Annotated in this window: 54 protein-coding genes and 1 pseudogene (1 of these 55 running past the window's edge); 24 read left to right on the top strand and 31 right to left on the bottom strand. The window is 68.8% G+C overall.

The features are described from left to right. Positions 1–399, top strand: the 3' end of a protein-coding gene (locus L978_RS13015; RefSeq protein WP_081997050.1) for a DUF559 domain-containing protein. 435 nt of this gene lie to the left of the window's left edge; the window shows 399 of its 834 coding nt (coding positions 436–834); its start codon lies off the left edge, out of view; it ends in the stop codon at positions 397–399. A gap of 144 nt (positions 400–543) precedes the next feature. On the opposite strand, the gene L978_RS13010 is transcribed toward L978_RS13015, so the two are convergent. Further along, complete coding sequence (locus L978_RS13010) at positions 544–2,034, bottom strand: sensor histidine kinase (RefSeq protein WP_047523622.1); 1,491 nt, start codon at positions 2,032–2,034, stop codon at positions 544–546. Between the two features lie 26 nt (positions 2,035–2,060). Beyond that, positions 2,061–2,789, bottom strand: a complete 729-nt coding sequence (locus L978_RS13005; protein ID WP_047523621.1) for a response regulator transcription factor — start codon at positions 2,787–2,789, stop codon at positions 2,061–2,063. A gap of 102 nt (positions 2,790–2,891) precedes the next feature. Between L978_RS13005 and L978_RS13000 the strand changes: the two genes are divergently transcribed. After that, a complete protein-coding gene (locus tag L978_RS13000) occupies positions 2,892–4,142 on the top strand; it encodes an FAD-binding oxidoreductase (RefSeq protein ID WP_081997049.1) in 1,251 nt (416 codons plus the stop codon). A gap of 50 nt (positions 4,143–4,192) precedes the next feature. On the opposite strand, the gene gndA is transcribed toward L978_RS13000, so the two are convergent. Then, positions 4,193–5,647 carry an NADP-dependent phosphogluconate dehydrogenase gene (gene gndA / locus L978_RS12995; RefSeq protein ID WP_047523620.1) on the bottom strand — a complete coding sequence of 485 codons (1,455 nt, stop codon included), beginning with the start codon at positions 5,645–5,647 and terminating at the stop codon, positions 4,193–4,195. 166 nt (positions 5,648–5,813) lie between these two features. On the opposite strand from gndA, the gene L978_RS12990 reads away from it, so the two are divergent. Together L978_RS12990 and L978_RS12985 are read left to right on the top strand one after the other, a co-directional pair. Then, positions 5,814–6,872 carry a D-2-hydroxyacid dehydrogenase gene (locus L978_RS12990; RefSeq protein WP_047523619.1) on the top strand — a complete coding sequence of 353 codons (1,059 nt, stop codon included), beginning with the start codon at positions 5,814–5,816 and terminating at the stop codon, positions 6,870–6,872. After that, positions 6,869–7,399 (top strand): gluconokinase, encoded by a 531-nt coding sequence (locus L978_RS12985; RefSeq protein ID WP_081997048.1) that lies wholly within the window; start codon positions 6,869–6,871, stop codon positions 7,397–7,399. Before L978_RS12990 ends, L978_RS12985 begins: the two co-directional genes overlap by 4 nt. On the opposite strand, the gene L978_RS19230 is transcribed toward L978_RS12985, so the two are convergent. Further along, the gene (locus L978_RS19230; protein ID WP_269406029.1) at positions 7,384–7,509 is read right to left on the bottom strand and encodes a hypothetical protein; all 126 of its coding nucleotides are present in this window, start codon (positions 7,507–7,509) and stop codon (positions 7,384–7,386) included. The two genes, L978_RS12985 and L978_RS19230, sit on opposite strands and share 16 nt — an antisense overlap. 221 nt (positions 7,510–7,730) lie before the next feature. Here L978_RS19230 and L978_RS12980 point away from each other — a divergent pair, with 221 nt between their 5' ends. Together L978_RS12980 and pth are read left to right on the top strand one after the other, a co-directional pair. Next, a complete protein-coding gene (locus L978_RS12980; RefSeq protein WP_047523615.1) occupies positions 7,731–8,339 on the top strand; it encodes a 50S ribosomal protein L25/general stress protein Ctc in 609 nt (202 codons plus the stop codon). A 99-nt stretch (positions 8,340–8,438) separates the two neighbouring features. Beyond that, positions 8,439–9,020, top strand: coding sequence for an aminoacyl-tRNA hydrolase (pth, locus tag L978_RS12975; RefSeq protein WP_047523614.1), 582 nt, complete (start codon positions 8,439–8,441; stop codon positions 9,018–9,020). A 27-nt stretch (positions 9,021–9,047) separates the two neighbouring features. On the opposite strand, the gene L978_RS12970 is transcribed toward pth, so the two are convergent. After that, on the bottom strand, positions 9,048–9,632 hold the full coding sequence (locus L978_RS12970) for a hypothetical protein (RefSeq protein ID WP_047523613.1): 585 nt from the start codon (positions 9,630–9,632) through the stop codon (positions 9,048–9,050). Between the two features lie 20 nt (positions 9,633–9,652). Continuing rightward, entirely contained in the window at positions 9,653–10,657 is a 1,005-nt protein-coding gene (gene trpS / locus L978_RS12965) for a tryptophan--tRNA ligase (protein WP_081997047.1), read from the bottom strand. 45 nt (positions 10,658–10,702) lie between these two features. Between trpS and L978_RS12960 the strand changes: the two genes are divergently transcribed. Then, complete coding sequence (locus tag L978_RS12960) at positions 10,703–11,404, top strand: DUF4166 domain-containing protein (RefSeq protein WP_081997046.1); 702 nt, start codon at positions 10,703–10,705, stop codon at positions 11,402–11,404. Here the strand turns inward: L978_RS12960 and L978_RS12955 are convergent. The 6 genes from L978_RS12955 to sdhC form a co-directional block, all read right to left on the bottom strand. Continuing rightward, positions 11,398–12,237 carry an exodeoxyribonuclease III gene (locus L978_RS12955; protein ID WP_047523610.1) on the bottom strand — a complete coding sequence of 280 codons (840 nt, stop codon included), beginning with the start codon at positions 12,235–12,237 and terminating at the stop codon, positions 11,398–11,400. The two genes, L978_RS12960 and L978_RS12955, sit on opposite strands and share 7 nt — an antisense overlap. Positions 12,238–12,246: 9 nt before the next feature. Beyond that, positions 12,247–13,461, bottom strand: a complete 1,215-nt coding sequence (locus L978_RS12950; protein ID WP_047523609.1) for a YihY/virulence factor BrkB family protein — start codon at positions 13,459–13,461, stop codon at positions 12,247–12,249. A 106-nt stretch (positions 13,462–13,567) separates the two neighbouring features. Next, complete coding sequence (locus tag L978_RS12945; protein WP_047523608.1) at positions 13,568–14,335, bottom strand: succinate dehydrogenase iron-sulfur subunit; 768 nt, start codon at positions 14,333–14,335, stop codon at positions 13,568–13,570. Positions 14,336–14,337: 2 nt separating this feature from the next. Further along, positions 14,338–16,164 (bottom strand): succinate dehydrogenase flavoprotein subunit, encoded by a 1,827-nt coding sequence (gene sdhA, locus L978_RS12940; protein ID WP_047523607.1) that lies wholly within the window; start codon positions 16,162–16,164, stop codon positions 14,338–14,340. Between the two features lie 18 nt (positions 16,165–16,182). Further along, positions 16,183–16,629 (bottom strand): succinate dehydrogenase hydrophobic membrane anchor subunit, encoded by a 447-nt coding sequence (locus L978_RS12935; protein WP_047523606.1) that lies wholly within the window; start codon positions 16,627–16,629, stop codon positions 16,183–16,185. Then, a complete protein-coding gene (sdhC, locus tag L978_RS12930) occupies positions 16,629–17,063 on the bottom strand; it encodes a succinate dehydrogenase, cytochrome b556 subunit (RefSeq protein WP_072591539.1) in 435 nt (144 codons plus the stop codon). Before sdhC ends, L978_RS12935 begins: the two co-directional genes overlap by 1 nt. A gap of 180 nt (positions 17,064–17,243) precedes the next feature. Here sdhC and L978_RS12925 point away from each other — a divergent pair, with 180 nt between their 5' ends. The 9 genes from L978_RS12925 (at position 17,244) to L978_RS12885 (ending at position 27,872) form a co-directional block, all read left to right on the top strand. Further along, entirely contained in the window at positions 17,244–18,359 is a 1,116-nt protein-coding gene (locus L978_RS12925; RefSeq protein ID WP_047523605.1) for a mannose-1-phosphate guanylyltransferase, read from the top strand. A 160-nt stretch (positions 18,360–18,519) separates the two neighbouring features. Then, a complete protein-coding gene (locus tag L978_RS12920) occupies positions 18,520–19,632 on the top strand; it encodes a BMP family lipoprotein (protein WP_047523604.1) in 1,113 nt (370 codons plus the stop codon). Positions 19,633–19,739: 107 nt separating this feature from the next. Continuing rightward, a complete protein-coding gene (locus L978_RS12915) occupies positions 19,740–21,254 on the top strand; it encodes an ABC transporter ATP-binding protein (protein WP_047523603.1) in 1,515 nt (504 codons plus the stop codon). Next, positions 21,251–22,570 carry an ABC transporter permease gene (locus L978_RS12910; RefSeq protein ID WP_047523602.1) on the top strand — a complete coding sequence of 440 codons (1,320 nt, stop codon included), beginning with the start codon at positions 21,251–21,253 and terminating at the stop codon, positions 22,568–22,570. Before L978_RS12915 ends, L978_RS12910 begins: the two co-directional genes overlap by 4 nt. After that, positions 22,567–23,853, top strand: coding sequence for an ABC transporter permease (locus tag L978_RS12905; protein ID WP_047523600.1), 1,287 nt, complete (start codon positions 22,567–22,569; stop codon positions 23,851–23,853). The genes L978_RS12910 and L978_RS12905 overlap by 4 nt, the downstream gene beginning before the upstream one ends. A gap of 28 nt (positions 23,854–23,881) precedes the next feature. Further along, a complete protein-coding gene (locus L978_RS12900; RefSeq protein ID WP_047523598.1) occupies positions 23,882–24,280 on the top strand; it encodes a cytidine deaminase in 399 nt (132 codons plus the stop codon). Next, positions 24,277–25,572 (top strand): thymidine phosphorylase, encoded by a 1,296-nt coding sequence (locus L978_RS12895; protein WP_047523596.1) that lies wholly within the window; start codon positions 24,277–24,279, stop codon positions 25,570–25,572. Before L978_RS12900 ends, L978_RS12895 begins: the two co-directional genes overlap by 4 nt. Before the next feature lie 51 nt (positions 25,573–25,623). Further along, the gene (locus tag L978_RS12890) at positions 25,624–26,739 is read left to right on the top strand and encodes an adenosine deaminase (RefSeq protein ID WP_047523594.1); all 1,116 of its coding nucleotides are present in this window, start codon (positions 25,624–25,626) and stop codon (positions 26,737–26,739) included. A gap of 2 nt (positions 26,740–26,741) precedes the next feature. Continuing rightward, positions 26,742–27,872 carry a polysaccharide deacetylase family protein gene (locus L978_RS12885; RefSeq protein WP_231555064.1) on the top strand — a complete coding sequence of 377 codons (1,131 nt, stop codon included), beginning with the start codon at positions 26,742–26,744 and terminating at the stop codon, positions 27,870–27,872. A 3-nt stretch (positions 27,873–27,875) separates the two neighbouring features. On the opposite strand, the gene L978_RS12880 is transcribed toward L978_RS12885, so the two are convergent. The 10 genes from L978_RS12880 to L978_RS12835 form a co-directional block, all read right to left on the bottom strand. Continuing rightward, complete coding sequence (locus tag L978_RS12880) at positions 27,876–28,622, bottom strand: alpha/beta hydrolase (RefSeq protein WP_047523593.1); 747 nt, start codon at positions 28,620–28,622, stop codon at positions 27,876–27,878. Between the two features lie 9 nt (positions 28,623–28,631). Further along, positions 28,632–29,597 carry an SDR family oxidoreductase gene (locus L978_RS12875; protein WP_047523592.1) on the bottom strand — a complete coding sequence of 322 codons (966 nt, stop codon included), beginning with the start codon at positions 29,595–29,597 and terminating at the stop codon, positions 28,632–28,634. Beyond that, positions 29,597–30,547 (bottom strand): bile acid:sodium symporter family protein, encoded by a 951-nt coding sequence (locus L978_RS12870; protein WP_047523590.1) that lies wholly within the window; start codon positions 30,545–30,547, stop codon positions 29,597–29,599. The genes L978_RS12875 and L978_RS12870 overlap by 1 nt, the downstream gene beginning before the upstream one ends. Further along, complete coding sequence (locus L978_RS12865) at positions 30,544–31,836, bottom strand: flavin-containing monooxygenase (RefSeq protein ID WP_047523589.1); 1,293 nt, start codon at positions 31,834–31,836, stop codon at positions 30,544–30,546. Before L978_RS12865 ends, L978_RS12870 begins: the two co-directional genes overlap by 4 nt. A gap of 85 nt (positions 31,837–31,921) precedes the next feature. Continuing rightward, the gene (locus tag L978_RS12860) at positions 31,922–33,079 is read right to left on the bottom strand and encodes a mannitol-1-phosphate 5-dehydrogenase (RefSeq protein ID WP_047523586.1); all 1,158 of its coding nucleotides are present in this window, start codon (positions 33,077–33,079) and stop codon (positions 31,922–31,924) included. Then, positions 33,076–33,510 (bottom strand): PTS sugar transporter subunit IIA, encoded by a 435-nt coding sequence (locus tag L978_RS12855; protein WP_047523583.1) that lies wholly within the window; start codon positions 33,508–33,510, stop codon positions 33,076–33,078. The genes L978_RS12860 and L978_RS12855 overlap by 4 nt, the downstream gene beginning before the upstream one ends. Then, positions 33,507–35,126 carry a PTS mannitol transporter subunit IICB gene (locus L978_RS12850; RefSeq protein WP_047523582.1) on the bottom strand — a complete coding sequence of 540 codons (1,620 nt, stop codon included), beginning with the start codon at positions 35,124–35,126 and terminating at the stop codon, positions 33,507–33,509. Before L978_RS12850 ends, L978_RS12855 begins: the two co-directional genes overlap by 4 nt. Beyond that, the gene (gene ptsP, locus L978_RS12845; RefSeq protein WP_081997045.1) at positions 35,123–36,808 is read right to left on the bottom strand and encodes a phosphoenolpyruvate--protein phosphotransferase; all 1,686 of its coding nucleotides are present in this window, start codon (positions 36,806–36,808) and stop codon (positions 35,123–35,125) included. Before ptsP ends, L978_RS12850 begins: the two co-directional genes overlap by 4 nt. Beyond that, a complete protein-coding gene (locus L978_RS12840) occupies positions 36,805–37,086 on the bottom strand; it encodes an HPr family phosphocarrier protein (protein ID WP_047523581.1) in 282 nt (93 codons plus the stop codon). Before L978_RS12840 ends, ptsP begins: the two co-directional genes overlap by 4 nt. Continuing rightward, the gene (locus L978_RS12835; protein WP_047523580.1) at positions 37,083–37,400 is read right to left on the bottom strand and encodes a PTS sugar transporter subunit IIB; all 318 of its coding nucleotides are present in this window, start codon (positions 37,398–37,400) and stop codon (positions 37,083–37,085) included. Before L978_RS12835 ends, L978_RS12840 begins: the two co-directional genes overlap by 4 nt. Before the next feature lie 165 nt (positions 37,401–37,565). Between L978_RS12835 and L978_RS12830 the strand changes: the two genes are divergently transcribed. Further along, positions 37,566–39,488, top strand: coding sequence for a BglG family transcription antiterminator (locus tag L978_RS12830; protein WP_047523579.1), 1,923 nt, complete (start codon positions 37,566–37,568; stop codon positions 39,486–39,488). Between the two features lie 7 nt (positions 39,489–39,495). On the opposite strand, the gene L978_RS12825 is transcribed toward L978_RS12830, so the two are convergent. The 3 genes from L978_RS12825 to L978_RS12815 are packed head-to-tail and all read right to left on the bottom strand — an operon-like array spanning position 39,496 to position 42,261. After that, positions 39,496–39,759: an HPr family phosphocarrier protein gene (locus L978_RS12825; RefSeq protein WP_047523578.1), complete on the bottom strand. Its 264-nt coding sequence runs from the start codon at positions 39,757–39,759 to the stop codon at positions 39,496–39,498. A gap of 1 nt (position 39,760) precedes the next feature. Continuing rightward, entirely contained in the window at positions 39,761–41,431 is a 1,671-nt protein-coding gene (locus L978_RS12820; protein WP_047523577.1) for a phospho-sugar mutase, read from the bottom strand. Next, positions 41,428–42,261, bottom strand: a complete 834-nt coding sequence (locus tag L978_RS12815) for a purine-nucleoside phosphorylase (protein WP_047523576.1) — start codon at positions 42,259–42,261, stop codon at positions 41,428–41,430. Before L978_RS12815 ends, L978_RS12820 begins: the two co-directional genes overlap by 4 nt. 48 nt (positions 42,262–42,309) lie before the next feature. Here L978_RS12815 and L978_RS12810 point away from each other — a divergent pair, with 48 nt between their 5' ends. Next, positions 42,310–43,758 (top strand): NAD(P)H-quinone dehydrogenase, encoded by a 1,449-nt coding sequence (locus L978_RS12810; RefSeq protein WP_047523575.1) that lies wholly within the window; start codon positions 42,310–42,312, stop codon positions 43,756–43,758. A gap of 132 nt (positions 43,759–43,890) precedes the next feature. Here the strand turns inward: L978_RS12810 and L978_RS12805 are convergent, their stop codons facing one another. Continuing rightward, positions 43,891–45,657 (bottom strand): acetyl/propionyl/methylcrotonyl-CoA carboxylase subunit alpha, encoded by a 1,767-nt coding sequence (locus tag L978_RS12805; RefSeq protein ID WP_047523574.1) that lies wholly within the window; start codon positions 45,655–45,657, stop codon positions 43,891–43,893. Between the two features lie 78 nt (positions 45,658–45,735). Next, positions 45,736–46,374 carry a Maf family protein gene (locus tag L978_RS12800; protein ID WP_047523631.1) on the bottom strand — a complete coding sequence of 213 codons (639 nt, stop codon included), beginning with the start codon at positions 46,372–46,374 and terminating at the stop codon, positions 45,736–45,738. 23 nt (positions 46,375–46,397) lie between these two features. Here L978_RS12800 and L978_RS12795 point away from each other — a divergent pair, with 23 nt between their 5' ends. From L978_RS12795 to L978_RS12775, 5 genes are all read left to right on the top strand, one after another. Then, on the top strand, positions 46,398–47,645 hold the full coding sequence (locus L978_RS12795; RefSeq protein WP_047523573.1) for a class I SAM-dependent RNA methyltransferase: 1,248 nt from the start codon (positions 46,398–46,400) through the stop codon (positions 47,643–47,645). Between the two features lie 41 nt (positions 47,646–47,686). Beyond that, the gene (locus L978_RS12790; RefSeq protein WP_047523572.1) at positions 47,687–48,346 is read left to right on the top strand and encodes a response regulator transcription factor; all 660 of its coding nucleotides are present in this window, start codon (positions 47,687–47,689) and stop codon (positions 48,344–48,346) included. Next, entirely contained in the window at positions 48,336–49,571 is a 1,236-nt protein-coding gene (locus tag L978_RS12785; protein WP_081997044.1) for a hypothetical protein, read from the top strand. Before L978_RS12790 ends, L978_RS12785 begins: the two co-directional genes overlap by 11 nt. Next, positions 49,568–50,575 (top strand): hypothetical protein, encoded by a 1,008-nt coding sequence (locus L978_RS12780; RefSeq protein ID WP_047523628.1) that lies wholly within the window; start codon positions 49,568–49,570, stop codon positions 50,573–50,575. The genes L978_RS12785 and L978_RS12780 overlap by 4 nt, the downstream gene beginning before the upstream one ends. A gap of 273 nt (positions 50,576–50,848) precedes the next feature. Beyond that, positions 50,849–52,048: an ROK family transcriptional regulator gene (locus L978_RS12775; protein ID WP_047523571.1), complete on the top strand. Its 1,200-nt coding sequence runs from the start codon at positions 50,849–50,851 to the stop codon at positions 52,046–52,048. Between the two features lie 39 nt (positions 52,049–52,087). Here L978_RS12775 and L978_RS12770 read toward each other — a convergent pair whose 3' ends face one another. The 4 genes from L978_RS12770 to L978_RS12755 form a co-directional block, all read right to left on the bottom strand. Next, the gene (locus L978_RS12770; RefSeq protein ID WP_231555063.1) at positions 52,088–52,330 is read right to left on the bottom strand and encodes an acyl-CoA carboxylase subunit epsilon; all 243 of its coding nucleotides are present in this window, start codon (positions 52,328–52,330) and stop codon (positions 52,088–52,090) included. Next, positions 52,327–53,916: an acyl-CoA carboxylase subunit beta gene (locus L978_RS12765; RefSeq protein ID WP_372491404.1), complete on the bottom strand. Its 1,590-nt coding sequence runs from the start codon at positions 53,914–53,916 to the stop codon at positions 52,327–52,329. The genes L978_RS12770 and L978_RS12765 overlap by 4 nt, the downstream gene beginning before the upstream one ends. A gap of 88 nt (positions 53,917–54,004) precedes the next feature. Then, complete coding sequence (locus L978_RS12760) at positions 54,005–55,003, bottom strand: hypothetical protein (RefSeq protein WP_231555062.1); 999 nt, start codon at positions 55,001–55,003, stop codon at positions 54,005–54,007. An 83-nt stretch (positions 55,004–55,086) separates the two neighbouring features. Next, positions 55,087–55,779, bottom strand: coding sequence for a phosphocholine cytidylyltransferase family protein (locus tag L978_RS12755; protein ID WP_047523569.1), 693 nt, complete (start codon positions 55,777–55,779; stop codon positions 55,087–55,089). Between the two features lie 248 nt (positions 55,780–56,027). On the opposite strand from L978_RS12755, the pseudogene L978_RS12750 reads away from it, so the two are divergent. After that, positions 56,028–56,672, top strand: a pseudogene (locus L978_RS12750) (hypothetical protein); the annotation flags it as partial.

Below are 56,672 nucleotides of genomic sequence, written 5' to 3'. Positions count from 1 at the left end.
CGCAAGATCTCTTCCGCCGCGCGTCAACGCATCCGCTGCCGCCTGCCCGCTCGCGCCCACTGGCTCGTCGATCTGGCGCGGTCCGACGCCGACAGCGGCCTCGAGTCGCTCCTGAGGCTCCGACTGCATCTGAGCGGCATCACGCTGGAGTGCCAGGTGCGCATCCCCACCGTCGGCAAGGTCGACTTCGTCCTCGACGGCCTTCTGATCCTCGAGGCGGATGGGAAGGGCAATCATGAGGCCCCCGGGCACCGGCATCGGGATCTGGTGAGGGATGCTGCCGCCTCGGTCCTCGGCTACGAGACACTGCGGTTCGACTACGCGCAGATCGTGCACGCGTGGCCGACCGTCGAAGCAGCGGTGATCGCGGCCATCCTCCGTATCCGGGGGCGTGACTGACCTGCGGACCATCCTTCTGCGCGTTCGTCGGGAGATCGGACGGATGTCGGGAGGAAGGGTCCGCCCCGACCTGCAACCGTCCGATCTCCCGACAGACGCACGGGCAGGACGGGACGGGACTGGAACCGCGCGGCCCGACGCGTCTCAGGCCTCGGCGGCCGAGCTCGCCGGGGTGGCCGGGATGCGGACCGTGAAGGTCGTGTCGCCCGGTTCGCTGGTGACGTCGATGGTGCCGTGGTGGCCTTCGACGATGGCCTTGACGATCGCGAGGCCGAGCCCGGTCCCGCCCGTCTGACGGGCTCGTGAGCTGTCACCGCGGGCGAAGCGCGCGAACAGCTCGTCGCGGATGGCGGGGTCGATGCCGGGGCCGTCGTCGTGGACCCGCAGCACCGCGTCCTCGCCGTCCTGCATGACGCTGAGCGTGACGGTCGTCCCTGCGGGGGTATGCGTGCGCGCATTCGCCAGGAGGTTGGCGACCACCTGGTGCATCCGCCCCGCGTCGCCCACGATGGTGACGGGCTCTTCGGGGACCTCGATCTGCCAGTGGTGGTCCACGGCCGTGGGACGCGCATCGGAGAGGCCTTCGAGGGCCAGCTGCGTGAGGTCCACCGTGCTGTAGACGAGCTCGCGTCCCTCATCGAGGCGCGCCAGCAGGAGCAGGTCCTCGACGAGTCGTGTCATCCGCAGCGACTGCGCCTGGATGCGCTCGAGGGAGGTCGTGGTGCTCTCGATCACCTCGGGGCGCTCAGCGCTCCGATCGGACTGATGCAGCGCGCGCAGCGACAGTTCCGAGTAGCCGCGGATGGAGGCGAGCGGGGTGCGCAGCTCATGACTGGCGTCGGCGACGAAGCGTCGCATCCGCTCTTCGTTCTTCTGCCTCGAGGCGAGCGAGCTGTTCACGTGATCGAGGAGCTTGTTCAGCGATGCCCCGACGAGTCCGGTCTCGGTGCGCGGATCGGCTTCGTACGAAGGAACACGTTCCGTGATTGTCACCTCACCGCGATCGAGCTGCTGGTTCGCGACCCGGGTCGCCGTCATCGCGACGGCACGGAGTGGTCGCAGTCCCACGCGGATGGTGACCGCCGTGGTCAACGCGAGCAGGATGAGACCGCCGATCGTCGCGAGGGCGATGACGGTGAGCAGCTGGGCGAGCTGATTCTGGATCTCGTCGCGGGGGAGACCCGTGACGACGCCGACGCCGCTCGCGGTGTTCAGCGCCATGATCCGGTAGGAGCCGAGATCGGAGATCGAGACCGTGGCCACGGAGGTGCCGTTCAGCGCCGCGGCGATCTCGGCTATCTGCGTCGCATCGAGCGGCTGCAGTGTGCCCGTGAGCTCGTCGCCGGGAGTGTTCGTCACGACGACTCCGGAGGCGCCGGTGAGGGGGCTGACCACGGCCAGCAGGAGCCCCGAATACTGCACGTTCTGCCCCGACAGGATGTTGGACGCGGTCGCGTCGCTCGGGGAGAAATTCTGCGCCCATCGCGCGACCTGGTGCGCGGAGGTGCTCAGCTTCTGATCGAGCTGATCCTCCATGGTCTTCCCCAGGGTCGCGCTCGTGATGATGGCGACGATGATGAGGATCAGTGACACGAACCCGATCACGGCCGTCATCAGCCGCGTCTGCAGGCTCATCGGCCTCCTCCGCACCGCCGCAGAGCTCACTGCGGAGCCTTGATCATGTACCCCACGCCGCGGACGGTGTGCAGCAGGGGCGTGCGTCCGGCGTCGATCTTCTTGCGCAGGTACGAGATGTACAGCTCCACCACGGAGGACTTGCCCCCGAAGTCGTAGCTCCAGACCCGGTCGAGGATCTGGGCCTTCGACAGCACGCGGCGCTCGTTGCGCATCAGGTACCGCAGCAGCTCGAACTCGGTCGCGGTGAGCTCGATCTCGGTGCCGTCGCGGACGACCTCATGGCTGTCCTCGTTGAGGGTGAGGTCTGCGACGCGCAGGATCGACTGCCCGTCATCGGCGGTGGCGTGACCGGTGCGGCGGATGATCGCCCGGAGACGCGCGATGACCTCTTCGAGACTGAACGGTTTGGTGACGTAGTCGTCGCCGCCCGCCGTGAGCCCCGCGACCCGGTCGCCCACGGCATCCTTCGCGGTGAGGAACAGGACGGGGACGAGGTTCCCGGACTCGCGGAGTCGTCTCAGCACGGACATGCCGTCGAGATCCGGCATCATGATGTCGAGCACGAGCGCGTCGGGCTCGAACTCCCGGGCTACCTGAAGAGCCTCCATGCCGGACGACGCCGTGCGCACCTCCCAACCTTCCATCCGGAGGGCCATCGCGAGCAGGTCGGTGAGCATCTGCTCGTCGTCGACGGCGAGGATCCGCAGGGGGGAGCCGTCGGGGCGGCGCAGTTCGGGCAGGTCGCTGGTCATATCTCTATTCTGCGGAATCTGCTATGTGATTTCTATGGAGAGCGCTATGTGTTGCCTGAGAGCGGGAGATGCGATGTCGGCGGCGCTGACTACAGTGTCGGCATGGCCGACGACTCTGTTGCTCCTGTCCCTTCCGTCCACCGCCCCCGTACCGTCACCGAGGTCGCCGAGGTCGTGCGCCTGGCGTCCCGCGAGGCCGTACCTTTGACCGTCGTCTCGGGCGGGCACGGCCCGTGGTCGCACGGCCCTGCCGCGGGTGTCCGTCTCGAGCTCGGCGAGCTGTCGGACATCGAGGTCGACGGCACCACCGTTCGCATCGGCGGCGGCGCGGTCTGGGGCGATGTCGCGACGGCGCTCGCCGCACACGGCCTCGCCCTCAGCTCCGGTGACACCGCCTCGGTCGGAGTCGGCGGTCTCACGCTCGGCGGCGGCATCGGATGGATGGCGCGCGCGTGGGGCCTCGCAGTCGATCAGCTCATCGGAGCCCAGGTCGTCACGGCGACGGGGGATGTCGTCGAGACCTCCGCCGACGCGCACCCGGAGCTGTTCTGGGCTCTGCGAGGCGGCGGAGGGAACTTCGGCGTCGTCACCCGGTTCGACTTCGCCGCCCATCCGCTGCCCGGAATCGCCTTCTCGGAGAGTCGCATCGATGGCGAGGCGGCCGCCGTGCTGAAGGCCACCCGAGACCTGCTCCGTGACGCGCCTCGGGAGCTCACGGTCACCTACATGGACGTCCCGCCGATGGACCCGAGCGCGCCGGCGGGTGCTCGTCTGAGCGCGGTGTGGGCGGCGCCGGAGCCCGACCGGCTGCGCGCCGTGATGGAGCCGATCTCCGCCCTCGACGGAGTGCAGACCGAAGTCACGACGCCGGCATATCGGGAGGTGCTGCTGGAGATGCCGGCCCCCGAGGGGGAAGAGCCTGCCTCGCCTCCCGGATTCATCGGGGGCAACGGCCTCTACGCCGAACTCGACGACGCGCTCATCGCGCAACTGGTGGCCTTCCGTCGTTCATATCCGGCATCGGTCCTGTTCCTGCGGTCCCTGGGCGGGGCCATCCGCGACGTCGCGCAGGAAGACACGGCGTTCCCCGCCCGCGCGGCGAACTGGTTCGTCCTCGCCGGCGCGTTCGACATCCCCGGCCTGATCGATGACGAGACCCGTGCCGCGATCGACGCGGACTGGAGCGTGATCGAGCGGGGGCGTCTGGCCGAGTACGGCAACTTCGCCGACACCGAGAGGCCGCAGGCCGTCTCCGGCATGTTCTCGGAACACGCCCTCTCGCGGTTGCGGGCCACGAAGGCCGCGTGGGACCCGCAGAACCTGTTCCACCGCAACCACAACATCACGGTGTGACGCACGAAGGGCCGGATACCTTGCGGTACCCGGCCCTTCGACGGCGAGCCTCAGTGCGTGTCTTCGGCTTCGATCTCGGTGCGGTCGCCCGACCACAGGGTGTGGAAGGTGCCCGGCTTGTCGATGCGCTTGTAGGTGTGCGCGCCGAAGAAGTCGCGCTGGCCCTGCACGAGGGCCGCGGGGAGGCGGTCGGCGCGGATGCCGTCGTAGTACGACAGCGACGACGAGAACGCCGGTGCGGGGATGCCCGCCTGGGCCGCGGTCACGACGACACGGCGCCACGACGCCTGGCCGCGCGCGAGCGCCTCGGCGAAGTACGGTGCGGACATCAGCACCGGCAGATCGGGAGTCGCGGCGTAGGCATCGGCGATGCGGTTGAGGAACTGGGCGCGGATGATGCAGCCGCCACGCCAGATCTTCGAGATCGCGCCGAGGTCGATGTTCCAGCCGTACTCGGCCGCACCTGCGCGGATCTCGTCGAAGCCCTGCGAGTAGGCGACGATCTTCGACGCGTAGAGCGCCAGGCGCACGTCTTCGATGAACTGCTCGGTGTCCTCATCCGAGACCGTGAACTCCTCGTCGGGGCCGGGGAGTCCACCGGCGACGGCGCGCTGCTCGGGGTGTGAGGAGAGGGAGCGGGCGAACGTCGCTTCGGCGATGCCCGACACGGGAACGCCCAGGGACAGTGCGGTCTGCACGGTCCAGGCTCCGGTGCCCTTGGCCCCGGCCTGGTCGAGGATCACGTCGACGAGCGGCTTGCCGGTGGAAGCGTCGACCTGACGGAGCACCTCGGCGGTGATCTCGATCAGGTACGACTCCAGCTCGCCCTTGTTCCATTCGGCGAAGATCTCGGCGATCTCGGCGGGCGACTTGCCGGTGCCGCGACGGATGAGGTCGTAGGCCTCGGCGATGAGCTGCATATCGGCGTACTCGATGCCGTTGTGCACCATCTTGACGAAGTGGCCGGCACCGTCGTGTCCGATGTGCGTGACGCAGGGCTCACCCTCGGCGATCGCGGCGATCGACTTCAGGATCGGTCCGAGCGTGACCCAGGACTCGTCCGAGCCGCCGGGCATGATCGAGGGGCCGGTGAGTGCCCCTTCCTCGCCACCGGAGATGCCGGCGCCGACGAAGTTGATGCCGGTCTCGCGGACCGCCTTCTCCCGGCGGATCGTGTCGGGGAAGTAGGCGTTGCCGCCGTCGACGATGATGTCGCCGGGCTCGAAGACCTCGACCAGCGCGTCGATCACGGCATCGGTGGGGCCACCGGCCTTGACCATGATGATCGCGGTGCGCGGCTTCTGCAGTGAATCGGCGAACTCCTGGTAGGTGCGGGCCGGGACGAAGCCGGCCTCAGGGTGCTCGTCGAGGAGGGTCTGGGTCTTCTCGTAGCTGCGGTTGAAGATCGCCACGGTGTTGCCCTCGCGACTGGCGAGGTTGCGGGCGAGGTTCGATCCCATGACGGCGAGTCCGACGACTCCGATGTTCGCTGATGCTTCGGGCACAGAAGGCTCCTCGATCGTGAAGAAGGGGTGGATTCAGCGTATCGCTGTACGGGCGCTCTGCGCTCACCTGTGTCACGGTGCAAGGCGTCTACGCTGGAGGCGAGATCGTGGTGCGTGCGCGGGAGGCTGTCAACTGGCCGCCGACGCCGCCGAGGAAAGGACCAGCGTGACGGGGATCGAGAAAGAGCTGCGCGCGGTCGTGGCGGTGCCGCTGCCGGAGGACCTGTGCCGACTGATCGAGGAGATCGAGCCCCGCGTCGAAGTGATCAGCGATCACGCACTCCTGCCGCCGATGCGCGGTTCCGCCGACTGGTCCGGAGATCCGGAGTACACGCGCACGCCGAGCCAGCAGCAGGCGTTCGACGAGCTGGTCGATTCCGCCGATGCGCTCTTCGGAATCCCCGACGTCGACGCCGAGGCACTGGCGAGGACCGTGACGGCGAACACCCGCCTGCGCTGGGTCATGACGACTGCCGCGGGCGGCGGTGCCACCGTGAAGGCCGCCGGTCTCGACCGGGATGCGCTCGATCGCGTCGTCTTCACCACGAGCGCCGGCGTGCACGGTGGCCCGCTCGCGGAGTTCGCGGTGTTCGGCGTGATGGCCGGAGCGAAGAACCTCCCCCGCCTTCTCGCCGATCAGGGGACGCGCACCTGGCCGGACCGCTGGGAGATGCGTCAGCTCGACGAGATGATCGTGCTGGTGGTCGGGCTCGGCGGCATCGGTGCGGAGTGCGCGCGGCGCTTCCACGGGCTCGGTGCGCGGGTCTGGGGGACGACACGGTCCGGTGAGCCGGTGGCGGGCGTGGATCGCCTGGTGCGGATGGAGGAACTGACCGAAGCGGTGGCCCAGGTGGACGCGATCGTCGTCACGCTCCCGGGAACCGCTCAGACCCACCATCTGATCGGTGCCGAGGTGCTCGCCGCCGTGAAGCCGGGGGCCATCATCGCCAACGTCGGGCGCGGCTCCGTCATCGACGAGGACGCACTGCTCGGAGCCCTCGACGACGGTCGCATCGCCTTCGCCGCCCTCGATGTCTTCGAGCAGGAGCCGCTGGACCAGACATCTGCGCTGTGGACGCACCCGAACGTGCTCGTGAGCCCGCACACCGCGGCCCTCAGCGCGAAAGAAGAAGAGCGGATCGCGCGACGCTTCGCGGAGAACGCCGGGCGCCTGCTCGACGGCCGACCGCTGATGTCGGTGGTCGACACGGAGGAGTTCTATTGAGCGGGAGCATGCGCATCGTCGTGATGGGCCCCAGTGGCTCGGGGAAGTCGACGGTGGGCGCGTTCCTCGCTCAGACGCTCGGCGCACGGTTCGTCGATGGCGACGATCTGCATCCGGAGGCGAACGTCCGCAAGATGGCGGCGGGAATCGCGCTGGATGACAATGACCGTCTGCCGTGGCTTCGCCTCGTCGGCGAGGCACTGCGTGGCGAGGAGCGGATCGTCGTCGCGTGCTCGGCCCTCCGGCGCACCTATCGAGACCTCATCAGAGACGAGGAGCCCGACGCTTTCTTCGCGGAGCTCACGATCGCACGCGCGGTGCTCGAGGAGCGCATGCGGCTGCGTACCGACCACTTCATGCCCGCGGCGCTCCTGGACTCCCAGCTCGCGGCGCTCGAATCCCTCGAAGCCGATGAGGGGGGAATCCGCGTCGATGAGTCGGCGGATGTGCGAACGGCCTCGGCCGCCATCGCGGCAGCCGTGCAGAGGGGAGAAGGGCCTGCGCCCCGCGCTCAGTCCTTGCGGTAGCTCGAGCGTCCCATGGAGAAGAGGGCACCCAGGCTGCCCACGACGGCGCACACGGTCATGGCGCCGATCAGCCAGAGGAGTGCGTGCGAAAGGAAGGCGCCGTCGAGCATGGGGTTCTCCGTGTTCTGCAGAAAAGGACCGGTGTCCTCAGCCTATCGGGTCATCCGGTACCATTGAGGCTGTACCTCGGCGAGGGATGCTTCTGCGCGTGCGCGATCATCCGTTATCGACGCGGCGAAGCAAGCCCGGTGGCTTTCCTCCTGCGTCAGCGAGTTCGAATATCCAAGACCACCGCGCGGCGCCTTCGCTGCGTGTCCCGAAGGAGAACCCCATGTCTGAAGACACCAAGGTCCAGGCCGAGCTCCGCGAGAGCTTCGGCAAGGGCTTCGCCCGCCGCCTCCGCGCCGCCGGCAAGATCCCCGCCGTCATCTACGGTCACGGCACCGAGCCCGTGCACGTCGCCCTTCCCGGCCACCAGGTCTCGCTCATCATCCGTCGCGCCAACGCGCTGCTGGAGCTCGACATCGAGGGCAAGAGCCAGCTCACCCTGGTCAAGGACGTCCAGCGCGACCCGGTGCACCAGATCATCGAGCACATCGACCTGCTCGTCGTGAAGAAGGGCGAGAAGGTCGCGATCGACGTTCCGATCATCGTCACGGGTGAGTCGGCTGCCGGCACCATCGTCAACCTCGACGCGACCACGCTGTCGATCGAGGCCGAGGCCACGCACATCCCGCAGAACATCGAGGTCTCGGTCGAGGGCCTGGAAGAGGGCGCACACATCACCGCCGCCGACGTGAAGCTCCCCAAGGGCTCCACGCTGCTCTCCGACCCCGAGGTCCTCGTGGTCGCCGTCTCCGTTCCCGCGGCTCCGTCCGAGGACGAGACGGCGGAGGAGACCGACGCTGCCGAGGAGACCGAAGAGGCCGCCGCGGAGTGATCTCCGACTGATTCATCACAGAGGGGACGCGATCCGATCGCGTCCCCTCTGTCGTATCCTGACCCGGGGCCCGCACCCGGGTATCGAGAGGACGAGGACATGGCATCCACCTGGCTCGTGGTCGGACTCGGCAATCCCGGGCCGCGATACGAGACGACCCGGCACAACATCGGCCAGATGGTCGTGGACGAGCTCGCGGCGCGGCGCGGCGAGACCTTCCGCGAGCACAAGGGCGGAGCGCGGGTCGTCGAGACCTGGCTGCGCCCCGGTGCGGACAAGCTGGTGCTCGTCAAGCCGAACACCTTCATGAACGTCTCGGGCACGCCGGTGGCCGCGTTGGTGCGGTTCTACTCCGTTCCCCCCGAGCAGGTCGTCGTGGTGCACGATGAACTCGACATCCCCTTCGACACGGTGAAGCTCAAGACCGGGGGCGGGCATGGCGGACACAACGGCGTTCGCGATGTGGCGCGCGCTCTGGGCACCGCCGACTTCCCGCGCGTGCGAGTGGGCATCGGGCGCCCGGTCGGGCGTCAGGATCCCGCGGACTGGGTGCTGGCACCGTTCGGGAAGGACGAGCGGCCGAACCTGCCGATCCTCATCGCGGACGCCGCTGACGCGGTCGAACTGCTCGTGGGCGAAGGTCTGCTCGCGGCGCAGCAGAAGCACCACGCGCCGCGCTGACACGTTCAGACCGCGCGGAGGTCCGGGTCAGGACGTATACGTGGTGAAGCCTGCAGCGCTCCCGGCCGCGAGGGCCGTGACCAGCACGATGAAGAACAGGACCACGCCCACCACGGCGACCACGAGGGCCGCGATTCCGGCGCCCCTGCCCTTCTTCTTGGCGATCGCGATGATGCCGAGCACGATCGCGGCGATGCCCAGGATCGTTCCGAGCCAGAAGGACAGCTCGGCCCACAGCACCTGATCCCGTGCGGGGGACAGCAGGCTGAGATCGTCGGAAGTCGTGGTCGTGACGCCTTGCGGAAGGACGCGTCCGATCTCGAAGGCGCTGATCCCCACCAGGATCGCGGGCACGACCGCGGCGACGAGCGAGAGGACCAGGGCGACGACGCCGAGGACGGCGGACGGGCGCGGCGCCGTCTCGGGGACGGCATACGTCCCCGCGGGTGCGGCATAGCCTCCGACGGGCACCTGGTAGGCCCCGGGAGGCGCTGCCGGATACCCCGAAGGCGCCGGATACCCGGAAGGCGCCGGATATGCGGACGGTGCCGGGGACGCGGCGGGTGCCGGGTACGCGGGCGGTACCGGAGGTGGCAGCTGTGGATCAGTCACGACCCCATCCTAGGCGCGGCTCAGACCCGACGGAGCAGCCCCACGCGGTCGTAGACGTCCGACAGGGTGGCGTCGGCTACGGCATCGGCGCGGCTGGCGTTCTCCGCCAGGATGCGGTCGAGTTCCGCCGGATCGTCGAGCAGCTCGAGGGCCCGCGCGCGCACCGGCTCGAACTCCTCGACGACGACGTCGGCGAGGCCCTTCTTGAAGTCTCCGTAGCCGCGACCGGCGTACTCGTCTTCGATCGATGCGACCTGACGCCCGCTGAGTGCGGCATAGATCGTGAGCAGGTTCGAGACGCCCGGCTTGTTCTCCCGGTCGAAGCGCACGGAGCCCTCGTTGTCGGTGACCGCACGCATGATCTTCTTCGCCGATTTCGCGGGGTCGTCGAGCATCCACAGCACACCGGCATCGCTCTCCGCCGACTTCGACATCTTCGCCGTCGGATTCTGCAGATCGTAGATGCGGGCGGTCTCCTTCTGGATGACCGGCATCGGCACCGTGAACGTCGCGCCGAAGCGGGAGTTGAAGCGCTCGGCCAGATCGCGAGTGAGCTCCACGTGCTGCTTCTGGTCGTCGCCGACCGGAACGACGTCGGTCTGGTAGAGCAGGATGTCGGCTGCCATCAGCACCGGGTAGGTGAAGAGCCCGACGCTCGTCGCATCGGCGCCGTAGCGGGTCGACTTGTCCTTGAACTGAGTCATCCGGCCGGCCTCGCCGAAACCGGTGATCGTGCTGAGGATCCAGGCGAGCTCGGCGTGGGCGCGCACGTGCGACTGCACGTAGAGGGTGGACAGCGAGGGTTCGATGCCCGCTGCGATGTACTGCGCAGCGGTGCGGCGCGTCTTCTCACGGAGCTCGGCCGGGTCCTGGGCGACTGTGAGGGCGTGCAGATCGACCACCGAGAAGTAGGCGTCGTAGGAGTTCTGCAGATCTCGCCACTGGAGCAGCGCGCCGATGTAGTTGCCGATCTGGAGGGAGTCGGCGGAGGGCTGCATTCCGGAGTAAAGGCGAGGTTTCGTCACAGTATCAATCCTATGGGGTGCGTGCCCTGCGCCTACGATGGCCGCATGGCCTCTCCTTCTCCTCCCGCGCGGTCGACAGGAAGAGGTGCCGTGCCCTTCGCAGGGGCGAACGCGCGAGGCGCGGCGTTTCTCGAGGCGTTGGGGGAGGACGCGCAGCGGCTCCATCCCGAGCTCCTCGCGCAGATGAGGGTCGAAGCGACTCACGACAGCGCGGAGGGCCTGTTCGAGGTCGCGGGCAGCAAGTTCGGACGCCTTGCCGGTCTCGCCTCGCCTGTGGTCGGGCCGGGGCTGCTCGTGACACGGTTCGCCCGCGACGTGCCGTTCCGCATCGAGACGGTGTCAGGTCGGTCGCACGGCGGACGCGCAACGCTCGACACCGTCCGCGAGTTCCGTTTCCCCGGCGCGACACAGCACGTCGTGGATCGGCTCTTCGCGACCGGGCGTCCCGGCATCGTGCAGAACGCCTTGGGGGCCCGCGGCCGCGTGCAGATGCTCGAGCAGTGCTCGGTCACGGGCGACGGAGCACTGCGCATGAACACGCGCGCCGTCGCACTGCGGGTGGGAGGACACCGGATCGCACTTCGTGGAATCCTGCGGATCGATGTCGAACTCGTCGACGGGTGGGACGAGGCTCACCGTCGACGCACGATCGACATGCGCGCGACGAGCCCCGTTCTCGGTACGGTCCTGGAGTATCACGGGTGGTACCGCTACGCAGGCGGTACCGCGTCAGGCTCGGATCAGTAGCGGTAGTCGACCACGACGGGCGCGTGGTCGCTCCACCGCTGGTCGTAGGCTGCGGCGCGCGCGACGTGGTAGGTCTCGACCCGTTCCGCGAGCGCCGGCGTCGCCAGGTGGTAGTCGATGCGCCACCCGGAGTCGTTGTCGAACGCCTGTCCGCGCATGGACCACCAGGTGTACGGGCCGTCGACCTCGCCGTGGAACTTCCGTCCGACGTCGACCCAGCCGAGACCCGTGCCCACGGTGCCGTCGACGCCGGTGACCTCGGTTCCCGCCTCACCGAGGAATCGGTCGAAGTAGGCGCGCTCCCGGGGGAGGAATCCGGCCTTCTTGCGGTTGCCGCGCCAGTTCTTGATGTCGAGCTCACGGTGTCCGACGTTGAGGTCTCCCGTCACGAGCGCGAGTGCTCCGTCGGTGCCGAGCTCACCCAGCCGGGTGCCGAAGGCATCGAGGAACTTCCACTTCTCCTCCTGTTTGGGGGTGTCGGCCTCGCCCGAATGGACGTACGCGCTGACCACCGTGAGCGGACGGTCGCCGATCAGGAAGTCGGCTTCGATCCAGCGGCCCTTGGAATCGAAATCCTCCGGGCCGAACGTGGTGCGCGAAGCCACAGCCGGAACGCGGCTCGCGATCGCCACCCCGGCACGGCCCTTAGCCGTCGCCTCGTCGTGCACGAACGACCAGCCGGGGAGAGCGGCTTCGATGTGCTCGTCTTGTCCGCGGACCTCCTGGAGCGTGAGGATGTCGACACCGGCGTCGTCCAGCCACCCGCTCATCCCGTTGCGAGCCGCCGCTCGGATCCCGTTGACATTGACCGTGGCGATACGCAGATGAGGCATGCTCCCAGCCTAACGAGAGCCGCCGACATCCCTTCCCGACCGGTTCAGCTCCGCCAGCAGACGCTGCGCGAGCGGCGTCGTCGCTGCCGCGGGTGGGGGAGGGGACGCTTCGAGGTCGGCGAGTTCCTCCTCGGCGTCGCGCACGGCCCGATTCGCCACCCAGGCGCGGTACCAGGGCGCCTGGGTGCGGGCCGCGTGCGCTTCCCGCACCCGGATGCGCGCCGCCGTCAGCAGGGTCTGATACTCCGCGATCCGACGTTCGGCCTCGGTCTCCTGCAGGAGGGGGAGATCGTGGTCCTGCGCGGAGACCGCGATCCAGGAGGAGGCCACCAGCATGACGACCCCGTTCACGCGGAACCACAGCAGCAGACCGATGAAGATGGCGAACGTGGCCAGCAGCGGATTGGAGGGCGTGTAGCTCAGCAGGAATCCCGCCCCGTACTGGAGGATGGTCATCGCGCCACCGCCGAGGAGCGCGCCCGGCCAGATCGTGCGCCAGCGCAGCGACGTTCCGGTCAGGAAACGCACCATCGCCGCCAGCGCGGATGACATGAGCGCGAAGGACACGATGACCGTGCCGATGCGGATGCCGAGGTTGAGGCCGTCCGATCCGGAGTCCCAGCCGAGGAGGCTGAGCAGCCAGCTCAGCACCGCGGCGCTGGCCGAGCTGAGGAGCGAGCCGACGATCAGGGAGATGCCGAAGATCAGCGCAGCCAGCAGGTCGCGCGCCTTCAGGATCACGTAGCTGCGGCGGTCCGGTGGCAGCCCGAAGATGTCCCTGGTCGCGCGGCGGGAGAAGGTCACCCAGCCGATCGCCGTCCAGATCACGGTGCCGAGGGCGATCAGACCGGTGACGCTCAGCACTCCGGTGGTGCTCGCCGCGATCTCCTGCACCTGCTCCGGGGTGACGACACCGCCCTGTCCCTCGGGAAGGATCAGGTTCGGGATGTAGCTGTTGATCATGGCGATCAGGCCGTTGACCGCGTCCTCGCTGCCGCCGAGCCAGAGACCGGCGATCGCGAAGGCGAGATAGATCGCCGCGAAGATGGCGAACAGCGCCTGGTAGCTCACGCCCGCCGCGAGGAGGAAGCCGTTGTGCTGCAGGAAGTGGCGCCAGACCCGCACGGGGAAGAGCGCGAGCGTGCGCTGGGTCAGCGCAGTGGCGCGTTCGACGGCCGCATCGAGGCGACCGGGCTCGGACGCGGCGTGAACGGGTTCAGACACATCCCCACCCTATCCAAGCGTGTGGGGCGCGAGAGCGGCGCTGACGCGAGAACAGGCGGTCCCCGGAAGGGAACCGCCTGTTCTCGAAGGAGTCTGAATCAGCGCGTCAGGGCTGCCCGCGGAGGATCGCCTGCTTGACCTCGGCGATCGCCTTGGTGACCTCGATGCCGCGGGGGCACGCCTCGGAGCAGTTGAAGGTCGTGCGGCAGCGCCAGACGCCCTCCTTGTCGTTGAGGATGTCGAGGCGCACAGCGGCGTTGTCATCGCGCGAGTCGAAGATGAACCGGTGGGCGTTCACGATCGCTGCGGGGCCGAAGTACTGTCCGTCGGTCCAGAACACGGGGCACGACGAGGTGCACGCGGCGCACAGGATGCACTTGGTGGTGTCGTCGAAGATCTCGCGGTCGGCGATGGACTGGACGCGCTCCTTGCCCTTCTCCGGCACCGAGCTGGCGACCAGGAACGGCTGGACCTCGCGGTACGACGCGAAGAACGGCTCCATGTCGACGACGAGGTCCTTCTCCAGCGGCAGACCCTTGATGGCCTCGACGTAGATCGGCTTCGAGATGTCGAGGTCCTTGATCAGCGTCTTGCAGGCGAGGCGGTTGCGGCCGTTGATGCGCATGGCATCGGAGCCGCAGATGCCGTGCGCGCAGGAGCGGCGGAAGGTCAGCGAGCCGTCGACCTCCCACTTGATCTTGTGCAGGGCGTCGAGCACGCGGTCGGTGGAGTACAGCTCCACGTCGTAGTCGACCCAGTGCGGCTCGGCGTCGACCTCGGGGTCGAACCTGCGGATGTTGAAGGTGACGATGAAGGACTGGATGGCCGTCTCTTCGGTCGTGTCGGCAGGTGCTTCTGCGATGGCAGTCGACATGCTCAGTACTTCCTCTCCATCGGCGGGTAGTTGAACTCGCCCTGCTCGTTCTTCGTGAACACAACCGGCTTCCAGTCGAGCTTGATGTGATCGCTCGGCGTGGAGGAGTGCGGGTCGCCGGTCAGGTACGCCATGGTGTGCTTCATGTACTTGTCGTCGTTGCGCTTCGGGAAGTCGTCGCGCATGTGGCCGCCGCGGCTCTCCTCGCGGTTCTGCGCGGCGTAGACGACGACCTCGGCGATGTCGAGCAGGAAGCCGAGCTCCACGGCCTCGAGGAGGTCGGTGTTGAAACGCTTGCCCTTGTCGTCGACGTGCACGTTCTTGTACCGCTCGCGCAGCTCGGCGATGACACCGAGCACGTGCTGGAGGGACTCGTGCGTGCGGAAGACCTGCGCGCCCTTGTCCATCTCGTCCTGGAGCGTCTTGCGGAGTACGGCGATGCGCTCGGTGCCCTGGTTGTTGCGCAGATCCTCGAGCATGCCCGAGACGAATCCCGCGGGGTTCTCGGGGAGCGGCACGAACTCGGCGGTCTTGACGTACTCGACCGCGTTGCGACCCGCACGCTTGCCGAACACGTTGATGTCGAGCAGCGAGTTGGTGCCGAGGCGGTTGGCGCCGTGCACCGAGACGCACGCGCATTCGCCGGCCGCGTAGAGACCGGGGACGACGGTGGTGTTGTCCGCGAGGACCTCGCCGTCGTTGTTCGTCGGGATGCCGCCCATGGCGTAGTGCGCGGTCGGCATGACGGGCACGGGCTCGACGACCGGGTCGACGCCCAGATACGTGCGGGCGAACTCGGTGATGTCGGGCAGCTTGGTCTCGAGGACCTCGGCGCCCAGGTGCGTGCAGTCGAGCAGCACGTAGTCCTTGTGGGGGCCGGCGCCACGGCCGTCCAGGACCTCCTGCACCATGCAGCGCGCGACGATGTCACGAGGAGCGAGGTCCTTGATGGTGGGGGCGTAGCGCTCCATGAAGCGCTCGCCCGAGGCGTTGCGCAGGATCGCACCCTCTCCTCGTGCGCCCTCGGTGAGGAGGATGCCGAGGCCGGCGAGACCGGTCGGGTGGAACTGGAAGAACTCGAGGTCCTCGAGGGGGAGGCCCTTGCGCCAGACGATGCCGACGCCGTCGCCCGTGAGGGTGTGCGCGTTGGAGGTCGTCTTGAAGATCTTGCCGAACCCACCGGTCGCGAAGATGACGGCCTTGGCCTGGAAAACGTGCAGCTCGCCGGTCGCCAGGTCGTAGGAGACGACTCCCGCGACCTGGGTGTTCCCGTCGGCGTCCTTCACCGTCAGCAGGTCGAGCACGTAGAACTCGTTGAAGAAGTTGATGCCGAGCTTGACGCAGTTCTGGAACAGCGTCTGCAGGATCATGTGGCCCGTGCGGTCTGCGGCGTAGCAGGCGCGGCGGACCGGGGTCTTGCCGTGCTCGGCCGTGTGTCCGCCGAAGCGTCGCTGGTCGATCTTGCCCTCGGGCGTGCGGTTGAAGGGGAGACCCATGTTCTCGAGGTCGATGACCGCGTCGATGGCCTCCTTCGCGAGGATCTCCGCGGCATCCTGGTCGACGAGGTAGTCGCCGCCCTTGACGGTGTCGAAGGTGTGCCACTCCCAGGAGTCCTCTTCGACGTTGGCGAGCGCCGCGGCCATACCGCCCTGCGCCGCACCGGTGTGCGAACGCGTGGGGTACAGCTTGGAGATCACCGCGGTCTTCGCGCCGGGTCCGGCCTCGATGGCCGCACGCATCCCGGCGCCTCCGGCGCCGACGATCACGATGTCGAACTGGTGGTAGTGCACGCCGTCACGGACGACGGAATCCTGCGTCTCGGTAGTCACTTCTTTTTAGCCTTCTTCTCAGTTCCCGACCAGTGCGGCGCACTCGGACCACAGGACGCTGTCCTCGGTCACTCCGAGGCACGGGTCGAACGTGAAGACCACGAGCGTGCCGAGGATGATGAGCAGACCGGCGGCGAGGCCGAGCGCCCAGGTGAGCGCTTTACGAGCGGTGGTGTTCGTGACGTAGTCGTTCACGATCGTGCGCATGCCGTTCGCGCCGTGGATGAGCGCGAGCCACAGCATCAGGACGTCCCACCACTGCCAGAACGGCGTGGCGAACTTGCCGGCGATGAACGCGAAATCGAGGGCGTGGATGCCCTCGCCGAGCATGAGGTTGACGAAGAGGTGGCCGAAGATCAGGACGACGAGCACGATGCCCGACGCGCGCATGAAGACCCAGCCCCACTTCTCGAGGTTCACTCCGCGGCGACGGCGCACCGGGGCGGCGACGGTCTGTGCAGACATCAGTGTCCTCCTCCGAACCCGGCGAATGCGAGCATCAGGTGGCGGGGCACGAAGCCGGCCATGATGATGCCCCACACCAGCAGCACGCCCCAGAAGAGCTGGCGCTGGTACTTCGCACCCTTCGACCAGAAGTCGACGGCGATGATGCGCAGCCCGTTCATGGCGTGGAAGACGATGCCCGCGACGAGCACGACCTCACCGAGCGCCATGATGGGGTTCTTGTACGTGCCGATGACGGCGTTGTACGCCTCCGGCGACACCCTGATGAGTGCCGTGTCGAGCACGTGCACCAAAAGGAAGAAGAAGATGGCGACTCCGGTGATGCGGTGAAGCACCCACGACCACATGCCTTCGCGTCCCCGATAGAGGGTGCCGCGGGGGGTCTTTGACGTGGTTTCCGAAATCGACGGTGTCAAGCGCGCGCTCGTGGACACGGTCGTCCTCCCTGATCGATGTGCGTCGGTCGCGTGCGCTGCTCTCGTTCAAGTGTGTGCTCGTCGAAGTGGCAGGCACGCCCGATCGCTGTCCATCCTATTCCTGTCCGAACACGGGGAGCGACGAAGGCGAGCCTAAGTGTCCGCAACGGCTCAGGAGGCCGCGGGTACCCTGGCAGGGTGAGCGAGACCATCGAGGATTTCTATGCCGTCATTCCCGCCGGCGGCATCGGCAGCCGGCTGTGGCCGCTTTCCCGCGCGGATGCGCCGAAGTTCCTGCACGACCTGACGGGATCCGGGCACTCCCTGCTCCGCGACACCTGGGATCGCCTGGAGCCGCTCACCGGGCCGGACCGGATCGCCGTCGTCACCGGACGCGCCCATCGCGCTGCGGTCGAGGCGGAGCTGCCGGGCATCGCCGATCTGAACGTCTTCCTGGAGTCGGAGCCGCGGGAGTCGGCGGCGGCGATCGGACTGGCCGCCGCGATCCTGCATCGCCGCGAGCCTGACGTGATCGTCGGGTCGTTCAGTGCGGACCATGTGATCCGCAGCACCCGGGTGTTCGAGTTCGCCGTCCGCGACGCCGTCGAGGTCGCCCGCGAAGGCTACATCTGCACGATCGGCATCACCCCGACGGAACCCGCGATCGGCTTCGGCTACATCAAGAAGGGCCCGGAGCTCGTGGTCGAGGGCGCCAGGGAGGCCGCACTCGTGGAGAGCTTCGTCGAGAAGCCCGACCTGGACACGGCGAAGGCGTACCTGGCGGATCGGGGATACCTCTGGAACGCCGGAATGTTCATCGCGAAGGCGAGCGTGCTGCTCGACGAGATCGCGGCGAACGAGCCGGAACTGCATGCCGGCCTGCTCGAACTCGCCGAGGCCTGGGACGATCGCGATCGGCGCGGACCCGCGGTGGATCGAATCTGGCCGGGCCTGAAGAAGATCGCGATCGATTACGCCGTCGCCGAGCCGGCCGCTCGCCGAGGACACCTCGCGGTCGTCCCGGGGCACTTCGACTGGGACGACGTCGGCGACTTCGCCTCGCTGACCAAGCTCATCAACAACGGACGCAAGAACGACCTCGCCGTCCTGGGGCCGAACGCACGTGTGCTCACGGACGGGGCGAGCGGGATCCTGGTCAGTCAGACGTCGCGGGTGATCAGCCTGGTGGGTGTCCAGGACATCGTCGTGGTCGACACCCCCGACGCCTTGCTCGTCACCACGGTCGAGCATGCCCAGCGGGTGAAGGGCGTCGTCGAGTCACTCAAGCTCACCGGCCGGGGGGACGTGCTCTGAGGCGTGCGCCGATGAGCACGATCCCACGCTCATCCGGTGGGTTGATTTCAGCTTTGTAACCTTTGGCCAGCACATGCGGGGCGAGCGTGTGCAAAAGCTGAAACAGTAGGTAACTTTGATCGATCCGCGATGGCCGCGGGTTCGTTGAGGGAGGCATCAGTTGACCATCTCCACCACCAAGAAGCTGCTCGGCGCGACGGTCGCCGCGGGCGTCATCTTCGCACTCGCCGGCTGCGGCCAGGCCCCGACCGACAGCGGGTCGGGTTCCGAGAAGCCGGTTGACTCCGACTTCCTCCCGTGCCTCATCTCCGACGCCGGCGGATGGAACGACAAGTCGTTCAACCAGTCCGCGAAGGAAGGCATGGACGCCGCCGCCGAAGAACTGGACATCAAGCCGCTCGAGTTCGAGTCGGCGAACGACAACGACTACGCGCCCAACCTCGAGACCGCGGTCTCCGAGGGCTGCTCGCTCATCGTCTCGGTCGGCTTCAAGCTGTCGGCTGCGACCGTCGAGTCCGCCCTCGCGAACCCCGAGATCGACTACGCGATCATCGACGACTGGGCCGACAACGACTTCGACGGCAACGTCGACGCCCCGAACATCAAGCCGCTGGTCTTCGACACGGCTCAGGCCGCCTACCTCGGTGGCTACGCCTCGGCCGCCTGGTCGGCGCAGAGCGGCGTGAACAAGGTCGGCACCTTCGGCGGGATGCAGATCCCGTCCGTCGCCGTGTTCATGGACGGCTACCAGCTCGGTGTCGAGAAGTACAACGAGGACAAGTCCGCTTCGGTCCAGGTCTTCGGTTGGGACGCCGCGACGCAGAAGGGCTCGTTCACGGGCGGCTTCGACGCGAACGACACGGCCAAGCAGACCGCGCAGGGCGTGCTCGACCAGGGCGTCGACGTGATCCTGCCCGTCGGTGGCCCGGTCTACCAGAGCGCGGCAGCGGCGATCGCCGACAGCGGCAAGGACACGCTGATGCTCGGTGTCGACAGCGACCTGGCTGTGGCTGACCCGAGCGTCGCCGACATCACGCTGGTCTCGATCATGAAGGCGATCGACGTCGCCGTGAAGGACGCGACCATCGCGGCCGCCGCCGGCGACTTCGACCCGGCCCCGTACGTGGGAACGCTCGAGAACGAGGGCGTGAAGCTCTCCGGCTTCGGTGACTTCGAATCCCAGCTGCCCGACGGGCTCCTCGACGAGCTCGCCGAGCTGCAGAAGCAGATCATCGCGGGCGACATCACGGTGGAGTCCGAGAACTCCCCGTAAGTCGTCGCAGGTCCAGCACGGGGCGAGTGGTGAGCAGGCTGCCACTCGCCCCGTGCCGTGGACGGACGATGATTCTCCTGGATGACTCTTCTGGATAAGGTGCAGATATGAAGCTCGAACTTCGCGGCATCACCAAGCGATTCGGCAGCCTCGTGGCGAACGACCACATCGACCTGGTGGTCGAACCCGGCGAGATCCACGCGCTGCTCGGCGAGAACGGCGCGGGCAAGTCCACGCTCATGAACGTCCTCTACGGCCTGTATCAGGCGGATGAGGGCGAGATCCTCCTCGATGACGAGGTGCAGCGCTTCCGCGGACCCGGTGACGCGATGGCGGCGGGGATCGGCATGGTCCACCAGCACTTCATGCTCGTTCCCGTCTTCACGGTCGCCGAGAACGTCATGCTCGGCCACGAGCAGACCAAAGCCCTCGGCACGCTCGACATCGCGAAGGCGCGAGAGCACGTGCGGTCGGTCGCGGCCCGCTTCGGATTCGACATCGACCCGGATGCGCTCGTGGGTGACCTCCCCGTCGGAGTGCAGCAGCGCGTCGAGATCATCAAGGCGCTGTCGCGCGACGCGAAGGTGCTCGTGTTCGACGAGCCGACCGCCGTGCTGACGCCGCAGGAGACCGACGAGCTGATGAACATCATGCGTCAGCTGCGCGACGAGGGCACGGCGATCGTGTTCATCACGCACAAGCTGCGCGAGGTGCGCGAGGTCGCCGACAAGATCACCATCGTCCGGCTCGGACGCGTCGTGGGTGAGGCATCGCCCACCGCGACGAACGCCGAACTCGCCTCCCTCATGGTGGGCAGGGCCGTCGAGCTCACGGTCCAGAAGGATCCGCCGCGCCTCGGCGAAGGCGGTCTCGAGGTCTCGGGACTGCGCATCCTCACGCCCACCGGCGCGATCGTCGTCGACGGCATCGATTTCTCCGTCCGCCCGGGCGAGGTCCTCGCGATCGCGGGTGTCCAGGGCAACGGCCAGACGGAACTGGTGGAGGCCATCGTCGGCCTCGCCGCCCGCGTGGAAGGCAGCATCTCCCTCGACGGCAAGGAACTCGTCGGCCGGAGCGTGCGTGCGATCCTCGACGCGGGGGTCGGGTTCGTGCCGGAGGACCGCACGGAGGACGGCCTGGTCGCCGGCTTCTCCGTCGCTGAGAACCTCATCCTGGACCGCTCGGACGATCCGGCGTTCAGTCGTGCGGGCACACTCCGCCGCGCCGCGCTCGACGAGTTCGCCCGTGCGCGCATCACCGAGTACGACATCCGCACCCAGGGGCCGGAGACGGCGGCAGGCACGTTGTCGGGCGGAAACCAGCAGAAAGTCGTCATCGCCCGTGAGATGAGCCGCGACCTGCGGCTGCTCGTCGCCGCGCAGCCGACCCGCGGCGTCGACGTCGGGTCGATCGAATTCATCCACAAACGGATCATCGAGACGCGGGATGCCGGCATTCCGGTGATCGTCGTCTCCACGGAGCTCGACGAGGTCGCGGCTCTGGCCGACCGGATCGCGGTCATGTACCGCGGCACGATCGTCGGCATCGTCCCCGGCGACACGCCACGGGAGACGCTCGGACTCATGATGGCCGGAGCGGCCGAAGGGGAGGTGGCCGCGTGAGCGGAGCGACACCCGGCGCAGGAGATGTGACCAAGGGCATCCCGCCGCAGGAGCTCGCGACGAGCACCGGCACGGTTCCGCGCGACCCGTCCGACGTGCCGCCGCCTCCGCGCGGCAACGTCATCCTCAAGGAGATCCTCCGCGGCAACGCCGTGACGACGATCCTCGCGATCGTGCTGGCGCTCATCGTCGGCGGCATCCTCATCGCCGTCACGAACGAAGACGTGCAGGCGGCCTCCGTCTACTTCTTCGCCCAGCCCGGTGACACCTTCGTCGCCGCCTGGAACGCCGTGTACAACGGCTACGAGGCGCTGTTCCGCGGGGCGATCTTCAACGCGAGGGGTGCCGACTTCGCGGCGCAGATCCGGCCGCTGACGAACACCCTCGGCTTCGCCGCCCCGCTCATCGCCGCAGGTCTCGGCGTCGCTCTGGCGTTCCGCGTCGGGCTGTTCAACATCGGTGCCCGCGGTCAGATGCTGATCGGTGTCGCCGTCGCGGCGCTGTTCACGTTCTCGCTCGACCTGCCGATCTGGCTGCACATCCCGGTCACCCTCATCGCCGGTATCGCGGGCGGTGCGCTCTGGGGTGCGATCGCAGGACTCATCAAGGCGCGCACCGGTGCGCACGAGGTGATCCTGACGATCATGCTCAACTACATCGCGTACTACCTGCTGCTGTGGATGATCCGCACGCCGGGGCTGCTGCAGAAGCCGGGCACGAACCAGGCGCTCGGCTCGGCGACGCCCGAGAGCGCGCAGTTCCCGACGCTGCTGGGCCCGCAGTTCCCGCTGCTCGACCTCGGCTTCGTGATCGTGATCGTGGCGACGCTCTTCGTCTGGTGGCTCATCGAGCGCTCCTCGCTCGGCATGCGCATGCGCGCCGTGGGGGAGAACCCGCATGCCGCGCGCGCCGCGGGTATCAGCGTGCAGCGCGTCTACGTGTACGCGATGCTGTTCGCCGGGGGGCTCGCGGGCCTCGCCGGGATGAACCAGATCCAGGGGGCGGTCACGACGGGCGTCACCGAGACCATCGACGCCGGCATCGGGTTCGACGCGATCACGGTCGCGCTCCTGGGCCGCAGCCGCGCGTGGGGCACGTTCGCGGCCGGCATCCTGTTCGGCGCGCTCAAGGCGGGCTCGTTCTCGATGCAGGCGCAGGACATCCCGGTCGACATCGTCCTCGTCGTGCAGTCGCTCGTGGTGCTGTTCATCGCTGCGCCGCCGCTGCTGCGCTCGGTGTTCTTCCTGCCGAAGACCGATGCGGAGAAGGCCGCCAAGGCGAGAGCCAAGGCTGCGAAGAAGGCGGTGGCCGCATGATGTCGCTCACTCAGACCGTGTCCGCAGGCGGCGCCGTCCAGCTCGAGACCGTCAAGGAGCGGCACCTCAAGGCGCCGATCGTCCTCGCCGTCGCCACCGCGCTGCTGGCCCTGCTGTTCCTCACCGTGCCGCGCGACGGCATCAGCACGTTCCGGCTCTCGGACCCTTCGGCGGCGCTCGGGCTCCCGGATGTCGCCTTGCCCACGGCATCGACCTTCTGGGTCGTGTTCGGCATCCTGGTGGTTCTGACGGTCGGGGCGTTCCTCCGAGCCTGGATCTACCGTCCGCCGTCCCTCTGGCTGGTCATCGCCTACAGCGTGCTCGCCGTGTTCGCGTTCCTCGTCTGGGCGTCCGCCGGGGGACTGGTCCCCGTCACGAGTCTGCTGTTCGGAGCGGTGTCCCTCTCGGTGCCGCTCGTGTTCGGTGCGTTGGGCGGGGTGATCGGCGAACGTGCCGGCGTCGTCAACGTGGCGATCGAAGGACAGCTGCTCCTCGGGGCGTTCTCCGCCGCGTTGCTCTCCAGCATCACCGGCAACCCGTTCGTCGGGCTGATCGGCGCGATGGTCGGTGGCGTCCTGGTGGCCAGCGTGCTCGCCGCGTTCGCCATCAAGTACCTCGTCGAGCAGGTCATCGTCGGTGTGGTGCTGAACGTGCTCGTCACGGGTCTCACCGGATTCCTCTACGGCGCGCTCCTCGCGCCGAACGAGGAGGCGCTGAACACCCCGGTGCGGTTCCCCCGGGTGGAGATCCCACTGCTGAGCGACATCCCGATCATCGGACCCGTGCTGTTCAACCAGACGTTCATCGGATACCTGATGTTCGTGACCGTCGCCGTCGTCGCGTGGGGGCTGTATCGCACGCGGTGGGGCCTGCGCGTCCGCGCCGTGGGAGAGCACCCGCAGGCGGCTGACACCGTCGGCATCAAGGTGAACCCGACCCGCTTCTGGAACGTGCTGCTGGCCGGCGCGATCGCCGGCATGGGTGGCGCGTACTTCACACTCGTCTCGGTGCCGCAGTTCGGCAAGGAGATGACGGCGGGTCTCGGCTTCATTGCCCTCGCTGCCGTGATCTTCGGACGTTGGGATCCCATCCGTGCCACGCTCGCGGCACTGCTGTTCGGTTTCGCCACGAACCTGCAGAACCTGCTCTCGATCCTGAAGACGCCGATCCCCGGCGAGTTCATGCTCATGCTGCCGTACGTCGTGACTCTGCTCGCGGTCGCCGGGTTCGCCGGACAGATCAAGGCCCCTGCCGCCGACGGCAAGCCGTACATCAAGTCCTAGCCCTGCCGGGAAAGAGAGAAGTATCGCAATGACCGACATCGACTGGGATGAGTTGCGCCAGGTCGCCACGGAAGCCATGACGAAGGCGTACGCGCCGTACTCGCGCTATCGCGTGGGGGCGGCCGCTCTCGTCGGGGACGGGCGGATCGTGGCCGGGTGCAACGTCGAGAACGCCTCCTACGGGGTGACGCTGTGCGCGGAGTGCGCGCTCGTCGGAGACCTGCACATGTCGGGTGGCGGCCAGCTCGTCGCCTTCGTGTGCGTGAACAACGAAGGGCAGACGATCATGCCGTGCGGCCGCTGCCGTCAGCTTCTGTTCGAGCACGCGATGCCCGGGATGCTGCTCGAGACCGTCTCCGGCATCCGCACGATCGACGAGGTGCTGCCCGACGCGTTCGGGCCGCGCGACCTGGAGGACGCACGATGACGACGGTGGAGCCTTTCGACGCGGTGGATGTCATCCGCGCCAAGCGCGACGGGGGCGCGGTCCCCGAGGCCGCGCTGCGCTGGATGGTGGACGCGTACACGCGCGGCTACGTCTCGGACGCGCAGATGGCCTCGTTCGCGATGGCCGTCTTCCAGCGGGGGATGGAGCGTGACGAGATCCGCGTGCTCACCGACGCGATGATCGCCTCGGGGGAGCGGATGAGCTTCGCCTCCCTCGGCAAGAAGACCGTCGACAAGCACTCCACCGGCGGTGTCGGGGACAAGATCACGCTTCCGCTCGCGCCTCTCGTCGCGGCCTTCGGCGTCGCCGTCCCGCAGCTCAGCGGCCGCGGACTCGGTCACACCGGCGGCACGCTCGACAAGCTCGAGTCGATCCCGGGCTGGCGCGCGGCGCTCAGCAACGAGGAGATGTTCGCCCAGATGCAGGGCGACGTCGGCGCGGTCATCTGCGCCGCCGGTTCGGGGCTCGCCCCCGCCGACAAGAAGCTGTACGCGCTCCGCGATGTCACCGGAACCGTCGAAGCCATTCCGCTGATCGCCTCGAGCATCATGTCGAAGAAGATCGCGGAGGGAACGGACGCGCTGGTCCTGGACGTGAAGTTCGGCTCCGGCGCCTTCATGCAGGACATCGATCGTGCCCGCGAGCTCGCCCGCACGATGGTCGCGCTCGGCACCGATTCGGGCGTGGCGACCACCGCGCTCCTGACCGACATGAACGTCCCGCTCGGACTCGCGATCGGCAACGCCAACGAGGTCCGCGAGTCGGTGGAGATCCTCGCCGGCGGTGGTCCCGCCGATGTGCGGGAGCTGACGCTCGCCCTGGCGAGGGAGATGCTCGCACTTGCCGGACAGCCGGACGCCGACGTGGAGGCCGCCCTCGACGACGGGCGCGCGATGGACACCTGGAAGGCGATGATCCGCGCGCAGGATGGAGACCCCGACGCCCCGCTGCCCACGGCACGCGAGACGCACGTCGTCACCGCCCCGGAAGACGGTGTGCTCACGCGCCTGGACGCGCTCCCGTTCGGGGTCGCCGCCTGGCGGCTGGGGGCGGGCCGTGCCAGGGCTGAGGACCCCGTGATCTTCGAGGCGGGAATCGACCTGCACGCGAAGCCGGGGGACCGCGTCACCGCCGGGCAGCCGCTCTTCACGCTGTCCGCGGCGGACGAGGCCCGCTTCCCCCGCGCGATCGAAGCGCTCGAGGGCGCCTGGGCGATCGGTGGCGAGGTGCCGGAGGCCGGTCCCATCGTGCGCGAGCGCATCACGGCATGACCGCGGACCGCTAGCCTGAACTGAGCACATCCGCGACGGAGGAGGATCACCATGTCGATCGACGCGAACGGCGATGTCACGCTGCAGGGCGTCTCCCTGCGGAGCCTCCCCAAGGTGTCGCTGCACGATCATCTCGACGGTGCCCTGCGCCCCGCGACGATCATCGAGCTCGCGGACGCGATCGGCCTCGAGGTCCCGAAGTCCGAACCCGCGGCGCTCGGTGCCTGGTTCGCGAAGCAGAGCGACTCGGGGTCGCTGGTGGAGTACCTCAAGACCTTCGATCTGACGACCGCCGTCATGCAGACCCCGGAAGGGCTCACGCGCGTCGCGCGCGAGTTCGTCCAGGATCTCGCGGCCGATGGTGTGGTCTACGGCGAGGTGCGCTGGGCTCCGGAGCAGCACCAGGCCCGTGGACTCACGCTCGAACAGACCGTCGAAGCGGTGCAGCAGGGCATCGAAGAGGGCGAGGACGCCGCCGACCGCGATGGTCGGAGCATCCGCGTCGGCCAGTTGATCACGGCCATGCGCCACACCGATCGGGCGAGGGAGATCGCCGAGCTGGCGGTCGACTTCCGCGGTCGCGGCGCCGTCGGGTTCGACATCGCGGGGCCGGAGGACGGCTTCCCGCCGTCGAATCATCGCGCCGCGTTCGACTATCTCGCCGGCAAGTTCTTCCCAGTGACCGTACATGCGGGAGAGGCCGCGGGGCTCGCGTCGATCCGTTCGGCTCTGCTGGACGGGCGTGCGCTGCGACTGGGCCACGGCGTCCGCATCGCCGAGGATCTCCAGGTGGTGACGCAGGAAGGCGATGAGGTGCAGGTGCAGTTCGGCGACCTCGCCCGGTGGGTCCGCGACCGCGAGATCCCGCTCGAACTGTCGCCGTCCTCGAACCTGCAGACCGGGGCGATCGCGGCCTGGGGCAACACGCTGGCGGATCACCCGTTCGACCTGCTGTACCAGCTCGGGTTCTCCGTGACCGTGAACGTCGACAACCGCACCATGAGCGCCACGTCGCTCACGCGCGAGCTCGCGCTGCTCGTCGAGACTTTCGAGTACGACCTCGACGACCTCGAGACGTTCCAGTTCAACGCCGCCGCAGCCGCCTTCCTCCCGGTCGAGGAGCGGGAAGAGCTCGTCGAGTTGATCGCCGAGGGCTTCGACATCTGATCGTGGCTTCCGGGGGGAGGCGACGCTGGCGGATCGCTGCGATCATCATCGCAGCCGCAGCCGCAGCCGCAGCCGCACTCGTCGCGAGCGGAGGCGGGCTCGCAGCGTATCTGTGGATGAGCCGCGCTCCGGCGGAGGCGGCGACGCCCACCCCCACCCCTCGCGCGTCGGTGACGGTTCCGCCGCTGACGCCGGCGGAGCAGCTGCTGGCGGACACCGACGATCCGCTCGCCTGCGCGGTGACGTTCACCGGCGAGGGCGCGCCGGCCGATCCCCAACTGCAGTGGCAGGGCGGCCTGTACCAGGCGCTTCCGATCCCGGCCCTCGACGGCCGTGTCTTCGCCGGTTGGTATGGAACCCCGGCGGATGCGGCGGCGCTCACGGTCGCGGCTCGGGTGAACGGCGCGGACCCCGTCCTGTGCGATGAGCAGCAGATAGAACTCTTCGCCGCGTGGAGGACTGCCGAGGAGAACGCTGCGGAGGGAGTTCAGGTACCGATCCTGATGTACCACCAGTTCACGGCGAACCCCGAGGGCGAGTCAGGATGGCTGCGAGGCAACTACGCCTACATCGGTGATTTCGACGCGCATATGAACCACATCGCCACCACTGGTTTCTACCTTCCGACCTGGGACGAACTCAGTGCGTTCATCGACGGTCGGCTCTCGCTTCCGGCGCGGAGCGTGATCATCACCGACGATGATGCAGATCAGACGTGGTTCGACCTCGCGGCACCCGTCGTCACGAAGCACGAGCTCCTTGCGACCTCCTTCATGGTCACCGCGTACCGTTCCGACCCGCCGCCGTCGATGTACGTGCTGCGGCGCTCACACACGCACGACATGCACCAGGCAGGGGCTGACGGCGACGGACTGATGGTGAACTGGACCGCGGATCAGATCGCGGCAGACCTGAACGTCTCGGGGGACACGCTCGGGGTTCGGGAGGTCATCGCGTATCCGTTCGGTCACTACAACGACACCTCGAAAGAAGGTGTCCTGAAGGCCGGCTACGAGTTGGCGCGGACCATCGAGCCCGGCACCGTCCGGATCGGCACCGACAAGCTCGCCCTTCCCGTCGTGCGCATCGACTACGGAATGGGACTGGACGCGTTGATCTCGCGCATCGGCTGACGCTCAGGGGGCGAGCGGTGCGAGGAAGTCGTCGACCAGGCGCGTGACCTCCGCATGCATCTCCTCGGAGGAGATCGTCGGGGTGCCGTCGCCGTCCTGCGGCCCGTAGTCGCCGAACGAGGCATGAGAGGCGCCGTCGATCTCGACCATCTCGGCATCCGCAGGGAGCTCATCGCGTGCATCGGCGATCTTGTCCGCCGTCGAGAGGCCGTCCTCACTGCCCGAGATGCTCAGGACCGGGAGCCCGCTCTGCGACAGGTCGTTGGCGCAGTAGGAACCGAACAGCACCAGCGCATCGGCGTCCGGGGCGAGCTGGCAGGCGCGCACACCACCGAGCGAGTGTCCTCCGACGGCCCACACACCGACTTCCGGAGCGGCGGACGTGAAGGCATCGAGGCCCCGAGGGTCGAAGAAGGCCAGATTCAGCCAGGGGCGGGTGATCACGACCGTGACACCGTCTTCCGCGAGGCCCTGGAGGATGGCAGCATAGGCCCAGGGGTCGACCTTGGCCCCGGGGATGAAGACCAGCCCGACGTCGGACTCGCCGTCGACCGGCTCGAGCACGATGCCCTGATCGGCATCCGTCACCGTGATCTGCGGGTTCTCCTGCACCGTCGCGAGCGGATCGGGCTCCGCGGCCATGACACCGATCTGGCTCCACGCGACGACGCCGCCGACGGCGAGCACCACCACGATCGCCAGGCTCCACAGAATGCGCTTCAGGATGCGACGGCCACGAGTCTTCTCCACGCGTCAACGTTACTCCGCGGCGCGGCCCTCGCCGGCGACGGCAGGGTGCGTGCGGAGGTACTCCTCGAAAGCCTCAGCGGTCGTGCGTCGCGGTGTGTATCCGAACTCGCTCTTCAGACGTCCGTTCGCCAGCACCGGCCGATAGCGGAGGAAAGGCAGCTTCTCCGGTCCGTGCTCCGTGAGGCGGAGCGTCCGCCCGATCCGGAGACCTGCGGCCAGCACCCCCGCGGGGACCACGAGCTCGGGCTTGTGCAGTCGAGCCGCGATCTCCGGCACGGTCATGCGTCCGTCCCCGGCGACGTTGAAGATCCCGGGCGGGCCGTCCGTCGCCGCACGGACCATCGCTGCGGCGACGTCGTCCACCCAGACGAAGACGAACGGGGAATCCGAACCGGCGATGCGAAGGATCCGCCTTCCGTCCCAGAGCGCGGTGATCTGATTCCGCACGGACGGACCGAGGATCGTGCCGATGCGGAAGACCACCTGCTCGAGCTCCGGGTGGGCCGTACGGTACTCGGCGAGCATCTCCTCCACCAGCCGCTTGTGCCGTGCGTACGGGAAGGCGTCGTTGCCCCGCAGCGGCTGGTCCTCCTCGATCCAGTCCGGGTTGTCGGCGTGATAGCCGTAGGCGGCGCCGGAGCTGGAGACGACGATGCGGCGGACGTCGGCCTCCACGCAGGCGGCGAGGACGTTCGCCGAGCCGGTCACGTCGACGCGGTACTCGAGGGCGACGTCGCGACCCGGATTGACGATCGCCGCCAGATGCACGACGGTGTCGATCCGATGCTTCCGGAGCATCGGCGCGATGGCGGCGGGATCGGTCACATCCAGTGTCTCGTCGATGATGCCGTCGCGCGGCGTGCCCGGGCGCAGGTCCGCGGTGACGACGAGTTCGACATCGTCGCGCGCGGCGAGGGCCTCGGCGACGTGCGACCCGAGGAAGCCTCCGCCGCCGGTGATGAGCACCCGCGACATCAGGCGGCCTCGATGGGTGCGCGGCCGCTGCTGTCTCCGGTCGCGGTCCCCGTGCGGCGTCGCGTGTGGCGGGCCCAGAGCCCGGCGAGCACGAGACCCGCGATGATGTCCCAGATGCCCCACCAGCCCGCGACGACGGCCATGCCTCCGAGCCCGTCGAAGAACAGGAACACCAGGCCCAGACCGAGGCCGGCGTTGCGGATGCCGACCTCGAACGTCATCGCCTTGCGCTCACGGGTACCGAGGCCGGCCACGACGGCGGTGCCGTAGCCGAGAGCGAGCGCGACGGCGTCGTGGACGGCGACGACCAGCAGGATGACACCCAGGACCTGCACGAAGACCGCCCAGTTGCCGATGAGCGCCGCCACGATGAACCCGAGCAGGGCGATCAGGCTGAACCACTTCACGAACGGCTGCACCCGTGCGCTCATCCCCGGCACTTTCGCGCGGAGGAGCAGTCCCACCGCGAAGGGGAGACCGATGATGAGGAAGATCTCCAGCAGCATCCGCCAGGGGTCGAGCGAGACATCGCGCAACAGGGCGCTGGCGGTGGGATGCAGGGAAGCCCAGAACGTGATGCTGAGCGGCATCGCGAAGATGTAGATGAGGTTCCCGACCGCGGTGAGCGAGACCGAGAGCGCGACGTTGCCGCCGGCACGATGTGTCAGCACCTGCGAGATGTTGCCGGGCGGGCAGCACGCGACCAGGATCATCCCCAACGCCATCGACGGGGGGATGGGCAGCACGAGGGTCAGCAGGAACGTCGCGACGGGCAGCAGGAGCAGCTGCGCGAGGATCGCGATCACGAACGGCTTCGGGTGCTTCGCCACCACACGGAAGTCGCGTGGCGAGGTGTCGAGAGCGATGCCGAACATGATCAGCCCCAACACCACGTTCAGGATCGTCAGCGTGCCGGGCGTGAACGACAGGACGACGTCGTCGATGTTCATGCCGAGGCCTCCAGTGCGCTCTTCTCGCGTCGCACCGCGCTGCGATAGGCGTCCTTGTTGACGTAGTACGCCATCCGGTCGAGGCCGAGGTAGTGATAGCCGCCGGAGGTGTCCGGCCACGCCGTACCGGTCACGCGGTCGCGGAAGCGTGCGGCCCGCGCCGGGTCGTGCTCTGCGGCGTCGAGGTAGGTCGCGAGCAGATCGGCCTGTTCGTACCGGCCCTGCCAGCCGATCCCGGAGGCCTCGATCATGCCCATCACGTACAACCCGTTGAAGGAAGCGGGGAAGACGTTGAGGAACAACCGAGGCGACGCGCCGCGCCAGTGGAGGTGTTCGCGATCCACGAACGGATAGTCCAGGGTGTAGCCGGTCGCCAGCAGCACGAGATCGTACTCGTCCGAACCCCCGTCGCGGAAGTGCACGGTCTTCCCGTCGAAACGATCGATGTCCGCACGGATGCGCAGATCGCCCTGCCCGAGGTGGTTGAGGATGAGGGTGTTCACGATCGGGTGAGATTCGTAGATGCGGTAGTCGGGACGGGGGAATCCGAACCGCACGGGGTCTCCCGTGAACGCACGCAGCACGCGGCTGTCGACAGCCTGCTTGATCCGCGCCGGCAGGGGGCGCCCCTGGTTGAGGGTGTCGCTCGGCTTGCCGAACAGGTAGCGCGGCACGAAGTAGTACCCGCGGCGGACACTCATATCGATCGAGTCGGCATGATGCACGGCGTCCACCGCGATGTCGCAGCCGGAGTTGCCCGCGCCGATGAGCAGTACCCGCTTGCCCCGGAGCATCTCCGGGGATTTGTACGCGCTGGTGTGCAGCAGCTCGCCGGTGAACTCGCCGCGGAAAGAGGGCACGTTCGGTTCCGCGAGGGTGCCGTTCGCCAGCACGACCCCGGCATACCAACGGGTCTCCTCGCCGTCGGGGCCGCTGCTCGTGAGGTCCCACCCGCCGTCGCGCGGTTCGAGCCGCGTGACCGTGGTCTCGAACCGGAACAGGTCGGTCAGCCCGAAGCGATCGGCGTACTCCTGGAAGTACTCCTTCAGCACGCGGTGGCCGGGGTAGTCGACCCGGGTGCGCATCGGGAACTCCGAGAACTCGGTCGTGGTGCGGGAGGAGATGAGGTGCGCCGACTCATACATCGTGCTGCGCGGGTTCGTGATGTCCCACAGCCCGCCGACGCCGTGGGACGCCTCGTACCCGTCGACCCCGATACCGCGCCGGTGGAGCGCACGCGCCGCGGCCAACCCCGATGGTCCCGCCCCGATGACGGCATATCTGTTCATGATGCTCCCCGCACGTCGCTGTGCTCGAAAAAACGCCCCCGTCCACCGATCGTATCCGGTGGGCGGGGGCGTCGAGATCCGTGGATCAGTCGGGCCGGAGGTGCTGCTGCCGGTCCGCCACGGCGTCGCGCACGCGAGAGAACAGCGGGTGCTCGGGATCGAGTCCCGTCGTGCGTGTCGTGAACGCCGTGGCGTCCTCGGTGCGCAGCAGCGCCTGCAGTTCGACCGACTGCTCATCGGCGGGGTCATCGAACTCGAGCGCGGCGGCGACGGCGGCGACGAGCGCATCCGTCGGCAGGTCGCGTTCCGCAGCCATCGCGGCGGGTCCGATGAAGCGCTCGTGTCGCGAGATCTTGCGCAACGGCTGACGGCCGACGCGCTGCACGGTGTCGACGAGCGCGGGATTGCGGAAGCGGTCCAGGATGGTGGCCCGATAGGCGGCCAGGTCAGCGGGGTCGAGCCCGTGTTCGGCCACCAGGACTGCCGAGGTCTCCTCCAGCGCGGCCGAGACGCTCGAGGCGATCGCCGGGTCGGCCAGGGCATCCGAGATGCGCTCGATACCCGCGCGTGCGCCGAAGTATGCGGTGGCGGCGTGCCCCGTGTTCACGGTGAAGAGCTTGCGCTCGATGTACGGCGCCAGGTCGTCGACGAAGTGGGCACCGGGGATGTTCGGCAGCGCGCCGCCGAACGGGCCGGCCTCGATGGCCCACTCGTAGTACGGCTCCACCGTGACGTCGACGCCGCCGTCCGCCGGCTGTGCCGGGACGATGCGGTCGACCGCGGTGTTCGCGAAGACGGCGCTCGCGAGCAGCAGGTCGGCATCAGCCCCGGCCGCGGCCACGACCTCGCGGCGCAGCAGGTCGGTGGCCCCGATCGCGTTCTCGCAGGCCATGACCTGCAGCGGCGCGGCATCGGGGGAGCGGAGAGCCAACCCCGCCACGATCGACGGTGCCACGAACCGCAGCACGGTCGGCCCCACTGCGGTCGTCACGACATCCGCCGAGGCGACCTCCTCCGCCACGGCGGCCGGATCGGTGCGGCTGTTGACGGCGCGGAAGCCGGTGACGACGTGATCGGTCCCTCCGGGGCCGGCCTCGTGCACGGTGTACTCGGCGGTCGCATTGATCGCGTCGACCAGGGCATCGGCGACATCGGAGAACACGACCTCGTAGCCTCCCTGGCGCAGCAGCAGACCGACGAAACCGCGACCGATGTTGCCGGCCCCGAAGTGGACCGCCTTCATCCCTCGTTCACCTCCGAGAGGAGGGCGTAGAGCGCCTCCGGTGTCTGAGCGGCGGAGAGCCGAGCCACGTCATCCTCCTCGGAGAACAGGATCGCGATGCGCGAGAGGATCTCCAGATGCTCGTCGCCGACGCCGGCGATGCCGATCACGAATGTCGTGGGATCGCCTGACCAGTCGACCCCGCCGTCGTAGCGGACGACCGACAGCGCGGAGGCGAGGATCGCGTCCTTCGCGTCGTTGGTGCCGTGCGGGATCGCCAGTCCGTTGCCCATGAAGGTCGAGACCGTCTCCTCGCGCTGTCGCATCGCGTCGACATAGGCCGGGGTGACGGCTCCGGCGGCCACGAGGATGTCCGTCGCCTCCTGCAGGGCCTCGTCCCTGGTCGCGCTTCCGGGATGGATGCGCACCTGTTCGGGGGTGAGAACGCTCATTCTGCTTCCTTTCGCTGCTCGCGCACCATGTCCACGACCTCGTCGTACTTGGGCGAGTTCATGAAGTTGTCGACCGACACGTGGACCGAGTCCGGCGACTTGGCCGTGGCGCGCTCGGTGAGCTGCTGCTGGGTGATCACCACGTCGGCCGTGCCGTCGAGGTTGGCGATCGCCTGGTTGGTGACCGTGATGTCCTCGATGCCCGCCTTCTTGAGCTTGTTCCGCAAGACGCTCGCGCCCATGGCGGAGGAGCCCATACCGGCGTCGCAGGCGAAGACGATGCGCTCGATCGGAGTGGTCGCGACCGCGGTGGTGCTCGGGGCGGCCGCGGAGGCCGTGGTCGCCGTCGACGTGCGCAGCGCGTCCATCGCGGCGGACGACTTGCCCTTGTTCGCCTCGGTCTGCGCGATCGCGGCACCGAAGGAATCGCCCTCGGCTTCGAGGTCGCGCTTGTGGGAGGCCCGCAAGAACACCGCCGTCAGCAGGAAGGTGACGACCGCAGCCAGCACGACCGACAGATACACGACGAGCAGGTTGCCGACTCCGCCCGCGGCCGGTGCGACCGCCGCGGCCGTGACGGCGATGATGCTGCCCGGAGCCGCAGGGAAGGCGAGTCCGCCGTTCAGCACCATGTTCGTCGTGACGCCGGTGGCTCCACCCGCGATGAGCGCGAGGATCGTGATCGGCTTGCTCAGCGCGTACGGGAAGTAGATCTCGTGGATGCCGCCGAAGAACTGGATGATCGCCGCGCCCGGTGCCGACGCCTTCGCGGCGCCGACGCCGAAAAAGCTGAATGCGAGCAGCAGACCGATGCCGGGGCCGGGGTTCGCCTCGATGAGGAACAGGATCGACTTGCCGGCCTCCTCGACCTGCTGCAGGCCCAGGGGGGTGAACACGCCGTGGTTGATGGCGTTGTTGAGGAACAGCACCTTGGCCGGTTCGACGATGACCGAGAGCAGTGGCAGCAGCTGGTAGTTCACCAGCCAGTCCACGATCGTGCCGAGGAAGGTGCTCACCGCGAGCATCACCGGCCCGAACACGAAGAAGCCGACGATGGCGAGCAGCATGCCGAGGATGCCAGCGGAGAAGTTGTTCACCAGCATCTCGAAGCCCGGACGGATCTTGCCGTCCCACAGCCGGTCCATCTGCTTCGTGATCCACGCGGCAAGCGGGCCCATGATCATCGCGCCGAGGAACATCGGGATGTTCGTGCCGACGATCACGCCCATCGTCGCGATCACGGCGACCACGCCGCCGCGCTCGCCGTAGATCATGCGACCGCCGGTGTTGGCGATGAGCAGCGGAAGCAGGTAGGTGACCATCGGCCCGACGAGGCCGACGTACTGCGGGAACGTGGCGCCGTTCTCATCCTGGGCGAGAGCCGTCATGGCTCCCTGCCAGCCGATGACGTCGGCGTTGCCGAAGCCGCCGAGCAGATCGGAGACCGGGTGCCACCAGCCCAGCCATCCGACCGCGATGAAGAGCATCGTGATGAAGCCCCAGGCGATGAAGGCCGCGATGTTGGGCATGATCATGCCCGAGAGGAACGTGCCGAAGCGTTGCACTCCTACGCGGACGCCGCCGGTTCTCGTGGCGGCAGGTGACGTCGTCGTCATGATGTCGTCTCTTTCTTGTGGAGGGTGATTTCCGCGGCGAGCGTCGCCACGGCGGTTCGGGCGGAGGAGGCATCGTCAGCGGCCAGGGCGGCTTCGGCGAGGCTCCGCGCCTCGGACGGGGTGTGTTCGGAGAGTGCGTGTCGCACGTCGGCCAGCGCGGACGGGGCCATCGAGAGGCTCGTGGCGCCGAGCCCGACGAGCACGACCGCCAGCAGAGGGTCCGCCGCCGCTTCGCCGCAGATGCCGACGGGCTTCCCGAGACGCGCTCCCGCCTCGCCGACCTCGCGCACGAGGCGCAGGACGGCAGGATGCCAGGGGTCTTGGAAGCCGGCGACGGAGCCGAGCATGCGGTCCGCCGCCATCGTGTACTGGGTCAGATCGTTGGTGCCGATCGAGGCGAAATCGGCGTGCGCCAGCACGCGGTCGGCGAGCAGAGCACTCGCCGGGATCTCGACCATGACGCCGGCCGTCGTGAGTCCGTACTCGCGGGCGAGATCCGTGAAGTACCGGGTCTCCTCGACGGTGGCGACCATGGGGGCCATCACCCAGAGGTCGGCCTCGGTCTCGGCGTCCGCCTCGGCGAGGGCCGTCAGCTGCTCGCGGAGGATGTCCTCGCTCGCTCGCAGGGCACGAAGGCCCCGGAGCCCCAGCGCAGGATTCTCCTCGTGGGCGTCGTTGAGGAAGGCGAGGGGCTTGTCCGCGCCGGCGTCCAGCATCCGCACCACGACCTTCTTGCCGGGGAACGCGGCCAGCAGTTCGCGGTAGGACTCGCGCTGCTGGGCGACCGTCGGCGCCTGAGCCGAGGAGAGGAACAGGAACTCGGTGCGGAAGAGCCCGACGCCCTCGGCCCCCCGAGCGACCGCATCCGCGGCGTCTGCGGGCTTCCCCAGATTCGCGAGCAGCGCGACAGGCGTGCCGTCGGCGAGGACGCCGGGAGTCAGCGGAGCGGCGTCGGCTGCACGACGGGCGGCCGCGCGCTCCGTGGCGCGGCTCTTCTGCTCGTCGGTGGGCTCGCGGGTCACGACGCCCGCGGCCGCGTCCACGATCACCGTCTCACCCGTCACCAGCTGCGCACCGTCCGCGACGCCCACGATCGCGACGATGCCCTTCTCCCGGGCGAGGATCGCGGTGTGCGAGGTGGGCCCGCCGTCGGTCGTGATCAGTGCGAGCACCTGATCCAGGTCGAGCAGGGCGGTGTCGGCCGGGGCGAGATCGCGTGCGACCAGGACGAACGGGTGCCCGGGGTTCGGGACACCGGGCGCCTCGACGCCGCGGAGGTGCGCGAGCACACGCTGAGCGATGTCATCGAGATCGGCGGCGCGCTCGCCGAGGTAGCCGCCGACGGCCTCGAGCGTCGCGCGGAAGCCGGCGAAGGCGTCGTGCACGGCCCACTCGGCGGTCGCGCCGGCATCAATGCGGGTGTCGACTTCGTCCTGGAGTGTCGGATCTTCGGCGATCATCGCCTGGGCCTCGAGCACCTCCTGCGCGGAGCCTCCTGCGGTCCGGCCGCGCTCGTTCAACTCCCGGGCGACGGTCGCGACGGCTTCGTGCACACGGGTGCGCTCGGCGTCTGCTCCGGCGGTGCTCGGCGTGTTCTCCGGAGCGGGCATCGCTTCGGACATGCGGATGACCGGTCCCTGTGCGACCCCGAGACCGATCCCCACACCCCGCAGCTCGCTCATCCGGCGGCCTCCTGATCATGGTCTGTGGTGAGGAGCTCGGTGAGGGTGTCGAGCACGCCCTCGGCGCCGTCGCCCTCGGCGGTGAGCGTCACGTAGTCGCCGTACTCGACCGCCAGGGCGATGACACCGAGGATGCTCGCCGCATTGACCGGCTTGCCCGAATCCTTGGCGATCGTCACGGCGACGCCGGAGTCCTTCGCCGCCTGCGCGAAGAGTTTCGCCGGGCGGGCGTGCAATCCGTGGGAGGAGCCGATCCGGACGGTGCGGGTGGCGGTCATGATGTTCCTTTCGGGGTGTCGCCGGCGGCGGCGAGGATCGATCGGGCGTAGACGAGAGTGCGGGAGCCGTCCCGGTCCGTGAAGACGTCCCCGGGGAGCACCGCGACGGGCGCGTGCGCACGGGCGCGGATCGCTTCCAGCCGGTCGCCCAGGTGAGGGCCGACGAGGACGAGGTCGACATCGGAGTCCGACACGGAGCTCTCCATCCCCGCCGTCGCCTCCCAGCCGAGTCCGGCCGTCGCCGCCGCACTCCGGAGCCGCTGTGCGACGAACGTGCTCGACGCGCCGGCGCCGCACACCACGAGGATCCTCATCGATTCCCACCTTCCTGAGAACAGTCTGTGAACCGGAAGGATCCTGCGCCAACACGTTCCTTTCCGCCCCCGCGGAACAGCGCCTTCCGCCCGAGCGCGTCGGCAAGCTGACATCATGGAGACCACGTCGAGACAGTGCGGTCAGCACGCGGGAAGGGAAGGCTCATGTCGCGCCAGCGTCAGGACCAGCTCCTCGCCGTGCTGCTGCGACAAGAGGGCTGGGCGACGGCGGGCAGCCTCGCCGATCTGCTCGGAGTCACCCCGCGCAGCATCCGCTCCTACGTCGCTGCTCTGAACGCGCGGTCGCCCGGTGCCGACGTGATCGAGTCCTCTCCGGCGGGCTACCGCGCGGGACCCGGGGCTCGTGGAGCGCTCCGGAGGCGACAGGCCGGGGAATCCGCACCCCGTGACCGTCTGCACACGCTCGTGCGGCGGCTTCTGGATGTGCCGGCGGGGATCGACGTATTCGACACCGCAGACGAACTCCACGTCAGCGAGGCCACCCTCGAAGCGGACCTGGTCCGCGTGCGGGGTCTGCTCGACGGCACCGAGCTCGTGCTCGAGCGCGACCGGGAGAATGTGCGACTCCGCGGCGACGAGGCCGCGCAACGACGTCTTCTCAGCCGACTCGCCCACGACGAGATGGACGACGCCTCCTTCCACCCCGAGACCTTCCGTCGTGCGCTCTCGGGGTCCGCGGTCGCCGCCAGCGCTGTGGGTCCCTTCAAGTCCGCGCTGGTCCGGGAGCTGGGCGAGCTCGGCTACTACGTGAACGAGCTCGCGATCGCCGACGTCCTCCTCCACATCGCCATCGCGGCGGAGCGTGTCGCCGCCGGACACGCGCTCGACTCCTCACCGACCGGTGCGCGGGAGGAGATCCCCCGGGTGGGTGCGGTCATCGCCCGGCTGGCGTCCGAGCACTTCTCGGTCGTGCTCGGTGAGGGCGACAGCGGTCACCTCGCCTCCCTCGTCCTGACCCGCATCGTCGCGCCGGGGGAGGACGCGACCCGCGAGGTGGCACGCAGCGGGGTGGACCCCGCGGTCGAGGCCGCCGTCCGTGCGGAGATCAGCAGAGCCGCCGAGGACTTCCAGGTGGACCTCGTCGACGAGACGTTCGTGCTCCGGCTCGCGCTGCACGTGCAGAACCTGTTGCGACGAGCGGAGGAGAGCGCGTTGACGCGCAACCCGCTCACCCGCTCGCTCAAGACCACCTATCCGATGATCTTCGAAGTGGCGGTGTCGATCGCGAGCGGCCTCCGCGACCGCGTCGGGACGCCCATCCACGACGACGAGATCGCGTACATCGCGATGCACGTGGGCGGGAGGCTGGAACGCAGCCGCAAGGCCGAGTCGATCCTCACGGCCACGATCGTCTGCCCCGGGTACCACGAGCTGCACGAGCTGCTCCGCTCGAGTGTCGACCGCTCGCTGGGGTCGGCGATCGAGGTCACCACCGTCGTGACCAACGTCGACCCCGATTGGGCGTCCTTCGACACCGACCTCGTGCTCAGCACGATCGAGCCGGGTCAGGCGGGCGACCGTTTCGTCCGGATCCAGCCGTTCCTCACCGATGCCGACGTCGACCGGATCCAGCAGGCCGCCGCCCGCGTGCGCCGCGCCCGACGGCTCACCCGCCTCCGCGGAGAGCTCGCCCGCTACTTCCTGGCGGACGCCTACGTGTTCCCGCTGCCGGACGAGGGGGAAGAGGCGATCATCCGCCGCCTCGGGGGGTTGCTGGTGCAGGCAGGGCTCATCGGTGAGGACTACATCGAGAACACGATCGTGCGCGAGCGGATGTCATCGACCGCGTTCACCGATGCGCTCGCCGTCCCGCACGCGCTGCAGATGACCGCGACCCGCACGGCCATCGCGATCGGGGTGGCGGACGGCTCGGCCGCCTGGGGGGACGGCCGGGTGCAGGTCGTCGCGCTCGCCGCGTTCAGCGAGAGCGACCGTGCGGCGTTCCAGACGGTGTTCGAGCAGCTGGTCGAGGTGTTCAGCGAACGCGAGAGCGTGCAGCGGATCGTCCGTCGGGGGTCGACGTTCGAGGCGTTCCTCGATGAGCTCGTCGCCGTGATCGACGGCTGACCCGCCGTCACCCCCGCGGGGCGAGCACCTCGGCGAGCTGATCGAGGACGGCCTCCGCGGTGTCGGAGGCCGTCGTCTCGAGCACCACGGCATCCCCGGACGAGATGCCGAGGTCCATGACGGCCAGCACGCTGCTCAGGTCGACGGTGGTGCCGTCCTCCGTCCGCAGGGTCACGGGGGTGCCGTGCGACTGCGCGAGGCGCACCAGCTCCGCCACTGGTCGGGCGTGCACGCCGTTGTGGGCGCTGACGATGACGCGTCGGACCGGCATGTCAGGTGCGCTCGTCGAGCAGGGTCCGCACTCCGGCCTCGAGCTCCACGACGGCCGCAGCGGCGGCTTCGGGGGAGTCGGCCCGGGCGTCGATGTAGACCTTGAGCTTGGGTTCGGTGCCGCTCGGGCGCACGATCACGCGCGAGCCGTCGCCGAGGCGGTACCGCAGCACATCCCCGGAGGGTGCGCCCGGCGCGGCGTGCATCAGGTCCTCGGCCGAGGTGATCGAACGTCCGGCGATCTGCGTCGGCGGCAGCGTGCGCAGGGCGAGCATGACGTTGCCGATGACCGCGAGGTCCTCGACGCGCACCGACACCTGTCCGCTGGCGAAGTGCCCGTAGGTCTCGCCGAACTCGGCGAGCAGGTCGACCAGCGTCGCTCCGCGGTCACGGGCCTCGGCGGCGAGCCCGAGGATCGCGACGGCTGCCGACACTCCGTCCTTGTCGCGAACCGTCTCCGGGTTCACGAGGTAGCCCAGGGCCTCCTCGAAGCCGAAGACGATCCCCGGGGCGCGTGAGATCCACTTGAAACCGGTGAGCGTCTCGTGGAAGTCGAGTCCGTGGTGAGCGGCGACGGCGCCGAGACCGGGGGAGGAGACGAGGGAGCATGCCAGGGAGGCACCCGGTGTGCCGGCGGCTGCGCGGGCGGCACGTGCCCCGAGCAGGAGCCCGACCTCGTTGCCGGTGAGTCGACGCCAGCCGTCCGCGGCCGTCTCGTCCGGAACCGCGACGGCCAGGCGATCGGCGTCGGGGTCGTTGGCCAGGATGAAGTCCGCCTTCACCCGCCGAGCCCGCGCGAAGGCGAGATCCATCGCTCCCGGCTCCTCCGGGTTCGGGAAGGAGACCGTGCGGAAGGTGGCGTCGGGCGTGAGCTGCTCATCCACGACGAAAGGCTGCGGGTAGCCCGCCTCGCGCACGATGCGCGACACCGTCTCCCACCCCACTCCGTGCATCGCGGTGTAGACCCATCGCATTCCGGTGGCACCGGCGGGTGCGGGGGCCACGGCGGCGGTGGCCGTGACATACGCGTCGACGACGTCCTCGCCGGCGGTCTCGTAGTCCGTCGAGCGCGGCAGCGCGGCGATCGAGCCGGCATCGGCCGTGCGCTGGATGTGCGCGGCGATCTCGGCATCCGCCGGGGCGACGATCTGCGAACCCTGGTCGGCGCCGCCGAGATAGACCTTGTAGCCGTTGTCGTTGGGCGGGTTGTGGCTCGCGGTCACCATCACACCGGCGTCGGCGCCGAAGTGCCGCACGGCGAAGGCGAGCACGGGCGTCGGCAGCAGGCGCGGCAGGAGGATCGCTCGCAGACCCGCGCCGGCGAACAGCTCCGCCGAGTCGGTCGCGAACACGCGCGAGTTGCGTCGCCCGTCGTAGCCGATCACGACGGTCGGGGTGGTTCCGTGCGTCTTCTCCCGCAGATACGCGGCGAAGCCCGCCGCGGCCTGGGCCACGAGCACCCGGTTCATCCGGTTGCTTCCGGCGCCGAGCTCGCCGCGGAGCCCCGCGGTGCCGAACTCCAGGCGTCCGCGGAACCGGTCGTCGAGCTCCGCGGCCGCTGCCGCCTCACCGGCGGACGCCCGCGTGATCAGGCCCGCGAGCTCGTCGCGTGTTTGGTGATCCGGGTCCTGACGCAGCCAGGCGCGCGCCTGCGCGAGTCTCTCCTCGTTCACAGGGCCTCGACCACCCTCGCCAGGAGAGCGGAGATCACCGGCTCCGCCTCACGACCGGCTTCGATCACCTCGGCGTGGCTCAGCGGGGTCTGCTGGATGCCCGCGGCCAGGTTCGTGATGAGCGAGAACCCGAGGATCTCCATGCCGGCCTCGCGGGCGGCGATCGCTTCGAGCGCGGTCGACATGCCGACGATGTGTCCGCCGATGTGCTTCGCCATCTGCACCTCCGCCGGGGTCTCGTAGTGCGGACCGCGGAACTGCGTGTACACGCCCTCATCGAGCATCGGATCGATCGTGCGCGCGAGGTCGCGCAGTCGCTTCGAATACAGGTCGGTGAGGTCGATGAACGTGGCGCCCTCGAGCGGCGAATCGGCGGTGAGGTTGATGTGATCGCTGATGAGCACCGGCTGACCGGGTCGCCAGGTCTCACGGATGCCACCGGCGCCGTTGGTGAGCACCATGATCTTGGCGCCCGTGGCCGCGGCGGTGCGGACGCTGTGCACGACGCGCCGGACGCCGTGGTCTTCGTAGTAGTGCGTGCGTGCGCCGATCACGAGGACGTTCTTGCCGCCGGGCGTGTGGATGCTGCGCAGCGTGCCGACGTGGCCCTCCAGTGCGGGCTTCGAGAAGCCGGTGACCTCGGTGGCGGGGATCGTGGCGACCGTCTCGCCGATGATGTCGGCGGCCTTGCCCCAGCCGCTGCCGAGGGTGAGGGCGATGTCATGGTTCTCGACACCGGACAGTCGCGCGATGTCGGCGGCGGCCTGCGAGGCGACCTCGAAGGGGTTCGCGGTCGGGTCGTCGAGGGGGTTGCTGTGCGTTTCGGGCATGGATCCACTCTAGGAAGGTGCAGGCTCGGGGGCCAGGATTGGGGAAGAATGGATTCCATGTCTTCCACCACTTTCGAGCGCACTCAGCGCGTCGCCGTCCTCGGCGGCGGTCCCGGCGGTTACGAGGCGGCCCTCGCGGCCGCTCAGCTCGGGGCCGAGGTCACCCTGGTCGAGCGGGTGGGGGTCGGCGGATCGGCCGTCCTCACCGACGTGGTGCCCTCCAAGAGCCTGATCGCGACCGCGGATGCCGCCGTCGCCATCTCCGAGGCGAGCGACCTCGGAGTCAACTTCTACGCCAAGGGCGAGAACGGCAAGCCCCTCAAGCCCGAGATCGCGATCAATCTCGCGGCCGTCAACAAGCGTCTCCTGGCCCTCGCCGGTCAGCAGTCGGAGGACATGCGTGCCACGCTCCTCGAGGCCGGGGTGCGCATCCTCTCCGGGCACGGACGACTCGAGGGGCCGACGGCGATCGTCGTGTCGACCGGTCAGGGCGGCACCGACTTCGACCGGGTCGAGGCCGACACGATCGTCGTGGCCGTGGGGGCATCGCCGCGTGAGCTCGACTCCGCCAAACCCGACGGCAAGCGCATCCTCACATGGACCCAGCTCTACGACATGAAGGCGCTGCCCGAGCACCTCATCGTGGTCGGGTCGGGGGTGACCGGAGCGGAGTTCGCCTCGGCCTACATGAACCTCGGTGCGAAGGTCACGCTCATCTCCAGCCGTGAGCAGGTGCTTCCGGGGGAGGACCAGGACGCCGCACGCGTTCTGGAGAAGGTGTTCAAGCGCGGCGGGATGCAGGTGCTCTCGAAGTCCCGCGCCGACCGGGTCGAGGTCACGGACGACGGGGTGACCGTGACGCTGTCCGACGGCCGCACGGTCGACGGGAGCCACTGCTTGATGGCCGTCGGCTCCATCCCCAACACCGCGGGCATCGGTCTGGAGGAGGCGGGCGTCGAGCTCGATGATTCAGGTCATGTGCGCGTGAACCGCGTCGCCCGCACCTCGGTGCCCAACATCTACGCGGTCGGCGACTGCACGAACTTCTTCCCGCTGGCCTCCGTCGCCTCCATGCAGGGACGCACGGCGGTGTTCCACGCACTCGGCGACATCGTGATCCCGCTCGAACTGATCAAGATCACCTCGAACATCTTCACGGCACCCGAGATCGCGACCGTGGGTTTCTCGCAGAAGGACGCCGAGGACGGGGTGACCGACGGTCTCGTCTACAAGCTTCCCCTCGCCGCCAACCCCCGCGCCAAGATGATGGGCATCAAGGACGGCTTCGTCAAGATCATCGCCCGCAAGGGTTCCGGCACGGTGATCGGTGGCGTGATCGTGGCCCCGAAGGCGTCGGAACTGATCTACCCGATCGCCGTGGCCGTCGAACGTCGTCTCACGGTCGACCAGGTCTCGCGGGTGTTCGCCGCGTACCCCTCGCTGTCGAGCAGTATCACCGATGCGAGCAGGGCGATGCACCTCGTCAACATCTCCTGAGTTCTGCAGCGCGACGGATCGCCGAGACCCCCGCCTGACGCCGAAACCCCGTGTGGCAGACATCTGCACCACGGGGTTTCGGCGTTCACCGGGGGTCTCGGCGAACAACGCGACGAGACCGGACGGTGGAGGTCAGCTGATGGTGAGCAGCTGATGTCCCGCGGAGACCGTCGTTCCGGCGTCCGCGTTGATGTTGCCGATGACGCCGTCCTTGTGCGCCTGGAGCGGTTGCTCCATCTTCATCGCCTCGAGCACGACGACGAGGTCGCCCTTGACGACCTGCTGACCGTCCTCGACCGCGATCTTGACGACGGTCGCCTGCATGGGGGACTTCACCGCATCGCCGGAGGCTCCGGCATTGGCGGTGGTCGCGTGGCTGCGACGGGACGGCGGAACGGCAGCCGGGCGACCCGCGGTGCCCGGGGCGACGGCGACGCGATCGGGGAGGCTCACCTCGAGGCGCTTGCCGGAGACCTCGACGACGACCGTGTGGCGCGAATCGGCGGGTGCCGGGGCTTCGAGCTCACCGTCCCAGGCTGGGATGTCGTTGACGAACTCCGTCTCGATCCACCGGGTGAAGACTCCGAACTCGCCGTTCTCCGCGGTGAACGCGGGATCGCGGACGACCTTGCGGTGGAACGGGATGACCGTGGGGAGTCCGGCGACCTCGAACTCGTCGAGTGCGCGGCGCGAACGCTCGAGCGCCTCGGCGCGGTCCTTCCCCGTGACGATGATCTTCGCGAGGAGCGAATCGAAAGCCCCCGAGACCGCGTCCCCGGCGGTGACGCCCGAGTCGAGGCGGATGCCGGGACCGCCGAACGTCTTGAACACGTGGATCGGTCCGGGCTGGGGGAGGAACCCGCGACCGGGGTCCTCGCCGTTGATCCGGAACTCGAACGAGTGTCCCTGGGGCTCGGGGTCGTCGTAGTCGATGGTGCCGCCGGCCGCGATGCGGAACTGCTCGCGGACCAGGTCGATGCCGGTGACCTCTTCGGAGACCGGGTGCTCGACCTGCAGTCGGGTGTTCACCTCGAGGAACGACACCGTGCCGTCGGCGCCGATGAGGAACTCGCAGGTGCCGGCACCGACGTAGCCGACCTCCTTCAGGATGGCCTTCGAGGCGGAGTACAGCTGCGCGTTCTGCTCGTCCGTCAGGAACGGGGCCGGAGCCTCTTCGACGAGCTTCTGGTGACGGCGCTGCAACGAGCAGTCGCGCGTCGAGATCACGACGACGTTGCCCGCGGCATCGGCCAGGCACTGGGTCTCGACGTGGCGCGGCTTGTCGAGGTACTTCTCGACGAAGCACTCGCCGCGGCCGAACGCCGCGACGGCTTCGCGGGTGGCCGACTCGAAGAGCTCGGCGACCTCGTCGAGCTCGCGGGCGACCTTGAGGCCGCGGCCGCCGCCGCCGTAGGCGGCCTTGATGGCGATGGGGAGGCCGAATTCCTTCGCGAAGGCGATGACCTCGTCGGCACCGTCGACGGGACCGGGTGTGCCGGGCGCGAGGGGCGCGCCGACCTTCTCGGCCACGTGGCGCGCGGTCACCTTGTCGCCGAGAGCCTCGATGGCCTCGGGAGACGGGCCGATCCAGGTCATCCCCGCATCGATGATCGCGCGCGCGAACTCGGCGTTCTCGGCCAGGAAGCCGTAGCCGGGGTGCACGGCGTCGGCACCGGCACGGCGGGCGATCGACAGGATCTTCTCGATCTGGAGGTACGTCTCCGCGCTGGTCGAGCCGCCGAGAGCGTAGGCCTCGTCGGCCAGACGCGTGTGCAGGGCGTCCCGATCCTGGTCGGCGTAGACGGCGACCGAGGCGATCCCGGAGTCACGAGCGGCGCGGATGATGCGTACGGCGATCTCGCCGCGGTTGGCGATGAGCACCTTGGCGATAGCAGGCATGCTTGCCAGCCTAGCGAGAAGGACCCCGATCCCTTTGACGACTCCCCACAAGAAAGTGGCAGAAACGTGGAGGGGAGTCTACGACCACAGGTCCGTCCACGGCACGCCGAGCTCGGTGGCCAGGCGCCGCACGGTCGACAAGGACATCCCCACGACGGTGGAGGGGTCGCCGTCCACGCGGGTGATGAAGGCCCCGCCCAGGCTGTCGACCGTGAACGCCCCCGCCACATGCAGGGGTTCGCCCGACGCCACATACGCGGCGATCTCGGCATCGCTGACATCGTCGGCGAAGGTCACCGCGGCCTCGGCGACCGCGGTCGCCTCGACGGGCGTCCGGCCGGGTGCGACACGGAAGACGGAGTGCCCGGAATGCAGGATGCCCGTGGCACCGCGCATCTCCTGCCAGCGTCGCGTGGCCTCCTCGGGGGTGTAGGGCTTGCCGTAGACGCGCCCGCCGAGTGCGAACATCGAATCCCCGCCGATCACGAGGCCGTCGAAGACCCCCTCGTCGGCGAGACCCTGCGCGACCGCGGCAGCCTTCGCCCGGGCGAGCAGCAGCACGAGCTCTGCAGGGGCCAGCGGGGTGCCGCGCTCTTCCTCCGCGGCGGCGGCGACGGCGTCTTCGTCGACGTCCGGGGAGACGGTGAGCGGTTCGATACCCGCCTGCCGCAGCAGCATGAGTCGGGCCGGTGAGGTCGAGGCGAGGCAGACGCGCATGTCCACCACCGTATCCTCGAAGGATGACTTCCTCCGCAGCCGACGTGCTCGAGCTCGACATCACCGGCATCGCACACGGGGGCACCTTCATCGCCCGCCACGAGGGGCGCGTGGTCTTCGTCTCGGACGCGGTTCCCGGGGAGCGCGTCCGTGCGCGACTGATCGCCCCGCAGGACGGGGCCGATGCCTCGACCCGCAGCTTCTGGCGAGCGGAGACGATCGAGGTGCTGGAGGCGTCGGAGCATCGGCGGCCGCACATCTGGGCCGAGGCCGACGTCTCGAGGGATCCCGCGGACCGCCCCGGCGGAGCCGACCTCGGGCACATCGCGCTCGACCATCAGCGCGTGCTCAAGCGCCAGGTGCTGACCGAGGCGCTCGACCGTTTCGCCGGGGAGGGACTCGTCGCCCCGGAGATCGAGGCCGTCGAATCCGGAGACGGCACCGGATGGCGCACGCGCGTGACGCTGCACGTCGACGACGCGGGCGAGGTGGGGCCGTTCGCCGCACGCAGCCACCGGGTCATCCCCGTGTCCTCCCACCCGCTCGCCCGCCCGGCCATCGCGGAGGCCGCGCTCGCGCTCCGCGGTGAGGCTCCCGGTCGGATCGAGCTCGTCGAGCCCGCCGACGGTCGCGTGCGCATCATCCGCCGCGAGGAGACGGCGCGTCCAGCCAAGGTCGCGCGAGGCTTCCGGCGCCGTCCGACTCCCGAGACGATCCAGGAACTCGTCGGAGACCGGCCCTTCCAGCTGGACGCGACGGGATTCTGGCAGGTCCATCCGCGGGCGGCCTCCGTGCTCGACGCCGCGGTGTACGGCATCCTCGACGGACACGTCGACGAGGCGAAGACGCACTACGACCTGTACGGCGGCGTCGGTCTCTTCGCCGCGACACTCGCCGATCTCGGCGGCACCGACATCGTCACGGTGGAGTCGAGCGCACGGGCCACTGAGCACGCGGCCGCGAACCTCGCGCCGCTCGAGGTCACCGCGGTCACCGCGCGGGTCGACCGCTTCCTGTCCACGCGCCGGAGCAGCGGTCGCACGGGGGCCGTGATCCTCGACCCGCCTCGCGCAGGAGCGGGCCGTCAGGTCGTCGAGGCCGTGCACGCGCTCGCGCCGGAGGCCGTCGCCTACGTCGCCTGCGATCCGGTCGCCCTCTCCCGTGATCTCGGGACCTTCCGGGCGCTGGGGTGGAACGTCGATCGTCTTCGAGGTTTCGATCTGTTCCCGCACTCGCACCACTTCGAGGTCGTCGCGCTGCTGACGCGCTGAGCCGTCGGCGACCGTCTGCGCGGACTCACTAGGCTGGGTGGATGAGCAGGGTCGCACTCATCGACGATCACGAGTCCGTTCGCCTCGGCCTCGAGGCCGCGTGCGCGCGCGACTCGCAGACGGTGGTCTTCTCCGGGAGCACGGTCGTGTCGTACCTGGAATGGCGGGCCTCGGCGTCTGCCGCTCCTGCCGACGTCGTGGTCCTCGACCTCACCCTGGGCGATGGCAGCACCGTGACCGAGAACGTGTCATCGCTGGTGAACGACGGGGCGAGCGTGGTCATCCACAGCGTCGCCGACCGTCCCGCGGCCGTGCGCGAGGCTCTGTCCGCCGGCGCCGCAGGGGTCGTCAGCAAGTCGTCCGCTCTCGATGACGTGATGGATGCGATCCGGACCGTCGCTCAGGGCGAAGCGCTCAACAACGTCGAATGGGCCAGTGCCGTCGACGGTGACCGGGCCTTCGCCGACGCGCAGCTCTCCAGCCGGGAGCGGGAGGTGCTCCGGCTGTATGCCGCGGGCCTTCCGCTGAAGGCCGTCGCCGAGCGGCTCGGCGTCGCCTACTCGACCGCCAAGGAGAACATCACGCGCGTACGCGTCAAGTACGTCGAGGTCGGTCGGCCCGCACCCACGAAGGTCGATCTCCTCCGTCGAGCGATGGAGGACGGCATCGTCGCGGCAGACGGGGCGTCGAGTGCCCGCTGATCCGCTCAGCATCCGCGATGCCTGGAGCAAGATCCCGTCTCCGGGCAGCACGGAGACCGAGTTCGAGCGATTCACGGGCAAACGCATGGAGCGGATCCTCGCGATCGTCGTCGCGATCGGATCCTCGGCCTTGGGCGCCCAGGCGCTGTTCGCCGCGGTGAACACCCTGTCCCAGGCGGACGTGGTGCACATCGTGATGGTCGTCGTGGTGTTCGTCCCGCTCGCGGCGATGCTGGTCGCCTGCCTGGTCGGCCGCGGCGTGCGCACCTTCTCGGGCCTCTTCGCCGTGGTCTACCTGCTGGCGCTCGCCGCGTGGCCGACGGTCGTGGACCCCGCCGACAAGAGTGCCGGCGATCAGCCCTGGATCTTCTTCCTCGTGAACGTGGGGGTGGTCGCGGCGATGCTCGCGTTCCCCCTCCGGCTCCAGTTCGCGTGGGCGGCCGTGATGCCGTTCGTCTACGGTTACGTGCGTCTCGTGCAGGGGGAGTTCTCGCGGGAGTTCTGGGTCACGACCGCCTTCGATGTCTCCTTCACGCTCATCCTCGGCGTGGTGATCATCTCGCTCGGCTGGATGTTCCGCTCCGTCGCAGCCGGCGTCGACGAGGCACGAGGGCAAGCCGTCGCCTCCTACTCCACCGCAGCCGCTGCCGCCGCGGCCGAGGAGGAACGCGTGGCGATGTCGGCGCTCATGCATGACAGCGTCCTCGCGGCGTTGATCGCCGCCGAGCGGGCGGAGGGGGAGCGGGCGGAGGAGCTCGCGGTCGCGATGGCACGGGAGGCTCTCACACGTCTCGCGAACACGGAAGCCGCCGTGTCCCAGGAGGGCACCGACGAGCCCGTGGGGATCGCACAGATCGTGGTCGAACTCCGCCGTTCGCTCTCGGAGCTCGGCGCCGACGCGATCGTCGAGGAGCGCGGCGGGATCGGAATGATCCCCGGACGGGCGGCGCGAGCCCTCGTGCTGGCCGCACGGCAGGCGATCGGGAACGCCGTGTCCCACGCGAACAGCCGCGGGTTGCACATCATCGTCGAGGCGTGTGGTGACGGAGGGATCTCCGTGACCGTGTCGGACACGGGGCCGGGTTTCGACATCACAGCGATCGGCGCCGACCGGCTCGGGATCCGCGCCTCCATCTTCGCCCGCATGGCCGGAGTCGCCGGCGCCGCGGACATCCGATCCGATGAGCAGGGCACGACCGTCGTGCTGGGGTGGGAGCGCTCGTGAACCGGACCGTCCGCAGCGTCGCCACCTCGCTCGCCGTGGGGTTCGCGCTGTACTTCGCCGCGCGCGCGATCTGGTGGATCGAGCAGCCGACGGCGCCGTTGTTGATGATCGTCGCGATCGGCATCTATCTCGTGGCCGTGAACATCGCGATCCTGGGCGACGCGACGTCTGTGCGGATGCCTCTGTGGTCGGCGGTGCTGGCCCTGCTCGCGAGCGCCCTCATCCCCGCCCTGGTCACGTTCTCTCTGGAGCCCGCCGACCGCACCGCCCCTTTCGCCACCTGGTACATCGGCGGGCTCGGGCTCCTCGGTGTCGTGTGCATCGTCCGCCGTCGGTTCCTGATCGGCTGGCTGACGCTCGCGGTTCTCGTCGCGGCCTCCTCGGCATACCTCGGGATCGGCGTGGCGCTCACCCTCGGCCTGGTCGGCTCGATCATGTGGATCGTCGTCGCCCGACTCCTCGTGATGTTCTGGGATCGCGCGGTGCGCGACACCGAACGGCTCGCCGAGATCCAGCAGGCGGTCTCGGCCTGGCACGCCACCCAGAGCGTGCGCCAGCGGGAGAGGCGTCTGCGCACGCAGTTCGCCCTGGCGGTCGCCGGGCCGGTGCTCGGTCGTGTCGTCGCCTCCCGTGGCGCGCTCGACGACCGGGAGCGACTCGAAGCGCGCCTCGCCGAGGGGCGGCTGCGCGACGAGCTGCGCGGAGCGGATCTGCTCAACGATGCCGTACGCAACGCGATCGACGCCGCCCGTCTGCGCGGCGCCGTCGTCACGGTCTTCGACGAGGGCGGATTCGACGGCATCGACGAAACGCGACGCAGCGAGATCCGGGACGAGCTCGCCTCCGTGCTCATGCAGGCGCAGAGCGCGCGGCTCATCATCCGTTCGGCTCGCGATGCCCGTGTCGCGGTGACCGTCGTCGGACGTGCGGGGACGCGTGCCTCGGGCGACGATGACGCGGTCGACCTGTGGCATGAGATCGCTCGGGAGGCGGAAGCCGTCTGAGGACGCTGCGCTCCCGACAGGATGAGGAGAGTGGGCGAGGGGCGGCGTTGTCGCCAGCCCCTCGCCGTGCGGACAGTTACCCGAAAACCGTCCGCTGGTGGCCGATCAGCGTCTGTCTACCCTGGGACAGAGAGACCAGCCGAACGCGAAGCGTCTCCTCCAGTCTGGGGGTTCTTCCATTCGTTGTCTGTAGGTATTTTGGGGGACACGATTTCTCGCTCGATGAGGGATCATAGGACCATGGGAACGCGTCGGGGAACCAACCTTCCGCGGATGGGGGACTTCAATCAGTCCGTTGTCCTGGAGGCGATCCGACAGTCCGGGGAAGGGCTGAGCCGCATCGAACTCGCCTCCGCCACCGGGCTGTCCGCACAGACGGTGACGAACATCACCCGCCGGCTCCTCGACGATGGATTCATCCGTGAGGCGGGGCGCACCATCAACGGTCCGGGCAAACCCCGCGTGACCCTGCGGCTCGTCCCGGACAGTCGCTTCGCGGTGGGGGTGCACCTCGACCCCGCCATCATGACCTTCGTCCTGCTCGACCTGTCCGGCGCCGTCGTGCGTCGGAAGAGCATACGCACCCCGGCGAAGGAACCGCGGTGGATCATCTCCGCCATGGCGGCCACCATCGACGCCTTGATCGCCGAGGCGGACGTGGACCGAGACCGGATCGCCGGGGTGGGAGTCGCCGCCCCCGGGCCCCTCGATGCGGAGAAGGGCACGGTGATCGACCCGCCGAAGCTGCTCGGCTGGCACCGGGTGCGGCTGCGTGCGGTGCTCGCCGACGCGACCGGTCTTCCCGTGCTGATCGAGAAGGACACGACTGCCGCCGCGTCGGGCGAACTGTGGACGCGGCGCGCATCGGCCGACGATTCGTTCGTCTTCATCTACCTGGGTACCGGGATCGGGGCCGCCCTCGCCAGGGAGGGGGAGGTCGTGCCCGGGAGCACACGCAACATCGGAGAGGTCGGGCACGTGATCGTGGATCCGGACGGTCCGCGGTGCACCTGCGGTTCTCGGGGATGCGTCGAGGTCGTCTGCACGCCACAGGCCATCGTCGAACAGGCGGAGCGTGCGGGGGTGTTCCAGGACGATCGCGAGGCGAGCGATGTCGAGTCCGTCGACGAGCGCTTCGGAGAGCTCTGCGAGCGTGCCGGCCGCGGCGACGTCGCCGCCCTGGCCGTGCTGCGGCAGGCCGCTGTGCACATGTCCGTCCTGACCGCCGCGCTCGCGAACATGCTCGACGTGGACCGCGTCGTGTTCGGCGGCCCGTTCTGGTCGCGGCTCGCGGAGGTGTACCTCAGCGAGATCCCCGGTCGCCTCGATCGGGCGAGCGCGACACGGGCGGTGCGCACGCTGCCGGTCGACGGGACGGTCGTCGGCGACGACGTGGGCGCGGTGGGAGCCGGCTGCGTGGTGCTCGACTCCGTGCTCGGTCCCCGCGCCTCGGGGCTCCTGCTCGACGGCTGAGCTCTCATCGCCTGACGCACGAGGCGCAGGCCGGGGGCGTCACCCGGAGAAGCGCCCCCACGGGATGTCACGGCGCAGCGGACGCCGGAGCGGACGCTGCGTGCGGGTCCAGGCGGACACGGTCGGCTCATCGGCCACGGCGTCCGCCGCTTCGGACGCATAGGCCTCGCTGATCACCGCGATGAGTGCGGCCAGCTCTTCTTCAGTGGCTGAACCGCGCGTGATCGTGAGCATCGACGCCGCCTGCTCCGATGCGTCGGCCCCGGCCTCTCGTGCGGTCACAGCGGGATGTTCCCATGCTTCTTCGGCGGAAGCTCGGCGCGCTTGCCCCGCAGCGCACGCAGTGCCTTCGCGATCGACACGCGCGTGTTCGCCGGCTCGATGATGCCGTCGAGCTCTCCGCGCTCCGCCGCGAGGAACGGTGAGGCGACGTTGTACGTGTACTCGTTCGCCAGGCGGGTACGCACGGCGGCGACGTCTTCGCCGGCGTCCTCGGCCTTCTTGATCTCGCCGCGGTACAGGATGTTCACGGCACCCTGCCCGCCCATGACGGCGATCTCCGCCGTCGGCCAGGCGAGGTTCACGTCGGCGCCGAGCTGCTTCGATCCCATCACGATGTACGCGCCGCCGTAGGCCTTGCGCAGGATCACCGTGACGAGCGGGACCGTGGCCTCCGCGTAGGCGTAGAGGAGCTTCGCGCCGCGGCGGATGACACCCGTCCACTCCTGGTCGGTTCCCGGCAGGTAACCGGGGACGTCGACGAGGGTGACGATCGGGATGGAGAACGCGTCGCAGAACCGGACGAAGCGGCTCGCCTTCTCGCCGGCTTCGATGTTCAGCGTTCCGGCCATCTGCGACGGCTGATTCGCGATGATGCCGACGGAGCGGCCCTCGATGCGGCCGAACCCGATCACGATGTTCGGGGCGAACAGCGGCTGCACCTCGAGGAAGTCGCCCTCGTCGACCACGTGCTCGATGACGGTGTGGATGTCGTACGGCTGGTTCGTGGAGTCGGGGACGATCGTGTTCAGCACACGGTCGGCGTCGGTGGTCTCGAACTCGAAGGTGCTCTCGTATGAGGGCAGCTCCGCCATGTTGTTGTCCGGAAGGAAGCTCAGCAGCGTGCGCGCGTAGTCGATCGCGTCGTCTTCGTCCTCGGCGAGGTAGTGCGCGACGCCCGAGCGCGTGTTGTGCGTGAGCGCGCCGCCGAGTTCCTCCATGCCGACGTCCTCGCCGGTCACGGTCTTGATCACGTCGGGACCGGTGACGAACATCTGGCTGGTCTTGTCGACCATGATCACGAAGTCCGTGAGCGCGGGGGAGTACACGGCGCCTCCGGCCGCGGGGCCCATGATGATGGAGATCTGAGGGATCACGCCGGAGGCGCGGGTGTTGAGGCGGAAGATCTCGCCGTACTTGCCCAGGGCGACGACGCCCTCCTGGATACGCGCACCGCCCGAGTCGAGGATGCCGATGCAGGGCATCCCGCCGGCGAGGGCGAACTCCATGATCTTCACGATCTTCTCGCCGGCGACCTCGCCGAGTGAGCCGCCGAAGGTCGAGAAGTCCTGCGAGTACACCGCGACAGTGCGCCCGTTGATCGTGCCGACCCCGGTGACGACCGAGTCGCCGTAGGGGCGGGAGCGGTCCATGCCGAAGGCGGTGGTGCGGTGGCGCACGTACTCGTCGAACTCGACGAAGCTTCCGGGGTCGACGAGCAGTTCGATGCGCTCACGGGCGGTCATCTTGCCCTTGGCGTGCTGCTTCTCCTTCGCCTTGGCTTCTGCGTCGACGACGGCTTCGGTGTAGCGAGCGCGCAGATCCGCGATCTTGCCGGCGGTGGTAAAGAGGTCGGGCTTGTCCGTCACGGATTCCACCCTAGCGTCGGGTCGGCCCGGTCTGTTGGATGCTCGGCACAACGGGTCGGCCGATCCTTTGGCGACCTACGCGCAGTGCTCAGTGTGCGGAGTCCGCATCCGCTGCCGTCGGGGCGTCGTGCTCCCGCTTCACGTCGGCGGTTTTCGCGGGATCGTTCTCCTCCAACTCCGGGTCCGACTTCGGGGAACGGCCGAGGGAGAGGGCCTTGCGACCGACCCAGCCGACTCCGCGGACGGTCGTTCCTGCAGCACCGGCCACGGCGTTGCCGGCATACCGCGCGCCGCGGAGCATCCGCAGCTCGAGCTTCTCCGCTCCCGGCACCGGTTCGAGCTCGAGCGGCAGATCGATCGGAGCCGCACCGAAAGCCTTGTGTGAGGTCGTGAGCACGCGACGGCCGAGGATGTTGTTCCCTGCCCCGCCGATGGCTGCGCCGACGCCGAACGGGAGGGCCTTGCCGATCACGGAGGCGCCGCCCTTCGCGGCGAACTGCTTCACGAACATGCTCTTGAGCTGATCGACCAGTGGGCCCACGGCAGCGCGGGGGAGCGACTTCGTGACGAGTTCACCCCAGTACGACGATCTGCTCCCGCCGCGTCCGGCGACCTGCCCGGCGAGCTGACCGACCAGATCGACGCCCTCCTTGCCGAGCATCAAGGTCATCACCAGAGCGCGCGCACGGTCGGGGTTGGCGACCGCGATGCCGTGCACCTCAGCGACCGACTGTGCGAACAGGGCCGTCGACTCCACGAAGCCCACGGTCTCGACACCGGACAGCGCGAGAGTCACGCCGGTGCCGATGCCGGGAACGACGGCGGTCGCGCCCACGGCGGCGCCACCGGTGGTCACGGCGGCGAGATAGCGGCGTTCGAGGATCCGGATGATCTCGGTGGGCGTGGCCTGAGGGTGGCGAAGACGGATGCTGCGGATGTGCGCGAGCACGAGCGGGCGCTGGACCGAGAGCACGCGGTCGAGGCCGCGCACCATCATCGGGTGCTCGGAAGACCCGGAAGGGGGCACGCCCTTGTCCCACGGAGCGTCATCCGGCAACGAGTGGATCTTGTGCACCTGGCGAGCCATGGAGCGATCTTACGAAGCTCGGCCGCGAAAACGCCGAAAGCCCGGTCCCTCGAGGGAACCGGGCTTTCGCACGACGGATCGGATCAGACGAAGAGGTTCGCCCGCTCGAGGTCTTCCGCGAAGTCGACCTCGACCGCGTACAGGTCGGAGACATCCATCGGCTCGAGCAGCAGGGCGTCTTCCGCGATGGCGAGCTCGAGGCCGCGCTCGAAGTAGTCCTGGTCCTCGACGCGCTGCAGCTGGCGCATGAACGCCTTCTTGTGCGTGGACGAGATGTAGTTGATGCCGACCGCCTCTCCGAGTCCGCCCTTGACGGTCTTGGAGAGCTCCTTGATGAAGCCCTCGGCCGTGACCGTGTACTTCACCTCTTCGTCGCTGACCTTCGAGGTGTTGACGGTCACGAACGACTGGTCGCGCTCGATGTAGGCGGCCGCACGGCCGAGGATCATCGGGTCGAAGACCACGTCGCCGTTCATCCACAGCACGCCGCCCTTGCCGGTGGCGCCGAGAGCGCGCAGCAGGCTCTTCGACGTGTTCGTCTCGTCGTAGCGCTCGTTGTGGACGTAGTTGACCTGGGGGAAGGCTTCGATGATGGTCTCTGCGCGGTAGCCGACCACGGTCGTGATGCGCGCGTCGGACCCGAAGGCGGCGCGGATGTTGTCGTGCTGCTGGCCCATGATCGTGCGGCCGTCGCTCAGTTCGGTGAGCGGCTTCGGCAGCGCGCGCCCGAGGCGCGAGCCCATGCCGGCGGCGAGGATGACGGTCTGAAGAGTCACGAGTGCTCCTAAAGGAAGTTGTGTTCACGGTCGGTTCACCGACCAGACACTTCGTCGTGCCGCGTTCATGGTAGCGATTCAGGCTGGGAAGCTCGGGGTGCGAAGGCTCCCGTTGCCATTTCGTGACCGAGTACACACCGGACGCACAGGCTCGCACACGGAGCGCGATCGCCCCGGATCGCGGGGATCCGGCGGCGGTTTGTTGCGCGGCGGCTTGGCTTGCGCCCACCCCTTGATACCGTAGGACGGTGACTTCCTCCCCTGACGACCGCACCGCCCAGGTGGACGATACCGAAGCCTTCCCCCGGGACACGTCGGCGAGCAGTTCGGCATCGTCCACGCAGGCCTCGGAGGCGTCGACGGATGCCGAGAAGCCCGCTCCCAAGAAAGCTGCGGCCAAGAAGCCCGCGGCCACGGAGTCTGCCGCCAAGAAGCCTGCCGCCAAGAAGTCTGCCGCCAAGAAGCCTGCCGCCAAGAAGTCGGCGGCTAAGCCGACGACCGCGCGTACCTCGGGGACGACGCCGACGAAGACCAGCATGGCGAAGACCAGCACGACGAAGACCGGCGCGGCGAAGAAGCCCGCGACCTCGAAAACCGCCGCGAAGACTTCTGTGAAGGCTCCCGCGAAGTCCACGACGACAAAGGCTGCGGCGGAGAAGGCCGCCCCGACTGCCGAGGTCGTGGTCGAGCCGTTGCCGAAGGCGATGGACGAGCAGCCCGCGAAGACGACCAGCACCGCGCGAACCGCAGCGGACGCGCGGAAGGCAGCGGCGAAGAACACCGCCTCGCGAGCTGCCGCGACGAAGTCCTCCGGATCGACCGCTGCCTCGGACCGCGCCGCGGCCGTGCGTGTCGCCGCACCGCGGGCCGCCGTCACCGGGGCGAAGGCGGCT

The sequence above is a fragment of the Microbacterium sp. ZOR0019 genome (genome assembly GCF_000800925.1).
GTDB lineage: Bacteria > Actinomycetota > Actinomycetes > Actinomycetales > Microbacteriaceae > Microbacterium > Microbacterium aurugineum.
This window is presented reverse-complemented; position numbering and strand designations above follow the sequence as displayed.

What these genes read in the sequence shown, in the direction of transcription:
- L978_RS13010 (WP_047523622.1), bottom strand. Translation starts at nt 2,034, where the DNA reads ATGAGCCTGCAGACGCGGCTGATGACGGCCGTGATCGGGTTCGTGTCA.
- L978_RS13005 (WP_047523621.1), bottom strand. Translation starts at nt 2,789, where the DNA reads ATGACCAGCGACCTGCCCGAACTGCGCCGCCCCGACGGCTCCCCCCTG.
- L978_RS13000 (WP_081997049.1), top strand. Translation starts at nt 2,892, where the DNA reads ATGGCCGACGACTCTGTTGCTCCTGTCCCTTCCGTCCACCGCCCCCGT.
- L978_RS19230 (WP_269406029.1), bottom strand. Translation starts at nt 7,509, where the DNA reads ATGCTCGACGGCGCCTTCCTTTCGCACGCACTCCTCTGGCTGATCGGC.
- L978_RS12980 (WP_047523615.1), top strand. Translation starts at nt 7,731, where the DNA reads ATGTCTGAAGACACCAAGGTCCAGGCCGAGCTCCGCGAGAGCTTCGGC.
- pth (WP_047523614.1), top strand. Translation starts at nt 8,439, where the DNA reads ATGGCATCCACCTGGCTCGTGGTCGGACTCGGCAATCCCGGGCCGCGA.
- L978_RS12960 (WP_081997046.1), top strand. Translation starts at nt 10,703, where the DNA reads ATGGCCTCTCCTTCTCCTCCCGCGCGGTCGACAGGAAGAGGTGCCGTG.
- L978_RS12955 (WP_047523610.1), bottom strand. Translation starts at nt 12,237, where the DNA reads ATGCCTCATCTGCGTATCGCCACGGTCAATGTCAACGGGATCCGAGCG.
- L978_RS12945 (WP_047523608.1), bottom strand. Translation starts at nt 14,335, where the DNA reads ATGTCGACTGCCATCGCAGAAGCACCTGCCGACACGACCGAAGAGACG.
- L978_RS12935 (WP_047523606.1), bottom strand. Translation starts at nt 16,629, where the DNA reads ATGTCTGCACAGACCGTCGCCGCCCCGGTGCGCCGTCGCCGCGGAGTG.
- L978_RS12915 (WP_047523603.1), top strand. Translation starts at nt 19,740, where the DNA reads ATGAAGCTCGAACTTCGCGGCATCACCAAGCGATTCGGCAGCCTCGTG.
- L978_RS12905 (WP_047523600.1), top strand. Translation starts at nt 22,567, where the DNA reads ATGATGTCGCTCACTCAGACCGTGTCCGCAGGCGGCGCCGTCCAGCTC.
- L978_RS12900 (WP_047523598.1), top strand. Translation starts at nt 23,882, where the DNA reads ATGACCGACATCGACTGGGATGAGTTGCGCCAGGTCGCCACGGAAGCC.
- L978_RS12895 (WP_047523596.1), top strand. Translation starts at nt 24,277, where the DNA reads ATGACGACGGTGGAGCCTTTCGACGCGGTGGATGTCATCCGCGCCAAG.
- L978_RS12890 (WP_047523594.1), top strand. Translation starts at nt 25,624, where the DNA reads ATGTCGATCGACGCGAACGGCGATGTCACGCTGCAGGGCGTCTCCCTG.
- L978_RS12875 (WP_047523592.1), bottom strand. Translation starts at nt 29,597, where the DNA reads ATGTCGCGGGTGCTCATCACCGGCGGCGGAGGCTTCCTCGGGTCGCAC.
- L978_RS12870 (WP_047523590.1), bottom strand. Translation starts at nt 30,547, where the DNA reads ATGAACATCGACGACGTCGTCCTGTCGTTCACGCCCGGCACGCTGACG.
- L978_RS12865 (WP_047523589.1), bottom strand. Translation starts at nt 31,836, where the DNA reads ATGAACAGATATGCCGTCATCGGGGCGGGACCATCGGGGTTGGCCGCG.
- L978_RS12860 (WP_047523586.1), bottom strand. Translation starts at nt 33,079, where the DNA reads ATGAAGGCGGTCCACTTCGGGGCCGGCAACATCGGTCGCGGTTTCGTC.
- L978_RS12855 (WP_047523583.1), bottom strand. Translation starts at nt 33,510, where the DNA reads ATGAGCGTTCTCACCCCCGAACAGGTGCGCATCCATCCCGGAAGCGCG.
- L978_RS12850 (WP_047523582.1), bottom strand. Translation starts at nt 35,126, where the DNA reads ATGACGACGACGTCACCTGCCGCCACGAGAACCGGCGGCGTCCGCGTA.
- ptsP (WP_081997045.1), bottom strand. Translation starts at nt 36,808, where the DNA reads ATGAGCGAGCTGCGGGGTGTGGGGATCGGTCTCGGGGTCGCACAGGGA.
- L978_RS12840 (WP_047523581.1), bottom strand. Translation starts at nt 37,086, where the DNA reads ATGACCGCCACCCGCACCGTCCGGATCGGCTCCTCCCACGGATTGCAC.
- L978_RS12835 (WP_047523580.1), bottom strand. Translation starts at nt 37,400, where the DNA reads ATGAGGATCCTCGTGGTGTGCGGCGCCGGCGCGTCGAGCACGTTCGTC.
- L978_RS12830 (WP_047523579.1), top strand. Translation starts at nt 37,566, where the DNA reads ATGTCGCGCCAGCGTCAGGACCAGCTCCTCGCCGTGCTGCTGCGACAA.
- L978_RS12825 (WP_047523578.1), bottom strand. Translation starts at nt 39,759, where the DNA reads ATGCCGGTCCGACGCGTCATCGTCAGCGCCCACAACGGCGTGCACGCC.
- L978_RS12815 (WP_047523576.1), bottom strand. Translation starts at nt 42,261, where the DNA reads ATGCCCGAAACGCACAGCAACCCCCTCGACGACCCGACCGCGAACCCC.
- L978_RS12810 (WP_047523575.1), top strand. Translation starts at nt 42,310, where the DNA reads ATGGATTCCATGTCTTCCACCACTTTCGAGCGCACTCAGCGCGTCGCC.
- L978_RS12805 (WP_047523574.1), bottom strand. Translation starts at nt 45,657, where the DNA reads ATGCCTGCTATCGCCAAGGTGCTCATCGCCAACCGCGGCGAGATCGCC.
- L978_RS12800 (WP_047523631.1), bottom strand. Translation starts at nt 46,374, where the DNA reads ATGCGCGTCTGCCTCGCCTCGACCTCACCGGCCCGACTCATGCTGCTG.
- L978_RS12795 (WP_047523573.1), top strand. Translation starts at nt 46,398, where the DNA reads ATGACTTCCTCCGCAGCCGACGTGCTCGAGCTCGACATCACCGGCATC.
- L978_RS12790 (WP_047523572.1), top strand. Translation starts at nt 47,687, where the DNA reads ATGAGCAGGGTCGCACTCATCGACGATCACGAGTCCGTTCGCCTCGGC.
- L978_RS12775 (WP_047523571.1), top strand. Translation starts at nt 50,849, where the DNA reads ATGGGGGACTTCAATCAGTCCGTTGTCCTGGAGGCGATCCGACAGTCC.
- L978_RS12760 (WP_231555062.1), bottom strand. Translation starts at nt 55,003, where the DNA reads ATGGCTCGCCAGGTGCACAAGATCCACTCGTTGCCGGATGACGCTCCG.